This is a genomic window from Dysosmobacter sp. Sow4_B12 (assembly GCF_052116665.1).
Taxonomy (GTDB): domain Bacteria; phylum Bacillota; class Clostridia; order Oscillospirales; family Oscillospiraceae; genus Oscillibacter.
Genome location: NZ_JBQKKR010000004.1, coordinates 111219 through 167191, shown reverse-complemented (window position 1 = coordinate 167191; position 55973 = coordinate 111219). Strand labels below are relative to the sequence as shown.

General features: G+C 62.1%; 54 protein-coding genes, 1 tRNA gene and 1 other annotated feature (2 of these 56 cut by a window edge). Of the genes, 26 read left to right on the top strand and 29 right to left on the bottom strand.

Going from position 1 to position 55973, the window contains the following annotated elements; genetic code table 11:
• A protein-coding gene (locus ACTQ4R_RS06925) for a YczE/YyaS/YitT family protein (protein WP_441627152.1) crosses the window boundary here: on the top strand, window positions 1–44 show its end. Its footprint begins 550 nt before the window's first position; only the last 44 of its 594 coding nucleotides appear in the window; the start codon falls outside the window, past its left edge; it ends in the stop codon at window positions 42–44.
• A 40-nt stretch (window positions 45–84) separates the two neighbouring features.
• Here ACTQ4R_RS06925 and ACTQ4R_RS06920 read toward each other — a convergent pair whose 3' ends face one another.
• The 3 genes from ACTQ4R_RS06920 to ACTQ4R_RS06910 all read right to left on the bottom strand — a co-directional run bounded on the left by ACTQ4R_RS06920 (window position 85) and on the right by ACTQ4R_RS06910 (window position 4219).
• Entirely contained in the window at window positions 85–471 is a 387-nt protein-coding gene (locus ACTQ4R_RS06920) for a metallopeptidase family protein (protein WP_441627150.1), read from the bottom strand.
• 7 nt (window positions 472–478) lie between these two features.
• Window positions 479–2644, bottom strand: coding sequence for a Tex family protein (locus ACTQ4R_RS06915; protein ID WP_441627148.1), 2166 nt, complete (start codon window positions 2642–2644; stop codon window positions 479–481).
• Window positions 2645–2734: 90 nt separating this feature from the next.
• Window positions 2735–4219, bottom strand: a complete 1485-nt coding sequence (locus ACTQ4R_RS06910; protein WP_441627146.1) for a DUF1846 domain-containing protein — start codon at window positions 4217–4219, stop codon at window positions 2735–2737.
• Window positions 4220–4477: 258 nt separating this feature from the next.
• Between ACTQ4R_RS06910 and ACTQ4R_RS06905 the strand changes: the two genes are divergently transcribed.
• From ACTQ4R_RS06905 to ACTQ4R_RS06885, 5 genes are all read left to right on the top strand, one after another.
• Window positions 4478–5752 carry an adenylosuccinate synthase gene (locus ACTQ4R_RS06905; protein ID WP_441627144.1) on the top strand — a complete coding sequence of 425 codons (1275 nt, stop codon included), beginning with the start codon at window positions 4478–4480 and terminating at the stop codon, window positions 5750–5752.
• A gap of 69 nt (window positions 5753–5821) precedes the next feature.
• Window positions 5822–5977: a hypothetical protein gene (locus tag ACTQ4R_RS06900; RefSeq protein ID WP_441627142.1), complete on the top strand. Its 156-nt coding sequence runs from the start codon at window positions 5822–5824 to the stop codon at window positions 5975–5977.
• Window positions 5978–6079: 102 nt separating this feature from the next.
• Window positions 6080–7498, top strand: coding sequence for an adenylosuccinate lyase (purB, locus tag ACTQ4R_RS06895; protein ID WP_441627140.1), 1419 nt, complete (start codon window positions 6080–6082; stop codon window positions 7496–7498).
• 159 nt (window positions 7499–7657) lie between these two features.
• Window positions 7658–7907 (top strand) — a binding site (T-box leader).
• An 88-nt stretch (window positions 7908–7995) separates the two neighbouring features.
• Window positions 7996–9576 carry an asparagine synthase B gene (gene asnB, locus ACTQ4R_RS06890; RefSeq protein ID WP_441627138.1) on the top strand — a complete coding sequence of 527 codons (1581 nt, stop codon included), beginning with the start codon at window positions 7996–7998 and terminating at the stop codon, window positions 9574–9576.
• An 86-nt stretch (window positions 9577–9662) separates the two neighbouring features.
• Window positions 9663–11750, top strand: a complete 2088-nt coding sequence (locus ACTQ4R_RS06885; RefSeq protein WP_441627136.1) for a glutamine synthetase III family protein — start codon at window positions 9663–9665, stop codon at window positions 11748–11750.
• Between the two features lie 232 nt (window positions 11751–11982).
• Here the strand turns inward: ACTQ4R_RS06885 and ACTQ4R_RS06880 are convergent, their stop codons facing one another.
• Entirely contained in the window at window positions 11983–12675 is a 693-nt protein-coding gene (locus ACTQ4R_RS06880; RefSeq protein WP_441627134.1) for an LrgB family protein, read from the bottom strand.
• Window positions 12675–13043 carry a CidA/LrgA family protein gene (locus ACTQ4R_RS06875; RefSeq protein WP_441627132.1) on the bottom strand — a complete coding sequence of 123 codons (369 nt, stop codon included), beginning with the start codon at window positions 13041–13043 and terminating at the stop codon, window positions 12675–12677. Before ACTQ4R_RS06875 ends, ACTQ4R_RS06880 begins: the two co-directional genes overlap by 1 nt.
• A 220-nt stretch (window positions 13044–13263) precedes the next feature.
• On the opposite strand from ACTQ4R_RS06875, the gene ACTQ4R_RS06870 reads away from it, so the two are divergent.
• The 9 genes from ACTQ4R_RS06870 (at window position 13264) to aroQ (ending at window position 22132) form a co-directional block, all read left to right on the top strand.
• Window positions 13264–13815 (top strand): zinc dependent phospholipase C family protein, encoded by a 552-nt coding sequence (locus ACTQ4R_RS06870; protein ID WP_441627130.1) that lies wholly within the window; start codon window positions 13264–13266, stop codon window positions 13813–13815.
• Between the two features lie 316 nt (window positions 13816–14131).
• The gene (gene aroF, locus ACTQ4R_RS06865; protein WP_441627128.1) at window positions 14132–15145 is read left to right on the top strand and encodes a 3-deoxy-7-phosphoheptulonate synthase; all 1014 of its coding nucleotides are present in this window, start codon (window positions 14132–14134) and stop codon (window positions 15143–15145) included.
• Between the two features lie 2 nt (window positions 15146–15147).
• Complete coding sequence (locus ACTQ4R_RS06860) at window positions 15148–15984, top strand: prephenate dehydrogenase (RefSeq protein ID WP_441627126.1); 837 nt, start codon at window positions 15148–15150, stop codon at window positions 15982–15984.
• A 40-nt stretch (window positions 15985–16024) separates the two neighbouring features.
• A complete protein-coding gene (gene aroB, locus ACTQ4R_RS06855) occupies window positions 16025–17095 on the top strand; it encodes a 3-dehydroquinate synthase (protein ID WP_441627124.1) in 1071 nt (356 codons plus the stop codon).
• 1 nt (window position 17096) lies between these two features.
• Window positions 17097–18269 (top strand): 3-phosphoshikimate 1-carboxyvinyltransferase, encoded by a 1173-nt coding sequence (locus ACTQ4R_RS06850; protein ID WP_441627122.1) that lies wholly within the window; start codon window positions 17097–17099, stop codon window positions 18267–18269.
• Window positions 18259–19350, top strand: a complete 1092-nt coding sequence (gene aroC, locus ACTQ4R_RS06845) for a chorismate synthase (RefSeq protein WP_441627120.1) — start codon at window positions 18259–18261, stop codon at window positions 19348–19350. The genes ACTQ4R_RS06850 and aroC overlap by 11 nt, the downstream gene beginning before the upstream one ends.
• Window positions 19337–20473 (top strand): bifunctional chorismate mutase/prephenate dehydratase, encoded by a 1137-nt coding sequence (locus ACTQ4R_RS06840; RefSeq protein WP_441627118.1) that lies wholly within the window; start codon window positions 19337–19339, stop codon window positions 20471–20473. Before aroC ends, ACTQ4R_RS06840 begins: the two co-directional genes overlap by 14 nt.
• Before the next feature lie 2 nt (window positions 20474–20475).
• Window positions 20476–21723 carry a shikimate kinase gene (locus tag ACTQ4R_RS06835; protein ID WP_441627116.1) on the top strand — a complete coding sequence of 416 codons (1248 nt, stop codon included), beginning with the start codon at window positions 20476–20478 and terminating at the stop codon, window positions 21721–21723.
• Complete coding sequence (gene aroQ / locus ACTQ4R_RS06830) at window positions 21704–22132, top strand: type II 3-dehydroquinate dehydratase (RefSeq protein WP_441627114.1); 429 nt, start codon at window positions 21704–21706, stop codon at window positions 22130–22132. The genes ACTQ4R_RS06835 and aroQ overlap by 20 nt, the downstream gene beginning before the upstream one ends.
• A 130-nt stretch (window positions 22133–22262) precedes the next feature.
• Here aroQ and ACTQ4R_RS06825 read toward each other — a convergent pair whose 3' ends face one another.
• The 3 genes from ACTQ4R_RS06825 to ACTQ4R_RS06815 all read right to left on the bottom strand — a co-directional run bounded on the left by ACTQ4R_RS06825 (window position 22263) and on the right by ACTQ4R_RS06815 (window position 25545).
• On the bottom strand, window positions 22263–23975 hold the full coding sequence (locus ACTQ4R_RS06825; RefSeq protein ID WP_441627112.1) for a carbon starvation CstA family protein: 1713 nt from the start codon (window positions 23973–23975) through the stop codon (window positions 22263–22265).
• Window positions 23976–23992: 17 nt separating this feature from the next.
• Entirely contained in the window at window positions 23993–24511 is a 519-nt protein-coding gene (locus tag ACTQ4R_RS06820) for a hypothetical protein (protein ID WP_441627110.1), read from the bottom strand.
• Window positions 24512–24861: 350 nt separating this feature from the next.
• Window positions 24862–25545, bottom strand: coding sequence for a FadR/GntR family transcriptional regulator (locus ACTQ4R_RS06815; protein ID WP_441627108.1), 684 nt, complete (start codon window positions 25543–25545; stop codon window positions 24862–24864).
• Between the two features lie 192 nt (window positions 25546–25737).
• On the opposite strand from ACTQ4R_RS06815, the gene ACTQ4R_RS06810 reads away from it, so the two are divergent.
• The 6 genes from ACTQ4R_RS06810 to ACTQ4R_RS06785 all read left to right on the top strand — a co-directional run bounded on the left by ACTQ4R_RS06810 (window position 25738) and on the right by ACTQ4R_RS06785 (window position 30579).
• Window positions 25738–26418, top strand: a complete 681-nt coding sequence (locus ACTQ4R_RS06810; protein ID WP_441627106.1) for a hypothetical protein — start codon at window positions 25738–25740, stop codon at window positions 26416–26418.
• Between the two features lie 35 nt (window positions 26419–26453).
• Window positions 26454–26666: a 4Fe-4S dicluster domain-containing protein gene (locus ACTQ4R_RS06805; protein WP_441627104.1), complete on the top strand. Its 213-nt coding sequence runs from the start codon at window positions 26454–26456 to the stop codon at window positions 26664–26666.
• A gap of 18 nt (window positions 26667–26684) precedes the next feature.
• Window positions 26685–27755 carry a 3-methyl-2-oxobutanoate dehydrogenase subunit VorB gene (locus tag ACTQ4R_RS06800; protein ID WP_441627102.1) on the top strand — a complete coding sequence of 357 codons (1071 nt, stop codon included), beginning with the start codon at window positions 26685–26687 and terminating at the stop codon, window positions 27753–27755.
• 1 nt (window position 27756) lies between these two features.
• On the top strand, window positions 27757–28506 hold the full coding sequence (locus ACTQ4R_RS06795) for a thiamine pyrophosphate-dependent enzyme (RefSeq protein WP_441627100.1): 750 nt from the start codon (window positions 27757–27759) through the stop codon (window positions 28504–28506).
• 1 nt (window position 28507) lies between these two features.
• Window positions 28508–29044: a 2-oxoacid:acceptor oxidoreductase family protein gene (locus ACTQ4R_RS06790; RefSeq protein ID WP_441627098.1), complete on the top strand. Its 537-nt coding sequence runs from the start codon at window positions 28508–28510 to the stop codon at window positions 29042–29044.
• 458 nt (window positions 29045–29502) lie between these two features.
• Window positions 29503–30579: a branched-chain amino acid aminotransferase gene (locus ACTQ4R_RS06785; protein WP_441627096.1), complete on the top strand. Its 1077-nt coding sequence runs from the start codon at window positions 29503–29505 to the stop codon at window positions 30577–30579.
• Window positions 30580–30646: 67 nt separating this feature from the next.
• On the opposite strand, the gene ACTQ4R_RS06780 is transcribed toward ACTQ4R_RS06785, so the two are convergent.
• Complete coding sequence (locus ACTQ4R_RS06780; protein ID WP_441627094.1) at window positions 30647–31222, bottom strand: GNAT family N-acetyltransferase; 576 nt, start codon at window positions 31220–31222, stop codon at window positions 30647–30649.
• Between the two features lie 61 nt (window positions 31223–31283).
• Window positions 31284–31715, bottom strand: a complete 432-nt coding sequence (locus ACTQ4R_RS06775) for a hypothetical protein (protein ID WP_441627093.1) — start codon at window positions 31713–31715, stop codon at window positions 31284–31286.
• 182 nt (window positions 31716–31897) lie between these two features.
• On the opposite strand from ACTQ4R_RS06775, the gene htpG reads away from it, so the two are divergent.
• Window positions 31898–33781, top strand: coding sequence for a molecular chaperone HtpG (gene htpG / locus ACTQ4R_RS06770; protein ID WP_441627091.1), 1884 nt, complete (start codon window positions 31898–31900; stop codon window positions 33779–33781).
• A 31-nt stretch (window positions 33782–33812) separates the two neighbouring features.
• On the opposite strand, the gene ACTQ4R_RS06765 is transcribed toward htpG, so the two are convergent.
• The 7 genes from ACTQ4R_RS06765 to ACTQ4R_RS06735 form a co-directional block, all read right to left on the bottom strand.
• A complete protein-coding gene (locus ACTQ4R_RS06765; RefSeq protein WP_441627089.1) occupies window positions 33813–34910 on the bottom strand; it encodes a DUF3810 domain-containing protein in 1098 nt (365 codons plus the stop codon).
• 4 nt (window positions 34911–34914) lie between these two features.
• Window positions 34915–35649, bottom strand: a complete 735-nt coding sequence (locus ACTQ4R_RS06760) for an ABC transporter ATP-binding protein (protein WP_441627087.1) — start codon at window positions 35647–35649, stop codon at window positions 34915–34917.
• On the bottom strand, window positions 35646–36437 hold the full coding sequence (locus ACTQ4R_RS06755; protein ID WP_441627085.1) for an ABC transporter ATP-binding protein: 792 nt from the start codon (window positions 36435–36437) through the stop codon (window positions 35646–35648). Before ACTQ4R_RS06755 ends, ACTQ4R_RS06760 begins: the two co-directional genes overlap by 4 nt.
• On the bottom strand, window positions 36437–37246 hold the full coding sequence (locus ACTQ4R_RS06750; RefSeq protein WP_441627083.1) for an ABC transporter permease: 810 nt from the start codon (window positions 37244–37246) through the stop codon (window positions 36437–36439). The genes ACTQ4R_RS06755 and ACTQ4R_RS06750 overlap by 1 nt, the downstream gene beginning before the upstream one ends.
• Window positions 37243–38202: an ABC transporter permease gene (locus ACTQ4R_RS06745; protein WP_441627082.1), complete on the bottom strand. Its 960-nt coding sequence runs from the start codon at window positions 38200–38202 to the stop codon at window positions 37243–37245. The genes ACTQ4R_RS06750 and ACTQ4R_RS06745 overlap by 4 nt, the downstream gene beginning before the upstream one ends.
• 42 nt (window positions 38203–38244) lie before the next feature.
• Window positions 38245–39792 carry an ABC transporter substrate-binding protein gene (locus ACTQ4R_RS06740; protein WP_441627080.1) on the bottom strand — a complete coding sequence of 516 codons (1548 nt, stop codon included), beginning with the start codon at window positions 39790–39792 and terminating at the stop codon, window positions 38245–38247.
• 192 nt (window positions 39793–39984) lie between these two features.
• Window positions 39985–41232, bottom strand: coding sequence for an AI-2E family transporter (locus tag ACTQ4R_RS06735; RefSeq protein WP_441627078.1), 1248 nt, complete (start codon window positions 41230–41232; stop codon window positions 39985–39987).
• Between the two features lie 123 nt (window positions 41233–41355).
• Between ACTQ4R_RS06735 and ACTQ4R_RS06730 the strand changes: the two genes are divergently transcribed.
• The gene (locus ACTQ4R_RS06730; protein ID WP_441627076.1) at window positions 41356–42243 is read left to right on the top strand and encodes a diacylglycerol/lipid kinase family protein; all 888 of its coding nucleotides are present in this window, start codon (window positions 41356–41358) and stop codon (window positions 42241–42243) included.
• Window positions 42240–42848: an NUDIX hydrolase gene (locus ACTQ4R_RS06725; RefSeq protein ID WP_441627074.1), complete on the top strand. Its 609-nt coding sequence runs from the start codon at window positions 42240–42242 to the stop codon at window positions 42846–42848. Before ACTQ4R_RS06730 ends, ACTQ4R_RS06725 begins: the two co-directional genes overlap by 4 nt.
• A gap of 44 nt (window positions 42849–42892) precedes the next feature.
• On the opposite strand, the gene ACTQ4R_RS06720 is transcribed toward ACTQ4R_RS06725, so the two are convergent.
• From ACTQ4R_RS06720 to rbr, 8 genes are all read right to left on the bottom strand, one after another.
• The gene (locus tag ACTQ4R_RS06720) at window positions 42893–44251 is read right to left on the bottom strand and encodes a uracil-xanthine permease family protein (protein ID WP_441627072.1); all 1359 of its coding nucleotides are present in this window, start codon (window positions 44249–44251) and stop codon (window positions 42893–42895) included.
• Between the two features lie 170 nt (window positions 44252–44421).
• Window positions 44422–45219 carry a TIM barrel protein gene (locus ACTQ4R_RS06715; RefSeq protein WP_441627070.1) on the bottom strand — a complete coding sequence of 266 codons (798 nt, stop codon included), beginning with the start codon at window positions 45217–45219 and terminating at the stop codon, window positions 44422–44424.
• Window positions 45220–45308: 89 nt separating this feature from the next.
• Window positions 45309–46751 carry an amidohydrolase gene (locus ACTQ4R_RS06710; RefSeq protein ID WP_441627068.1) on the bottom strand — a complete coding sequence of 481 codons (1443 nt, stop codon included), beginning with the start codon at window positions 46749–46751 and terminating at the stop codon, window positions 45309–45311.
• 56 nt (window positions 46752–46807) lie between these two features.
• A complete protein-coding gene (locus ACTQ4R_RS06705; RefSeq protein WP_441627066.1) occupies window positions 46808–47584 on the bottom strand; it encodes an amino acid ABC transporter ATP-binding protein in 777 nt (258 codons plus the stop codon).
• Window positions 47568–48353, bottom strand: a complete 786-nt coding sequence (locus tag ACTQ4R_RS06700) for an amino acid ABC transporter permease (RefSeq protein WP_441627064.1) — start codon at window positions 48351–48353, stop codon at window positions 47568–47570. Before ACTQ4R_RS06700 ends, ACTQ4R_RS06705 begins: the two co-directional genes overlap by 17 nt.
• A 106-nt stretch (window positions 48354–48459) precedes the next feature.
• A complete protein-coding gene (locus ACTQ4R_RS06695; RefSeq protein ID WP_441627062.1) occupies window positions 48460–49350 on the bottom strand; it encodes a transporter substrate-binding domain-containing protein in 891 nt (296 codons plus the stop codon).
• Between the two features lie 310 nt (window positions 49351–49660).
• The gene (locus tag ACTQ4R_RS06690; protein ID WP_441627060.1) at window positions 49661–49816 is read right to left on the bottom strand and encodes a hypothetical protein; all 156 of its coding nucleotides are present in this window, start codon (window positions 49814–49816) and stop codon (window positions 49661–49663) included.
• 7 nt (window positions 49817–49823) lie between these two features.
• Window positions 49824–50438 (bottom strand): rubrerythrin, encoded by a 615-nt coding sequence (gene rbr / locus ACTQ4R_RS06685; protein ID WP_441627058.1) that lies wholly within the window; start codon window positions 50436–50438, stop codon window positions 49824–49826.
• A 78-nt stretch (window positions 50439–50516) separates the two neighbouring features.
• On the opposite strand from rbr, the gene trxB reads away from it, so the two are divergent.
• Window positions 50517–51440 (top strand): thioredoxin-disulfide reductase, encoded by a 924-nt coding sequence (trxB, locus tag ACTQ4R_RS06680; protein WP_441627056.1) that lies wholly within the window; start codon window positions 50517–50519, stop codon window positions 51438–51440.
• A 48-nt stretch (window positions 51441–51488) separates the two neighbouring features.
• Here trxB and ACTQ4R_RS06675 read toward each other — a convergent pair whose 3' ends face one another.
• From ACTQ4R_RS06675 to ACTQ4R_RS06660, 4 genes are all read right to left on the bottom strand, one after another.
• On the bottom strand, window positions 51489–53237 hold the full coding sequence (locus ACTQ4R_RS06675; RefSeq protein WP_441627054.1) for a Na/Pi cotransporter family protein: 1749 nt from the start codon (window positions 53235–53237) through the stop codon (window positions 51489–51491).
• A 226-nt stretch (window positions 53238–53463) separates the two neighbouring features.
• On the bottom strand, window positions 53464–54327 hold the full coding sequence (locus ACTQ4R_RS06670) for a patatin-like phospholipase family protein (RefSeq protein ID WP_441627052.1): 864 nt from the start codon (window positions 54325–54327) through the stop codon (window positions 53464–53466).
• 88 nt (window positions 54328–54415) lie between these two features.
• Window positions 54416–54507, bottom strand: a tRNA-Ser gene (locus ACTQ4R_RS06665).
• Window positions 54508–54660: 153 nt separating this feature from the next.
• Window positions 54661–54831, bottom strand: coding sequence for a hypothetical protein (locus ACTQ4R_RS06660; RefSeq protein ID WP_441627050.1), 171 nt, complete (start codon window positions 54829–54831; stop codon window positions 54661–54663).
• Between the two features lie 132 nt (window positions 54832–54963).
• On the opposite strand from ACTQ4R_RS06660, the gene ACTQ4R_RS06655 reads away from it, so the two are divergent.
• Window positions 54964–55973, top strand: the 5' portion of a protein-coding gene (locus tag ACTQ4R_RS06655; RefSeq protein WP_441627048.1) for a GNAT family N-acetyltransferase. Its footprint extends 94 nt past the window's final position; only the first 1010 of its 1104 coding nucleotides appear in the window; its start codon is at window positions 54964–54966; its stop codon lies beyond the right edge, outside the window.

Here is a 55973-nt window from a genome sequence, read left to right as displayed (position 1 = left end):
CCGCCGCCCGGAAGCTCTGCGGCTGCGCGGGCGCTGTCAGCTGAAAATACCAAAAGGAGGCGGCTTTCGCCGCCTCCTTTTTCGTTATACGTCCTGCCCGTATTCCGCCCGCCACCGCGCCAGCTCCTCCGCGTCCCAGTCGTCCAGGGCGTGGAGCCCGCCGCGTCTTTCCATGTGGTGGGTCAGTTCATGGGAAAAGGTGGTGTACAGCTCGTCCTGCCAGTCGTCCTCGTCCCAATCCTCCTTTTCCGCCAGGGCGGTGAAGGAGCCGTAATAGAGGTTGATATACCGGCCCAGAGCGTCCTCGCAGTACTCCCCCAGAATATACATCTCCCCCGCCGGGAACTCCGGGTCCGGCACCGCCTCCTCCAGCAGGTTCACCCCGCCGTTGAGGCCGTCGAACAGAGCCTCCGGGAACTGCTCCGCCATCTCGTCCAGCAGGTCGTTCACCTGGTCAATGGATAGGACCATGGCCGCCTCATTTCTTTGCCTGGCGCATGGACAAGGAAATGCGCTTTTTCTTCTCGTCCACCTCCAGGACCACCACCTGCACCACATCCCCCACGGAGACCACCTCCGAGGGGTGCTTGATAAATTTATCCGCCACCTGGGAGATGTGGACCAAGCCGTCCTGGTGGACGCCGATATCCACGAACACACCGAAGTCGATGACGTTGCGGACCGTGCCCGTGAGGACCATGCCGGGCTTGAGGTCCTTCATCTCCAGCACGTCGGTGCGGAGGATGGGCGCCGGCAGGTCGTCCCGGATGTCCCGGCCGGGCTTCATCAGCTCCGCCACCACGTCCCGCAGGGTGGGGACGCCCACGCCGATGGCCTCCGCCGCCCTCTCCTCGCCGTAGGACTTCACCTGGGCGGTGAGGTCTGTCAGCTTCCCGGCCTTTACATCCGCCAGGGTGTGGCCGGTCAGCTCCAGGAGCTGCTTGGCGGCGTCATAGCTCTCCGGGTGGACGGCGGTGTTGTCCAGCACGCTTTTGCTCTCCGGCACCCGCAGAAAGCCCGCGCACTGCTGGAAAGCCTTGGGCCCCAGCTTCGGCACCTTTTTCAGCTGAGCCCGGGAGGTGAAGGGACCGTTTTCCTCCCGGTAGGCCACCACGTTTTTGGCGGTGGTGCCGTTCAGACCGGACACCCGCTGCAGCAGGGAGGGCGACGCCGTGTTCACGTCCACGCCCACGGCGTTGACGCAGTCCTCCACCACGCCGGCAAGGGCCTCGTCCAGCCGCTTGGGGGGCATGTCGTGCTGGTACTGGCCCACGCCGATGGCCTTGGGATCGATCTTCACCAGCTCCGCCAGGGGGTCCTGGAGCCGCCGGGCAATGGACACGGCGGAGCGAAGGTTCACGTCGAACTGGGGGAACTCCTCCGCCGCCAGTGGGCTGGCGGAGTACACGGAGGCGCCGGCCTCGGACACGATCATGTAGCTGACGGTCCGGCCCGCCGCCTTCTCCTGGCGGATGAGCTCCACAGCCATCTGCTCCGTCTCCCGGCTGGCGGTGCCGTTGCCGATGGCAATATGCTCTATATTGTACTTTTTGACCATATTATCCAGCGAAGTGATGGCTTCCTGCTTCTGCCGCTGGCCGTAGGTGGGATAGACCACCGCGGTGTCCAGCACCTTGCCGGTGCCGTCTACCACCGCCACTTTACAGCCCATGCGGTAGCCGGGGTCCAGGCCCATGGTGACCTTACCCTTGACAGGGGGCTGCATGAGCAGGGGCTTTAAGTTCAAGGCGAACTGGCCGATGGCCCCTTCGTTGGCCGTATCCGTTAGGACGGAGCGGGCCTCCCGCTCCAAGGAGGGGAAAATGAGGCGGTCATAGGCGTCCTCCGCCGCCGCTTTCACAAACTCCATGGCGGCGCTGCCGGGGACCACCACTGCCCGCCGCAGCGTCCGCAGGGCCAGGTCCCGGTCCAGCTCCACGCTGATTTTCAGCTTTTCCTCCTTCTCTCCCCGGTTCATGGCCAGGACCTGGTGGCCCTGGAGCCGGGAGAGGGCTTGGGAGAAGTCGTAGTACAGGCGGTAGACGGTGTCCTCTTCCGTGGCGGCCACACTGTGGAGGATGCCGTTTTTCATCAGCAGCTCCCGCAGGCGCTTGCGCAGCTCCGCGTCGTCGCTGATGGTCTCGGCCACAATGTCCGCCGCGCCGGCCAGGGCGTCCTCCGCCGTCTCCACGCCCTTTTCCGCGTCCACGTACTTCTCCGCCTCCGCCAGAGGCTCCGGGCAGTCCGGTCCCTGGGCGAACAGCACCTGCGCCAAAGGCTCCAGGCCCTTTTCCCGGGCCACGGTGGCGCGGGTGCGGCGCTTTTGCTTGTAGGGCCTGTAAAGGTCCTCCACCTCCGCCAGGGTGGCGGCCTTGTCGATGGCGGCGGCCAGCTCCTCCGTCAGCTTGCCCTGGGCCTCGATGGCGGCTTTCACCGTCTCCCGCCGCTCCTGCAGGCCCCGGAGGTATTGGAGCCGCTCTTCCAACGTCCGCAGGGACGTGTCGTCCATGGCGCCGTGGAGCTCCTTGCGGTAGCGGGCGATGAAGGGGATGGTGTTGCCCTCGTCCAGCAGGCGCACCACGTTTTCCACATGCTGGGGGAGCTTGCCCAGCTCTTGGGCCAGTTGTTCAATAATAGGGTCCATAACGTTCCTTTCCTGCCGCCCATGCGGCGGCAACAGAGAAAACGACGGTATGCTTTCCAGCAGGAAATCTACCGCCGTTTTTCTGGTCTCTCACTTGTGATACAGCTTCTTCGTCTCGTACCGGGGCTCGCAGCTGACGTTGATGCCCAGGCGCTTTAAGAGCTTTTCGTCCACCTCGCTCAAAATGACGGTGAAGTGGGCGTCGCAGCCTCGGAGCATGGGCAGCTGCTGCTGGGCGTGCTCCGCCAGAGGATTGGTGAGGGCGGAGATGGTCAAGGCCATGAGGACCTCATCCGTGTGGAGGCGGGGATTCTTGTGGCCCAGATACTTGGTCTTGAGGTCGCACACCGGCTCCAGCACCTGGGAGGAGATGAGCTCGAACTGGTCGCCGATGCCGCCCACGGCCTTCAGCGCGTTCAGCAGCAGCGCCGAGGCGGCGCCCAGGGTGTCGGAGGTCTTGCCGGTGACCACCCGGCCGTCCGGCAGCACCATGGCGCCGGCGGGGCCGCCGGTGGTCTCCGCCTTCAAAAGGGCCGCGGACACCGCCGGACAGACGTCTGTCGTGACGCCGGCCTGCTGCATGACCAGCTCCAGCTTCCGCACGGGCTCATCGCCGCACTTGCCCTGGAGCTTTTCCACGCACGCGGTGTAGTACCGCCGCAGGATCTCCATCCGGGAGGCGGCACAGCAGACGGCGTCGTCCACAATGCAGTTGCCCGCCATGTTGACGCCCATATCCGTGGGGGACTGGTAGGGGGAGCTGCCCTGGATCTTTTTGAAAATGGCGTTGAGCACCGGGAATATCTCCACATCCCGGTTATAGTTGACAGCGGTCTTGCCGTAGGCCTCCAAATGGAAGGGGTCGATCATGTTCACGTCGTCCAGGTCCGCCGTGGCGGCCTCATAGGCCAGGTTCACCGGGTGCTTGAGGGGCAGGTTCCAGATGGGGAAGGTCTCAAACTTGGCGTAGCCGGCGGTGATGCCCCGCTTGTAGTCGTGGTACAGCTGGCTGAGGCAGGTGGCCATCTTGCCGCTGCCGGGGCCGGGAGCCGTCACCACCACCAGGGAGTGGCTGGTCTCGATATAATCGTTTTTGCCCAGGCCCTCGTCGCTGACGATGTGGGGCACGTCGGAGGGGTATCCGGCGATGGGATAGTGGCGGTAGCAGCGGATGCCCAGCGCCGCCAGCCGCTTCAAAAAGGCGTCCGCCGCCGCCTGGCCGTTGTACCGGGTCAGCACCACGCTGCCCACGAACAGCCCCATCCCCCGGAAAATGTCGATGAGGCGCAGGACGTCCTCGTCATACGTGATGCCAAGGTCCCCCCGGACCTTGTTCTTCTCAATGTCCGCCGCGTTGATGGCAATGACGATCTCCACGTCGTCCTTGAGCTGCTGGAGCATGCGGATCTTGCTGTCTGGCTCAAAGCCCGGCAGCACCCGGGAAGCGTGGTAATCGTCGAACAGCTTGCCGCCGAACTCCAGGTACAGCTTGCCGCCGAACTGGGCGATGCGGCGCTTGATCTGCTCTGACTGGGTGGTCAGGTATTTCTGATTGTCAAATCCAATGGCTGTCATATGTGCACGACCCCTCTTCGCGTATTTTCCGCAGGAAAGTATATCATAACTTTTCCCCTTTGAAAAGAGCGGTCCGCGGCCCGCGCCGCAAATTTCCCTTTCCCGGATACCTTCCGCCGGAAAACATTAGGTAAATTTATCTTGATTATTATGACTTTGTTCTTTACTTATGGGGAAACTCCCGATATAATAACTTAGGTTTGGGACCTGTTTTTCTCCCAACTGTATTTGTATACTGAAACCGGGAGGTTTTTCATTATGTCAAATTGCGCCATCGTAGGCATCAACTGGGGCGACGAGGGCAAGGGCCGCATGGTGGACCTGCTCACCAGCGACTATGACGTGGTCGTCCGCTACCAGGGCGGCGGCAACGCCGGCCACACCGTGGTCAACGAGCTGGGCAAGTTCGCCCTGCACCTGCTGCCCTCCGGCATTTTCCGCCAGGGCGTGGTGAATATCCTGGGCAACGGCGTGGCCCTGGACTGCGAGAACCTGTGGACGGAGATGCAGGACATCGCCAGTCACGGCGTCGCCATCACCCCCGACAACCTGAAGATCAGCGACCGCGCCTCCCTGCTGCTGCCCTGGCACCGGGACCTGGACGGTCTGGAGGAGGCCCGCCTGGCCGACAAGAAGTACGGCTCCACCAAGCAGGGCATCGCTCCCTTCTACTCCGACAAGTACCAGAAAAAGACCGTCATGGCCGGTGAGCTGCTGTATCCGGACAAGCTGTGGGAGCACCTGGAGGGCATCCTGGAGTGGAAGAATCTGACGCTGGAGAAGGTCTACGGCGCCAAGCCCTACACGCTGGACGACCTAAAGGCCTGGGTGGCCGATTACGGTGAGAAGATCAAGCCCTTCATCTGTGACACCGGCGCCTTCCTGCGCCAGGCCCAGAAGGATGGCAAGCACATTTTGTTTGAGGCCCAGCTGGGCTCCCTGCGGGACCTGGACTACGGCATTTATCCCTACACCACCTCCTCCAACCCCATCGCCGCTTACGCCCCCGTGGGCTCCGGCTTCCCCGAGGCCAAGCTCGACAAGATCGTGGGCGTGGTGAAGGCCTACTCCTCCTGCGTGGGCGAGGGCCCCTTTACCTGCGAGTGGTTCGGCGAGGAGGCTGAAAAGCTTCGGGAAGCCGGCGGCGAATACGGCGCCAAGACCGGCCGTCCCCGCCGGGTGGGTCCCATCGACATCGTGGCCACCCGCTACGGCATCCAGTGCCAGGGCGCCACGGACATCGCCCTGACGAAGCTGGATGTCCTCAGCTACATGGACAAGGTCCCCGTCTGCGCCCGCTATGAGCTGAACGGAGAGCAGATCGACTACTTCCCCTTCCCCGCCGTCCTGCCGGACGCCAAGCCGGTGATGGAGTACATGGACGGCTGGAAGTGCGACATCTCCGGCGTCCGCAAGTGGGAGGACCTGCCGGAGGCTGCCCGGCGGTACGTGGAGTATGTGGAGGCCCAGATCGGCTGCCGCATCACCTATGTCTCCGTTGGTCCCGAGCGGGATTCCATCATCATCCGCTGACCGGCGGGCCCGTCCCCGCCTCAAAATACACGCCGGACAGCTCCGGCGCCGGAATCGGGAGACACCGTCATGATTCTTTTGTGGATCGTATCCATCATTCTCTCCGCCCTGTTCATTTTTCTGAAGGCCTGGGACATGGCCGTGTTCGGCGTTTTCTTCTTTGTGTTTTCCAGCATTCAGCTGGTACGCAGCCGCCGGAACCGGGATCAGGACAAGAAGGACTGAGCGCACGCCCTTTTCGCCTCCGGCGAAAACCACGCAAACCAGCGGGAGGCATCCGTAAACGGATGCCTCCTAACTTTTTATAGGAAGAAAGGTTGACCTCATATGTCTAAAGACCGTTACGAATCCCCCCTGGCGTCCCGGTACGCCTCCCAATTCATGCTTCATCTGTTCTCCGCCGACATGCGCATCCAGACCTGGCGAAAGCTCTGGGTGGCCCTGGCCCGGGCGGAGCACAACTTAGGGCTCCCTGTCACCGCCGAGCAGGTGGCGGAGCTGGAGGCCCACCTCACCGACATCGATTACGAAATGGCCGCCCAGCGGGAAAAGGAAGTCCGCCACGACGTCATGGCCCATGTGTACACCTACGGCAAGGTTGCTCCCTCCGCCGCCGGCATCATCCACCTGGGCGCCACCAGCTGCTACGTCACCGATAACGCCGACCTCATCATCTACCGGGAGGGCCTGCGGTATCTCCGGGGCGAGCTCATCGCCGTGCTGGCCAACCTCTCCAAGTTCGCCGACGCCTATAAGGCCACGCCCACCCTGGGCTACACCCACTATCAGCCCGCCCAGCTGGTGACGGTGGGCAAGCGGGCCACCCTGTGGATGCAGGACCTGCTGGCCGACCTGGAGGAGCTGGACTTCGTGCTGGACAATATGAAGTTCCTGGGCTGCCGGGGCACCACCGGCACCGAGGCCAGCTTCATGGACCTGTTCGAGGGCGACGGCGCCAAGATCGACGAGATGAACCGCCAGATCAGCGCCGAGTTCGGCTTTGACAAGTGCTTCCCCGTCTGCGGCCAGACCTACCCCCGGAAGGTGGACAGCCGCATTTTGAACTGCCTTTCCTCCATTGCCCAGAGCTGCTACCGCATGGCCAACGACATCCGCCTGCTCCAGCACGACCGGCAGGTGGAGGAGCCCTTTGAGAAAAACCAGATCGGTTCCTCCGCCATGGCCTACAAGCGCAACCCCATGCGCTCCGAGCGCATCTGCTCCCTCAGCCGCTACTTGATGGCCGACGCCATGAACGCCCCCATGACCGCCTCCGTCCAGTGGCTGGAGCGGACCCTGGACGACTCCGCCAACCGCCGCATCTCCATGCCGGAGGGCTTCCTCTGCGCCGACGCCATTTTGCGTCTGGCCCAGAACGTCACCGACGGCCTCCATGTGAACGAAAAGGTGGTGGACGCCACGGTGCGGGAGTACCTGCCCTTCATCGCCACGGAGAATCTGATGATGGAGGCCGTGAAGCGGGGCGGCAACCGCCAGGAGCTCCACGAGATCATCCGCACCTGCTCCATGGCCGCCACGGCCAAAATGAAGGAGGGCGAAAAGTGCGACCTTCTCAGCCGTCTGGCGGCGGAGCCCGCCTTCGGCATGACCGAGGCGGAGATGGAGGCCGTTTTGACCCCCAGCGCCTACATCGGCCGCTGCCCGGAGCAGGTGGATGCCTTCCTCCGCCAGGTGGCGCCTCTGCTGGACCAGGCCAGCGGGGAAAAGCCGGAGATCAACCTGTAAGCCCCACAGGGACGCCTGTTTTTTGTGAAAAGCAGGCGTCCCTGTTCGATTCTATGCACCGTCTCAAAATATAAAGGAAAAAACTTTTCATTTTGTATGTTTTGACGTTGACAACTGTCCGCCTCCGGTGGTAAACTCCAAACATCAATTAAAACATCGACAACGGCGTTGATGGAGAAAAGTACCGCAGAAGTTCCGTTTCAGTGAGCGGGAGACAGTGGAAACCCCGTACAAAGAATCTGCGCGAAGAACACTCCGTAGCTGCAATCTGAACGCGGTTTCCGCTAGTAAGTGCGACGAGTTGTGATCGTTACATCACACGGGCTTGTTGGAGCCTTGAAGGTGACCGTCCCTGTCAAAGGGGAGGTAAATTAGGTGGCACCGCGGATAGCAGCTATTCGTCCTAAAATTTTTAGGAGATAGCTGCGTTTTTTGTTATGTGCCGTTTTTCCGCCCCTCCGGAGCCGTTGGCGGCACAAAATTTGGAGGTGCTTGATATGTGTTCCATCATGGGTTTTTCCAAAAAGACCTACACCAAAGAAGAGATCCGCCCCTATTTTGACCGCACCAAGTCCCGCGGCCCCGACATGAGCCGCATCATCGAGACCCCGTCCGGCTACCTGTGCTTCCACCGTCTGGCCATCATGGGCTTGACGGAGGCCGGCATGCAGCCCTTCGAGCTGGACGGCGACTACGTGGTCTGCAACGGCGAGATCTACGGCTTCCGCCCCTTGAAGCGGCAGCTGTCCGAAAAATACGAGTTCAAGAGCGGCAGCGACTGCGAGATCCTGCTCCCCCTGTTCCATGAATACGGCCTGTCCATGTTCTCCCGCCTGGACGCCGAGTTCGCCCTCATCATCTACGATTCCATGACCGACTCCCTGGTGGCCGCCCGTGACCCCATCGGCATCCGGCCCCTGTTCTACGGCTACGACAAGGACGGCGCCATCATGTTCGCCAGCGAGGCCAAAAACCTGGTGGGCCTGTGCGACGAGGTATGCCCCTTCCCACCCGGCCACTATTACGCCTACGGCAAGTTCATCCGCTACGCGGACCTGACCACCGTGAAAAAGTACACCACCGACGACCTGGAGACCGTGTGCCACAACATCCGCAACAAGCTCATCGCCGGCGTGGATAAGCGGCTGGACGCCGACGCCCCTCTGGGCTTCCTGCTCTCCGGCGGTCTGGACTCCTCCCTGGTGTGCGCCATCTCCTCCCTCATTTTGGGCAAGAAGATCCGCACCTTCGCCATCGGCATGGACAAGGACGCCATCGACTTGAAGTACGCCCGGGAGGTGGCCGATTTCATCGGCGCCGACCACACCGAGGTCTATATGACCCGCCAGCAGGTGCTGGACTCCCTGGAGGAGGTCATCGCCATGCTGGGCACCTGGGACATCACCACCATCCGGGCCAGCATGGGCATGTACCTTTGCTGCAAGGCCATTCACGAGCAGACCGACATCCGGGTGCTGCTGACCGGCGAGATCTCCGACGAGCTGTTCGGCTACAAGTACACGGACTTCGCCCCCAGCGCCCAGGCCTTCCAGGACGAGGCCAAAAAGCGGGTGGATGAGCTGTACATGTACGACGTGCTGCGGGCGGACCGCTGCATCTCCGTCAACTCCCTGGAGGCCCGTGTCCCCTTCGGCGACCTGGACTTCGTGAAATACGTCATGAGCATCGACCCCCAGCTGAAGCTCAACACCTACAACATGGGCAAGTACCTGCTGCGCCACGCCTTTGAAAACGACCATCTGCTGCCGGACGACATCCTGTGGCGCCAGAAGGCCGCCTTCTCCGACGCCGTGGGCCACTCCATGGTGGACGACCTGAAGGCCTACGCCGAGGAGAAGTACACCGACGAGGAGTTTGAGACCCTCCGCCACAAGTACGACTACTGCACTCCCTTCACCAAGGAGAGCCTTCTGTACCGGGAGATCTTCGAGAAATACTATCCCGGCCAGGCGCCCATGATCAAGGATTTCTGGATGCCCAACAAGAGCTGGGAGGGTTGCAACGTCAACGATCCCTCCGCCCGGGTTTTGGCAAACTACGGTGCCAGTGGTCAATAATCGCCGTCATTTTTATAGGTATTACCTATTGAATCTCCCTCATTTTATGATAGGATTCTTATTAAGATAAATAGGAGGATAAACGTATGAGTACCACCCTAAAACTCCCCGAGCTGTTCGGCAGCATGGTCTTTAACGAGGAGACCATGAAGGAGCGTCTTTCTTCCGCCTCCTACAAGGCCTGGAAGAAATGCGTTACCGAAGGCACTTCCCTGGATATCTCCACCGCCAACGAGATCGCCGAGGCCATGAAGCAGTGGGCCGTGGAAAAGGGCGCCACCCATTTCACCCATTGGTTCCAACCCATGACCGGCGTCACCGCCGAGAAGCACGACAGCTTCATCTCTCCCGCAGGCGGCGGCAAGATCATCATGGAGTTCTCCGGCAAGGAGCTGGTCCGGGGCGAGCCCGACGCTTCCTCCTTCCCCTCCGGCGGCCTGCGCGCCACCTTTGAGGCCCGCGGCTACACCGCCTGGGACCCCACCTCCTTCGCTTTCATCAAGGAAGGCTCCTTGTGCATCCCCACCATCTTCTGCTCTTACTCCGGCCATGCGCTGGATAAGAAGACCCCTCTGCTGCGCTCCATGGACGAGGTCTCCCGCCAGGCCATCCGCATCCTGCGGCTGTTCGGCGACACGGAGACCAAGCGCGTCACCGCCCAGGTGGGCCCCGAGCAGGAGTACTTCCTCATTGACAAGGAGCTGTACAACAAGCGCGAGGACCTGCGCATGACCGGCCGGACGCTGTTCGGCGCCAAGCCGCCCCGCGGCCAGGAGCTGGAGGACCACTACTTCGGCGCCATCAAGCCCCGGGTCGCCGCTTACATGAAGGAGCTGGACGAGACGCTGTGGTCTCTGGGCGTCCTCTCCAAGACCAAGCACAACGAGGTGGCCCCCTCTCAGCATGAGATGGCCCCCATTTTCTCCGACGCCAACACCGCCTGCGACCACAACCAGCTGGCCATGGAGGTCATGAAGAAGGTGGCCGACAAGCACGGCCTGGTCTGCCTGCTCCATGAAAAGCCCTTCGCCGGCGTCAACGGCTCCGGCAAGCACGACAACTGGTCCCTGGGCACCGACACCGGCAAGAACCTGTTCAAGCCCGGCTCCACCCCCAGCCAGAACGCCCAGTTCCTGCTGTTCCTGGCCGCCTTTGTCAAGGGCGTTGACGAGTACCAGGATTTCCTGCGGGCCACCGTCGCCTTCGCCGGCAACGACCACCGTCTGGGCGCCCAGGAAGCGCCTCCCGCCGTTTTGTCCATTTTCCTGGGCGACGAGCTCAACGGCGTGGTCCAGTCCATCATCCAGGGCACCGAGTTCAAGGAGGCCGGCAAGCGCAACCTGCAGATCGGCGTGGACGTGCTGCCCGCCATTCCCCAGGACAACACCGACCGCAACCGCACCTCTCCCATGGCCTTCACCGGCAACAAGTTCGAGTTCCGCATGCTGGGCTCTTCCCAGTCCATCTCCGGTCCCAACATCGCTCTGAACACCATGATGGCCGAGGAGCTGAAGCAGTTCGCCGACCAGCTGGAGGGCTCCTCTGACTTCCAGGCGGACCTCCACGCCCTCATCAAGAAGGTTTTTACCGAGCATCAGCGCATCATTTTCAACGGCAACGGCTATGACGACGCCTGGATCGCCGAGGCGGAGAAGCGGGGCCTGTGCAACCTGACCTCCACCGCCGACGCCCTGCCCATGTACACCGCCAAGAAGAACGTGGACCTGTTCGTCAACCACGGCATCTACACCGAGGCTGAGATCCGCGCCCGTGCCGAGATCCACGTGGAGAACTACTCCACCGTCATCGCCATCGAGGCCAACACCATGGTGGATATGATCCGCCACGACATCCTGCCCGCCGTCTCCGCCTACGCCACCGACCTGTGCGAGCGGGCCGACAGCAAGAGCGCCCTGGGCGTGAGCAGCAAGTATGAGACGGTCACCGCCAAGAGCGTGGCCGAGCTCACCGACACCCTGCTGGATGCCTGCGACAAGCTGGAGGCCGATGTGGCTGCCACGCCCGCCGACGCCAAGGAAGCCATGGCTTACAGCCACGATGTCATCCTGGCCGACATGACCGCCGCCCGCGCCGCTGCCGACAAGCTGGAGACCATCACCGCCAAGGAATACTGGCCCTTCCCCGTGTACTCCGACCTGCTGTTCTCCGTGTAAGGTCTTTGCGGACGCCTGCGCGTCCCCCACTTCCTTTTGAAAAAACGAGCGCAATGGAGCGTGCGGTTCCCCTCCCGCCTTTTCATTGCGCTCGTTTTTTTATAAACTTTAGGAGAGTACCGTTGCTGCGGTTCACCTTCCCCATTGTTCCCCTCTTTCTTTTCTTTTTTCACAGTGCGGAAAAGTCCCCGGTCTTTTTCAGGCCGGGGACTTTTCCATACTTTTATTATCCCTATGACAGCAGGAAGTCAAAAAACAGTGCCAGCACCGTGGTAACGATGCCGCACAGGCCGATGGCAATGCCGCTCATGGCCCCCTCGGTCTCTCCCAGCTCCAGGGCCTTGGCGGTGCCCATGGCATGGCTGCAGGCGCCGATGCCCAGGCCCGCCTCCACCGGGTCCTTCACCCGGAACAGCCGGATCATCAGCGGCACGCTTAGGTTGCCCACGATGCCGGTGAAGATGACCGCCACCACCGTGATGGACACGATGCCGCCGTGCCCCTCCGCGATGGCGGAGGCGATGGGGGTGGTGACGGATTTCGGCAGAAGAGAGGCCGTCAAGGCGGTGTCCAGCCCAAAGGCCCGGCACAGTCCCCATACGGAGAGGACGGAGGTCACCGCCCCCACGGTGCAGCCTACCAGCACCGGCAGCAGATTCTTCTTCAGCACGTCCAGCTTGGCATAGACAGACACGGCCACGCACACGGTGGCGGGAGACAGGAAGAGGTTGATCATGCTGCCGCCCACATAGTAGTCCTCATAGGAAATGTCAAACACCGTCAGTACGGCAATGATCATCAGTGCCGCCAGCACCAGGCCGTTGCACACCACAAGGCCGCTCTTTTTTTGGATCTTCATGCCGAGAACGTAGGCCAGCACCGTCAGCGTAACGCCGAAAAAGGGAGAGCGCAGCAATTCCTCCATCACTTTTTCCTCCCGTTCATCACCCGGATGGTCAGCCGCACCGCCAGCACTGTGGCGGCAAAGGTAATGACCATGGATACCACGCAGATCACCACCAGCGCCACCAGGTTGTTCCGCAGCACGTCCGTGTACTTCATGATGGACACCACCGCCGGCACGAAGAAAAAGGGCAGATTGGCCAGCAAAAAATCGGACTTTTCCTGAATATGCTCCGTCTTTACCACCCGCAGCACCAAAAGCGCCAGCAGCAGCACCATGCCGATGATGCTGGCGGGCATGGTAAAGGGCAGGGCCTGCTCGATACACTGGCTGATCCAGCAGATGCCGAAAATAATTCCGATCTGAGTCAAGAGTTTCAAAACGATCACCTGTTTTCCAAAGGTTCTTTCCTATTTTAGAAGCCCCGCCGCCGTAAGTCAAACCCCCGGCCCATCTTTGCCGCAAAATTCAGCGTTTCGCTGCAAGTTCCGGCAAAGGTTCCCTTTTCTCCTGTTCACATTTATTTTCATGTTCCGGCTATTGCTTTTTACACGGCAACCATGGTATACTTTTTGCGTTGTGGAACTCTGTCCCGGAGGTGTTGTCCCCATGCAGAAACGCAGTCACAAGCTCCTGGCATCCATGCTGCTGCAAAGCCAGCATGGCTTCGCGGCCCGCCGCTATGAGCTAGCCTTTCTGTTCGGTTCCTTTCAGCCGGACTGCAATCCCCTGTCGTATCTGAAGGGCTCTCTGCGGGCCAGGAAATTCCGGGGACACAATTTCTCCAACTCGCAGCTCTATATCAACGCCCACATCGCCCGCCTCCGCCAGTGCCGGAGCTGGACCACCTGGCAGTACTATACCCTGGGCAAGCTGACCCATTATCTGGCGGACGCCTTTACCTATCCCCACAACGAAACCTATCCGGACAGCCTCATGGCCCACCGGCAGTACGAGGACGAGCTCCGGATGTATCTGGCGGAATATTTGCAGCAGCGCACCCTCCGCAGTCAACAGTTCCGGGAGGATCTGGAGGCCGCTATCAGTGAGCTTCACCGCCAATATCTGGAGAGCCGGGGCGACCTGCAGCGGGACGTGCAGTATATTCTGCAGGCCACGGCCATGCTGATGGCAGGCTGCTGTCCCAGCGCCGCCGTGTGAACAAATGTCCGTCACATCTGTGAAAAATACTCATAATTTTTTTCGTTGTTTGTCAGAATTGTCACTTTTCTTTTGGCAAGCGGAGTGTTATTCTTTAAATATCTAAAGAGCTTGAAAGGACACCGTCATGATCAACATCGCACGCGCAGCTGAATACCGCTACTTTAGCTTTACCTACTTTTATGGTAAGGCTTATTTCGGTTGTGCTGAAAGCGTGTGCGCTCGAGTTTGACAGTGTCAAAAACTACCAGTGCATGATTGCCCGCAGCCAACCGGCTGCGGGTTTTTTTTGTACGATTTTTAGGAGGAATTTAATATGATCGTCGTTCTGAAACACAATCCCAACCGTGACCAGCTGGAAAGCCTCATCACCTGGCTCCAGGAAAAGGGCATCATCATCCACACCAGCATCGGCGAGGCCAACACCATCCTGGGCCTGGTGGGCGACACCTCCAAGCTGGATATCGACCTCATTGCCGCCCTGGACATTGTGGAGGACGTGAAGCGGGTCCAGGAGCCCTACAAAAACGCCAACCGCAAGTTCCACCCCGAGGATACGGTGGTAAAGGTGGGCAACACCCAGATCGGCGGCGGCACTCTGACCATCATGGCGGGCCCCTGCTCCGTGGAATCCGAGGAACAGGTGGTGGCCATCGCCAAGGCCGTGAAGGCCAGCGGCGCCACCATGCTCCGGGGCGGCGCCTTCAAGCCCCGCACCTCCCCGTACTCCTTCCAGGGCCTGGGCGCCACGGGTCTTGAATACCTAAAGGTCGCCCGCCAGGAGACCGGCCTGCCCATCGTCACGGAGCTGATGGATTTGAGCCAGCTGCCTTTGTTCAAGGATGTGGACGTCATCCAGATCGGCGCCCGCAACATGCAGAACTTCGATCTTTTGAAGGCCGTGGGCAAGCAGGACAAGCCCGTTATGATCAAGCGGGGCATGTCCGCCACCTATGAGGAGTGGCTCATGAGCGCTGAGTACGTCATGGCCGGCGGCAACGAAAACGTCATCCTCTGCGAGCGGGGCATCCGCACCTTCGAGTCCTACACCCGCAACACGCTGGACCTGGCGGCCATCCCCGTTCTGCGCAAGCTCACCCACCTGCCCATCATCATCGACCCCAGCCACGCCACCGGCAAGAGCTGGCTGGTGGAGCCCCTGGCCATGGGCGCCGTGGCCACCGGCGCCGACGGTCTGCAGATCGAGGTCCACAACGACCCCGCCCACGCCCTTTGCGACGGGCCCCAGTCCCTAAAGCCCGAGGTGTTCGACAGTCTGGCCCGGAAGCTTTTGAAGCTCCATGAGGCCATGAAGGGTCTGGAGGACTGAACATGAATGTGGGAATTGTCGGCCTGGGGCTCATTGGCGGCTCCATGGCAAAAAGCATCAAGGCCCGCACCGCCGACACCGTTTGGGGCGTGGACCTAAACCATGAGACCATGACCCTGGCCCGGATGTGCGGCGCCATCGACGCCCCGCTGACGGAGGAGAACATCCCTCAGTGCGACATCCTGCTCATCGCCATCCGTCCCGCTGCCGCCATCGAATGGGTGAAGCGCCACGCGCCCCTCATCGCCAAGAGCGCCATCGTGGTGGACCTGTGCGGCGTGAAGCGGGTGGTGGTGGGCGGTATCGCCCCCGTGGCGGAGCAGTACGGCTTCGCCTACATCGGCGGCCACCCCATGGCCGGCAAGGAGCGGGGGGGCTTCACCTCCGCCACCGACGACCTGTATGTGGGCGCCTCCATGATCTTGACGCCGGACAAGCGGACGGACATGCAGCTGCTGGAGACCCTAAAGACCTTCTTCCTGGACATCGGTTTCGCCGGCCTCACCTTCTCCGACCCGGAGGAGCATGACCGCATCATCGCCTACACCTCCCAGCTGGCCCACATCGCCTCCAGCGCCTACGTAAAGTCGCCGGAGGCCCAGCGCCGCCGTGGCTTCTCCGCCGGCAGCTTCCGGGACATGACCCGTGTGGCCCGGCTGGACGAGGACATGTGGACGGAGCTGTTTTTGGACGACGCCGACTACTTGACCAAGGAGCTGGACGTGCTCATCGCCAATCTGACGGAATTCGCCGACGCCTTGAAGGCCGGAGACCCAGAGACGCTCCGCGCCCTGCTGAAGGACGGCCGGGAGAAAAAGGCCACCGCCGGCGGAAACTGAGTTCGCCGCCACCCAATCCAACGAAGAAGGAGTACCCCCTATGTCTGACTCCATCCGCACCATCCAAGTCCATACCCGTCCCGCCTATGCCGTCACCATCGGCAGTGGGCTGCTGTCCCGCTGCGGGCAGCAGCTGCGGGACGTGCTGCCCCTGTGCCACGTTGCCGTCGTCACCGACAGCACCGTGGCGCCGCTCTATCTGGAGACGGTGAAGCAAAGCCTTGCTGCCGCCGGCTTCACTGTCAGCTCCTATGTGTTCCCCGCCGGTGAGGCCCACAAAAACCTGGAGACCCTGGCCGGCATCCTGGAATTCTTGGCGGAGGCCCACTTGACCCGCACGGACTGCGTGGCCGCCCTGGGGGGCGGCGTCACCGGGGACATGGCGGGCTTTGCCGCCGCCGCGTACCTGCGGGGCATCCGCTGCGTGCAGCTGCCCACCACCCTCCTCTCCGCCGTGGACTCCTCCGTGGGCGGCAAGACCGCCATTGACCTGAAGGCCGGCAAAAACCTGGCGGGCGCCTTCCTCCAGCCCGCCGCCGTGCTGTGCGACACGGACTGCCTTGCCTCCCTCCCCGCCGCCATGTTTGCCGACGGCGCCGCCGAGGCCATCAAGACCGGCGTCCTCAGCGACGAGAGCTTGTTCTCCCTGTTTGAGACCGGCCGCCTGGAAACGGACCCGGGGTCGGTCATCGCCCGGTGCGTCCAGTACAAGGCCGGCGTGGTGGAGCGGGACGAAAAGGAGCAGGGTGAGCGCCGCCTTTTGAACCTGGGCCACACCGTGGGCCACGCCATTGAAAAATGCAGCGGCTACGCCATCCCCCACGGCCACGCCGTGGCGGCGGGCCTCGCCATCATCGCCCGGTCCGCGGAGGCTCTGGGCTGGACGGAGGCGCCCATCGCGGGGCGCATCGCCGCCTGCCTTGCGAAAAACGACCTGCCCACCGGCACGGCGTATTCCGCCCAGGCCCTGGCGGACGCCGCCCTGGCGGACAAAAAGCGTGCCGGCGGCGACATCACGTTGGTCATTCCCAAACGCATCGGCGTCTGCGAGCTGAAAAAGGTGCCGGTGACGGAGCTGCTGCCCATCATCGCCGCGGGATTGGAGGGCTGAGATGGACGTTCGGATCGATCCCCACCACCTGCACGGCGCCGTGACGCCGCCTCCCAGCAAGTCCATGGCCCACCGGGCGGTGCTGGCTTTGATGCTGTCAGATGGAGAGGGCGTCATTTTCAACCTGGACAGCTCTCAAGACATCCAAGCCACCAAGCGGTGCGTGGAAGCGCTGAAAGCCCCCCGGTCAGCCGGGGACGTGCCCCGGCTGGACTGCGGCGAGTCCGGCTCCACCCTCCGCTTTGTCATTCCTATCGCCCTGGCTCTCCGCGGCGGCGGCGTGTTCACCGGCCGGGGGCGCCTCATGGAGCGGCCCCAGCAGCCCTACTTCGACATCTTTGATGAAAAAGGCATCTTTTACGAGCAAAAGGATGGCATCCTCACTGTGCAGGGCACCCTGACACCGGGCCTGTACCGCCTGCCGGGCAACGTGTCCAGCCAGTTCGTCACGGGGCTGCTGTACGCCCTGCCCCTGCTGCCGGACGATTCCCTCATCCAGATCACCACGCCGTTGGAATCCAGCGGCTATGTGGACATGACCCTGGACATGCTGAAAGCCTTCGGCGTCACTGTGGAACACGACAATTACGAGATTTTTCGTATTCCCGGGAACCAGGTCTACCACGCCCGGAACATCACCATTGAATCCGACTGGTCCCAGGCGGGCTTCTGGTACGCCGCCAAGGCCCTGGGCAGTTCCGTGGATATTTGGGGGCTGGACCCCCATTCCACCCAGGGGGACCGGGTGGCGGCGGAGCACTACGAACGGCTCACCTGTTCCGGCGACGTGGACATTGACGTGTCCGGCTGTCCGGACCTGCTGCCGCCCCTGGCGGTGATGGCCGCCATCCGCAGCGGCACCACCCGTTTCGTAAACGCCGCCAGGCTCCGCATGAAGGAGAGCGACCGCCTGGCTACCGTCCACGCTCTGCTCACCGCCCTGGGCGGACGGGCGGAGGAGGGGCCGGACAGTCTCACCGTCCGTGGCGTGCCCGCCTTTGCCGGCGGCACGGTGGACGGGGCCAACGACCACCGCGTCGTTATGGCGGCGGCCATCGCCGCCACCCGCGCCGCCGCGCCGGTGACCATTCTGGGAGCGGAGGCGGTCAAGAAATCCTATCCCTCCTTCTGGGAGGACTACAAACGGCTGGGAGGTGTATTCCATGTCCTCTGAATTCGGAAATATCCTGCGGGTCAGTGTGTTCGGCCAGTCCCACGGGAAGGCCATCGGCGTCAACATGGACGGCCTTCCCGCCGGGGAGGCCATTGACCTGGAGGAGCTGAACGCCTTTCTGGACCGGCGTAAGCCCGGGAAGAGCCCCCTCTCCACCGCCCGGAAGGAAAGCGATACCCCTGTTTTCCTCTCCGGCCTGGAAAACGGCGTCACCTGCGGCTTTCCCCTGTGCGCCATCATCGAAAACAGCGACCAGCACTCCTCCGATTACAGTGAGCTTGCCGACAAGCCCCGCCCCTCCCACGCGGACTACACCGCCCGGGTGAAGTGGAGCGGCCACGCGGACATGCGGGGCGGCGGCCACTTTTCCGGCCGGCTGACGGCGCCGCTGTGCATCGCCGGCGGCATCGCCAAACAGATTTTGGCCCGGCGGGGCATCTTCGTAGGCGCCCACCTGGCCGCCGTGGGCACTGTGGACGACGCGCCCTTCCCCCTGCGCCCCACACGGGAGCTGTTTGACGCCGTTGCCGCCAAGCCCTTCCCCGTGGTGGACGACGAGGCGGGGCAGCGGATGCAGTCCCTCATCCTGGAAGCCCGGCAGGACCTGGACTCCGTGGGCGGCATCATCGAGTGCGCCGCCATCGGCCTTCCGGCGGGGCTGGGCGACCCCATGTTCGGCGGCGTGGAAAACCGCCTGGCGGCGGCCCTGTTCGGCATTCCCGCCGTCAAGGGCGTAGAGTTCGGCCTGGGCTTTGGCTCCGCCCGGCTCCGGGGCTCCGAAAATAACGACCCCTTTACCGTGGAAAACGGCGCGGTGGTCACCGCCTCCAACCGCTCCGGCGGCATCCTGGGAGGCATCACCACCGGCATGCCGGTGACCTTGCGGGCGGCCATTAAGCCCACGCCGTCCATTTCCAAGCCCCAGGAGACCGTCAGCCTCTCCGCCATGGAAAACGCGGAGCTGGTCATCCGGGGCCGTCACGACCCCTGCATCGCCCACCGGGCCGTTCCGGTGGTGGAAGCCGTCACCGCGACGGTATTACTGGATTTATTATTGGAGGGTAATCATGGAACTTTCTGAGATTCGGGAAAAGATCAATGCCGTGGACGACCAGCTGCTGGACCTGTTCCTGCAGCGGATGGACCTGTCCGAAGAGGTGGCCGCCTATAAGAACGAGCACCACCAGCCCATTTTGAACAAGCAGCGGGAGCGGGAGATCCTGGCCAAGGTGGCGGAGAAGTCCGGCGACCGGGAGCGGTTCTCCTACCACCTGTTCTCCACCATTTTCGAGCTGTCCCGCTCCCGGCAGGCGGAGCTCATCACCGCCCCCACCAAGGTGGAATCCCAGGTGAAGACCTCCCTGGCCGCCGGCGGCGAGGTGTTCCCCCAGACGGGCCTGGTGGCCTGCCAGGGCGTGGAGGGTGCCAACTCCCAGGTGGCCTGCGACCGCCTGCTGCCCCGGGGCAACATCGTGTACGTCAAGAGCTTCGAGGCCGTGTTCTCCGCCGTGGAGTCCGGCCTGTGCAAGTTCGGCGTGGTGCCCATTGAAAACAGCTCCAACGGCTCCGTCCGGGCTATTTACGACCTCATCCAGCGGAAAAAGTTCTCCATCGTCCGCTCCACCCGCCTGTGCATCCGCCATGAACTGCTGGCCCTGCCCGGCGTGAAAATGGACGACATCACGGAGATCTACTCCCACGAGCAGGCCATCGGCCAGTGCAGCAAGTTCCTGGGCAGCCTGGGCGGCGTCCGGGTCATCCCCTGCGACAATACCGCCATGGCCGCCAAAATGGTGGCGGAGAGCGGCAGCCGCCACGCCGCCGCCATCTCCTCCCACCCCTGCGCCGCCCTGTACGGCCTTCAGTGCGTCAACGACGCCATTCAGGACAGCGACAACAACTACACCCGCTTCATCTGCATCACCAAGGACCCCATCATCTACGCCGGCGCCAACCGCATCAGCCTCATCATCGCCTGCGACAATAAGCCCGGCGCCCTGTATGAGATCCTGTCCAAGCTGGCGGCCCTGGGCATCAACATGACGAAGCTGGAATCCTGCCCCGTCACCGGCCGCAACTTCGAGTTCATCTTCTTCCTGGAGCTGGAGGCCTCCGTCCACGAGCCCGGCGTCCTGCCCATGCTGGAGGAGCTGGAGCGCAGCTGTGCCAACTTCCAGTTCCTGGGCAGCTACGCGGAAGTGTGACCATGGCGCACGAGCAAGTATTCGGCCTGCTGGGCCGGAAGCTGGGCCACAGCTGGTCCGTTCCCATCCACACCGCCCTGGGCTGCCGGGACTACCGCCTCATTGAGCTGGAGCCGGAGGCCCTGCCGGCCTTTCTGCGGAACACAAACATCGGCGGCTGCAACGTCACCATCCCCTACAAGCGGGACGTGATGGCCTACTGCGACGTCATTGACGACACCGCCCGGGATATTGGCAGTGTCAACACCCTGGTCCGCCGGAAGGACGGCAAGCTGTACGCCTGGAACACCGATGCCGCGGGCTTTTGCTACATGCTCCGCCGTGCCGGCATTGACGTTGCCGGCGGCAAGGTGGTCATTCTGGGCAGCGGCGGCGCCTCTCTGACGGCCCAGGCCATGTGCCGCCATTTGGGCGCCCGGGAGGTGGTGGTCATCTCCCGCAGCGGCGAGAACAACTATGAAAACCTCTCCCGCCACGCCGACGCGGACATTGTGGTGAACACCACGCCGGTGGGGATGTTCCCCGGCAACGGTGCCGCGCCGGTGGACCTGGCCGCCTTCCCCGCCTGCCGGGGCGTGGCGGATGTGGTGTACAACCCCCGCCGCACCGCTCTGCTGCTGCAGGCGGAGGCACTGGGCATCCCCTGCACCGACGGCCTGCCCATGCTGGTGGCCCAGGCCAAGGCGGCGGAGGAGCACTTCTTCGGCGCCGCCATCCCCGACAGCGAAAATGAGCGCATCCTGGCCCAGCTGCGGCAGGAGACCGCCAACATCGTGCTCATCGGCATGCCCGGCTGCGGCAAGACCACCGTGGGCGAGGCCCTGGCCCGGCTCACCGGGCGGGAGGCCATCGACATCGACCAGCGCATCGTCCAGACGGCGGGCCGTTCCATTCCGGACATCTTCGCCCGGGATGGGGAGGCCGCTTTCCGGGAGCTGGAGCGCCGGGAGACCGCCGAGGCGGGGAAGCTCTCCGGTAAGATCATTCTGACCGGCGGCGGCGTGGTAAAAGACCCCCGCAACTACGCCTCCCTGCGGCAAAACGGTCGCATCTACCACTTGACGCGAAACCTGGACGCCCTGCCCACCGATGGCCGTCCCCTGTCCCAGGAAACGGATCTGGCGGTCATGTGGGCCCAGCGGGAGCCGCTGTACGCCCGGTTCCGGGACGCGGTCATCGACAACAACGGCACGGTGGAGGATACCGCCGCCGCTATTTGGAGGGATTTTTGTGCACATTCTGGTGATTAACGGCCCCAACATGAACATGCTGGGCATCCGCCAGCCGGAGATCTACGGCCGGGCCACCTACGCTGACCTGCAAAAGATGATTCAAGAGGAGGCGGACAAGCTGGGCGTCCGAGTGTCCTTTTTCCAGTCCAACCACGAAGGCGCTCTGGTGGACGCCATCCAGCAGGCCTATTTTGACAAGGTGGACGGCATCATCATCAACCCCGCCGCCTACACCCACACCAGCGTGGCCCTGCTGGACGCGGTGAAGGCCGTGGGCATCCCCACAGTGGAGGTCCATGTCTCCGACCCGGACAGCCGGGAGGAGTTCCGCCATGTCTCCTACATTCGCGCCGCCTGTGTGAGCACCATTCGAGGCCACGGGCTGCAGGGCTATCTGGAGGCCCTGTACCTTCTCTGCCAGCGATAAAAAAGACCGCCTCCCTATTACCGGAGGCGGTTTCTTCCACGCAAAAAAGGACTGCCGCGAATGCGGCAGTCCTTTTTCATACAGCGGAGACTGGCAAAACTCCGTCGTCTTTCGTGTTGCAGCAGACAGCTTACTTCGCAGCAGCCTTCCTCTGCTTGCTGATGGTGGAAATGCCCTCGATGGCCAGAACGATAGCCAGGACCACCAGCAGGACGCCCAAGATGACCTGGACATAGGGACCCCAGTCAGCGCCGCCGGCAGTGATCTTACCGACCTGCTGGATGGTGTTGATGATCAGAGAGCAGATGGTGACGACCAGCATGAAGGCCATGGGGAACAGGAACATCTTGTTGTTCTTGCCGATGTTGCCCAGCCAGGTAGCCACAGCCAGCAGGCCCAGAGCGGCCAGCAGCTGGTTGGCGGAGCCAAACAGAGCCCAGATCTTGCCATAGCCGTTCAGGCCCAGCAGCACGCCCAGGATGACGGTGATGCCGGTGGCAACATACATGTTGGACATGACCTTCTTGTAGCCGGTGACGTTCTCGGGAGTCTCACCCTTGGAGCCATCCAGCCAGAACTCCTGGAACATGAAGCGGGCCAGACGGGTGGCGGTATCCAGAGAGGTCAGGCAGAAGGAGGAATAGGTCAGCACCAGCAGAGTGTACAGCACGCTGTAAACACTGCCGTGGCTGGGATCGATCATACCGGCAATACCGCCGCCGAACAGGACGGTGGGGCCGACGCCGATGTCACCGCCGTTGGCGTTGGCATAGCCCGCCACAGCGCAGAGGACCAGGACGGCCAGAACGCACTCCAGCAGCATGCCGCCGTAAGCGATGGGCTTCGCGTCCGTTTCCTTGTTCAGCTGCTTGGAGGTGGTACCGGAGGAAACCAGAGAGTGGAAACCGGAGATAGCACCGCAGGCGATGGTGGTGAACAGGACGGGGAACACGGGGGTGGTGCAGGTCTCAGCCTGCACGGCAGGCAGGCTCGCCATGGAGGGATGGCCGATGAACACAGAGACAACAGCCAGGGCCAGCATGGCGTACAGCAGGAAGGAGCTCAGATAGTCACGGGGCTGCAGCAGGATCCACACAGGCGTGACGGAGGCGATGGCGATGTACAGGCCGCAGATCCACATCCAGGTGGTGGTGGACAGGTACAGGGGATGGAAGTTCATGCCGATGGCGATGATCACCACGATGCCGATGACGCCCACCACAGAGGCAACGCTCATGGGAGCGTTGCGGCGATAGACGCAGAAGCCGAAGATGATGGCGATGGCGATGAACAGCAGGGACACCATGGCAACGCGGGCATTGCTCTCGGAAGCCACGTAGTCCACAGCGCCGGCCTCGGTGAAGGTGGCGCCGAAGGTGCCGGCCACGATGGAGGCGAAAGCAGCCACCACCAGGATCAAGGTCAGATAGGCGAAGGTCAGGAACAGCATCTTCGCCCGCTTGCTCATGTTCTCGGAGATGATCTCACCGATGGAGCGGCCGCCGTGACGAACGGAGGCAAACAGGGCGCCGAAGTCATGGACGCCGCCGAAGAAGATACCGCCGATGACAATCCACGCCAGGCAGGGCAGCCAGCCGAAGCCCAGCTTCAGAGCGGAGATGGGGCCGGTGATGGGGCCGGCGCCGGCGATGGAGGAGAAATGGTGGCCCATCAGAACGGGGGCCGGAGCGGGGACATAGTCAACACCATCTTCCATGGTATGAGCAGGGGTGGGCTGGTCGTTCTCGCCGACGCCCCACTGCTTGCACAGCCAACGGCCATAGAAAATATAGCCGCAGGCAAGCAGAGCAACGCCAATGATGAGAATTACTAAACCATTCATTGTATACTCTCCCTTCTTTACTGCGCCTTAGAGGCGAAATTTGCCTCCAAGGTCTTTTTCGCTTCTTTTCCGGCTGGATTGGAAAGGAAGCTGTGCGTGGAAATTTCCATTGCCGCGATATGATACTCCATCCAGCCATGGAGTGCCAGCCGAAAGTTTTTCCGGAAGCGGGTCTTTTGAAGCAGCTTCTTCGCTTCCGGGGTAATGGTGTCCGCCAGGATCACCAGCGTCACAAAGGAGGACATGTGCTCCCTGTGGGGCTTGACCCGGTCCAGGCCTGCCCGCAGGGAGAGGTCGATCTGCTTTTGCAGGATCTCCTCGTCCAATTCGTCCGTCAAATAAAAATATGTATAGTCGTAATTTTCCACCGCGTTGAGCACGTGGCGCCGGGTGATGAGGTAATTCTCATCCCGCAGGTAATAGGTGGCGGCGGCGGGAAAGCTTCCACCCTCCACCGTCACATCGCGCTCAATGTCATAATGGTAGGCGTACGCGTCCAGCAGCTTGTTCAGCCGCTCCTGCTTTGTCATTTCCATAAAAAGCTGTCCCGCCTTCTTTCTGTCCCAAATTTTTCCATTCTACTTCCAAGGATACGCATACGCACCCCCTTGTAAAAACGATGTCATTATACACCGCTGGGATAAATTTGTTAAGAGGTTTTTAGAAATTTTGTGAATAATTCGTGAACGCTTTTGCTTTAGTTGTTTATTTCGTCAAACTTTTCCGTCGGTTTTTTCAAAATTCTCCAGCAGGTTTGCCATATATCGGGCTTGTATTTGTGTATAGTGCTTAATTTGCTTCGACCGGCAAGACAGCTTATTTTTACGAAAAGCGGCCCGCCAAAGAAATATTTTTCCGTTGCACCGTCAAAATTTCGTATTTTTTGTTACTTTTGAAGCGTGTTGATCAAGTGCCGGATATGGATGCTCATGGCATGCCGGGCGCCGGCCTCATCCCGCTGCAGCAAAAATTCCAGAATGACCCGGTTGTCCCCCAGGGCCGTCTCCAGCATCTGCTGGCGGTTGCCGCTGATCTGCATGATCTCGTTGACAGCGCTGTTGATGATGGGGTACAGGTGGCGCATATATTCGTTGTGGGACGCCTTGATAATGGCCCAGTGGAACTCCTGGTCCGCCAGGGGCCAGTCGCCGTCCTCCGCGGCGATGCGCTCCACCCGCTCCGCCTTTTTGCGGATCATCTCCAGCTCCTCGGCACTGGCCCGCTGGCAGGCCAGCGCCACCGTGGCCGGCTCAAAGATGAGCCGCATCTCAAAAAGGTCCTTGGCCCGCACCCGGGAACGCAGGCTGGACAGGGCCGTCAGGTCCATGCCGCTGGCCGGCAGCTCCTCCGCCACAAAGGTGCCCCTGCCCCGGCGGATCTCCAGCACGCCCTGGGCCACCAAAAAGGAAATAGCCTCCCGCAGGGTGGTGCGGCTGACCTGCAGCTCCTGGCTGAGCTCGTTTTCATTGGGCAGCTTGCTGCCGGGGCCGTAACGCCCCTCGTCCACGATCATTTCGTACAGGCGGTCGGAGGTCCGCTCCGACAGCTTGACTTTTTTCGTCTCTTCCATACAGATCCCTCCGTATCCGGTTGACCGGGCGGGTCTATACCCGGGTCTTGGTCTATCGCTAAATATTATAAGCTTTTTTGTCTGACAACGCAAGAATATACTTGACATCATATTTTACCGAGAGTACAATGACATCATACAACATGAATAAAAATAATACAACTAAACTTCAAATTTGCGAGGTGAACTGTCTTGAGGGCAGATGCTATCTGCACCCACCGCGTCTCCATCATCACCGGCCACTACGGCACCGGCAAAACGGAGTTTGCCGTGAACCTGGCGCTGCAGCTGGCGGGCTTGAACCATCAAGTCATGGTGGCGGACCTGGATATTGTGAACCCCTATTTCCGCTCCCGGGAGCGCAGGGACCTGCTGCAGGAGGCGGGCATCCGCTTGATCTCCTCTTCCCAGGCCTGCTCTGACGCCGATGTGCCCGCCCTGCCGGCGGAGCTTTTGACCATCCTGGAAAACCGGGACATCACCGGCGTGCTGGATATTGGCGGTGACCCCGTGGGTGCCCGGGTGCTGGCCCGGTTCAACGACAAGATCGTCCCAGAGGATTACCAGCTGATCTATGTGCTCAACGCCAACCGCCCGGAGGTCCGCACGCCGGAAGCGGCCATTGCCTATCTGCGGGGCATTGAGGCCACCACCAGCCTCACCTGCACCGGCATCGTCAACAACACCCACCTGTGCGGCGAGACCACCGCGGAGGAGATCCGCAAGGGCGCCCGGCTGGCGGAGACCGTCTCCCAGGAGACCGGCATCCCCGTGCTCTGCCACGTGGCGGAGGAGCGCTTTATCCCGGAGTTGTCCGATCTTTCGGAGCCTGTTTTTCCGATCACGATACAAATGAAAAAGCCGTGGGAATGAGCCACGAACCTGGAAAGAAGGAGGAGTTATCCAATATGACCGCAAAAGTAACGTTCAACTCCGACCGCTGCAAGGGCTGCGAACTGTGCGTTTCCGTCTGCCCCAAGCACATCGTTGCCATTGACAACACGGTCATCAACCGCAAGGGCTATCATCCCGCCGCGGTGACGGACATCAGCCAGTGCATCGCCTGCGCCAGCTGCGCGAAGATCTGCCCCGATTCCATCATCACCGTGGAAAAATTCTGAAAAAGGAGGTCATCAACCGTGGAAAAGGAACTTTGGAAAGGTAATGAAGCCATCGCTGAGGCCGCTATCCGGGCCGGCTGCGACTGCTTCTTCGGCTATCCCATCACCCCGCAGAGCGAGGTGCCCGAGTATTTGTCCCTGCATATGCCCCAGCACGGCAAGGTCTTTGTCCAGGCCGAATCCGAGGTGGCGGCCATCAACATGGTCTACGGTGCCGCCGGCTCCGGTATGCGCGCCATGACCTCCTCCTCTTCTCCCGGCATCAGCCTCAAGCAGGAGGGCATCACCTACATTGCCGCCGCTGAGCTGCCCTGCGTCATCGTCAACTGCATGCGCGGCGGCCCGGGCCTCGGCACCATCCAGCCCGGTCAGGGCGACTATTTCCAGGCCACCCGCGGCGGCGGCAACGGCGACTACCGCACCGTCGTCCTGGCCCCCTCCAACATCCAGGAGGCCGTGGACTTCGTGCAGGAGGCCTTCGACATCGCCGACTGCTACCGCAACCCCACCATGGTGGTCTGCGACGGCCTCATCGGCCAGATGATGGAGCCCATTGAGTGGCGGGACATCCCCAAGCGGGAGCTGCCTCCCAAGGATTGGGCCACCACCGGCAAGCACGGCCGTGACCACACCAATGTCATCAACTCCCTGTACATGGCCCCCGAGGAGTGCGACGGTCACAACGCCGACCTGGAGGCCAAGTACAAGCTGATCGCTGAGAAGGAAGTCCGCTGGGATATGAAGGACTGCGAGGACGCCGAGCTGGTCATCACCGCCTACGGCACCCCCGCCCGTATCGCCCTCAGCGCTCTGGAGACTCTGCGGGCCGAGGGCATCAAGGCCGGCTTGTTCCGCCCCATCACGCTGTGGCCCTATCCCGAGAAGGCGCTGCATGACCTGGCCGGTGAGGCCCACGTCAAGGCCATCCTGGACGTGGAAATGAGCGCCGGCGGTCAGATGATCGACGACGTCCGCCTGGCTGTGGAGGGCCAGAAGCCCATCTCCTACCTGGGCCACGCCGGCGGCGTGATGCCCACCATTGAGGAAATCGTGGAATCGGCCAAAAAGGCCCTGAAGGAGGCTAAGTAATATGGCGATCGTATATCAGAAGTCCAAGGGTCTGACGGATGCCGAGCTCCATTACTGCCCTGGCTGCAACCACGGCATCGTACATAAGCTGGTAGCCGAGGTCCTGGAGGAAATGGGCCTGCTGGACGAGGCCATCGGTGTGTGCCCCGTCGGCTGCTCCGTCTTTGCCTACAAGTATTTCAACTGCGATATGCAGGAGGCTGCCCACGGCCGTGCTCCCGCTGTGGCCACCGGCATCAAGCGCACCCATCCCACCCAGCCGGTGTTCACCTATCAGGGCGACGGCGACCTGGCGTCCATCGGCGCCGCCGAGATCGTCCACGCCGCTATGCGCGGTGAGAAGTTCACCACCATCTTTATCAACAACGCCATTTACGGCATGACCGGCGGCCAGATGGCTCCCACCACTCTGATCGGCCAGAAGGCCACCACCTGCCAGATGGGCCGCACCAAGGAGCAGGCCGGTATGCCCATGCGGGTGGCGGAGCTGCTGTCCACTCTGGACGGCTGCGTCTACGCCGAGCGCGTCTGCGTCACCGACATCCCCCATCTGAACAAGGCCAAGAAGGCCATTCGCAAGGCCTTTGAAAAGCAGATGGCCGGCGAGGGCTTCACCTTTGTGGAAGTCCTGTCCACCTGCCCCACCAACTGGGGCATGTCTCCTCTGAAGGCCAAGCAGTGGCTCATGGACAACATGGTTCCTTATTATCCCCTGGGTGTTATCAAGGAAACCAGCGCGGAGGTGAAGTAAGATGAAAAAGCAGATCATCATTTCCGGTTTCGGCGGCCAGGGCGGCCTGGCCATCGGCAAGAACCTGGCGGAGGCCGGCATGGACGAGGGCTTGAATGTCACCTGGGCTCCCTCCTACGGTCCCGAAATGCGCGGCGGCACCGCCAACTGCTCTGTGGTCCTGTCTGATAAGCCGGTGGGTTCCCCTGTGTTCGCGCGCTCCACGGAGCTCATCGCTCTGAACGAGCCCTCCCTAATGAAGTTTGAAGAGGGCGTCCTGCCCGGCGGCACCGTGTTCGTCAACAGCGACGTGGTCACTGACAAGGTCCAGCGGGAGGATCTGACCGCCTACTATATCCCCTGCTCCAAGATCGCTGACGAGGTGGGCAACGCCAAGGTCAGCAACATGGTCATGTTGGGCGCCTATGTGGCGGCCACCAAGGTCCTCAAGCCCGAGACCATTGAGAAAATGATCCAGGAGATGTTCGCCGGCCCCAAGGCCAAGTTCATCCCCTTGAACATTGAGGCCTTCCACCGGGGCATGGCCTGCATCCAGTAACAGTTCTCCCTCCTATTCTTACCAAGCTCATGGGAGGCCCGGCAGACACATTTGCCGGGCCTCCCATGTATCTTCTTGATTTTATGGCCTTTCTGTGCATTTTGACCATTGACTTTACCGCTTTAACAGCGTATAAAGTAAATAGTTATAGTCAGCTATAAATAAATGCGATGAACGGGATTTGTCCCGGGCACACGCTCCTTCAGAGAGTTGCCGGTGGGTGCAAGGCAGCAGGGGCCGCCCAGGGGTGTCACCCGGGAGCTGTCCGCAGAACAGGGGCTTCCCCCAGTATACGGACCGGACGCCCACCGATATCCGGGCATTTGAGCGGCCGCCTTTTCAGCGGCAATGAGAGTGGTACCACGGAAGTGTGACTTTCGCCTCTCCTGTTGAACAGCAGGATTGCGCGGAGGTCTTTTTTTATAGCTTCAATCCAAAAGTAAGGGAGAGTCATCAATATGTTGGATATCAAGATCACAAAAGCCGCGACCCTCAAGGCCAAGCCCGCCGACGAGACCAAGCTGGGCTTCGGCAAGATTTTTACTGACCATATGTTCCTGATGGAATATACCCGGGGCCAGGGCTGGCACGATGCCCGCATCGTCCCCTACGCCCCCTTTATCCTGGACCCCGCCTGCGTGGTGTTCCACTACGCCCAGGAGATCTTTGAGGGTATGAAGGCCTACCGCGCCGTGGACGGCACCATCCAGCTGTTCCGCCCCGACTGCAACGCCAAGCGCATGCAGGATTCCTGCGACCGCCTGTGCATCCCCACCATTCCCGTGGAGGATTATATCCAGGCTGTGAAGGCTCTGGTGGAGGTAGAGAAGGACTGGGTCCCCCACACCGAGGGCGCTTCTTTGTACATCCGTCCCTTCATCTTCGCCACTGACGTGGGTCTGGGCGTTCACGCCAGCCCCACCTACACCTTCTGCATCATCGTCGCTCCCTCCGGCGCCTACTATGCCGAGGGCATCAACCCCGTCCGCATCTACGTGGAGGACGAGTATGTCCGCGCCGCCCCCGGCCTGACCGGCTTCACCAAATGCGGCGGCAACTACGCTGCCTCCATCAAGGCCGGCGAGCTGGCTGAGGAGAAAGGCTTCGCCCAGGTGCTGTGGCTGGACGGCGTGGAGAAAAAGTACGTGGAAGAGGTCGGCAGCATGAACATCATGTTCAAGATCTCCGGCAAGATCTACACCGCTCCCTGCACCGGCACCGTGCTGCCCGGCGTCACCCGCCGCAGCTGCATCGAGCTGCTGCGTGACTGGGGCTACGAGGTCGTGGAGGAGCACGTGGCCATCGCCGACATTATGAAGGCCGGCCACGACGGCACCCTGGAGGAGGTCTTCGGCACCGGCACCGCCGCCGTGGTTTCCCCCGTCAAGGAGCTGGACTGGAAGGACGACAAGGTCTTTATCTGCGACGGCAAGATCGGGCCTCTGACCCAGAAGCTGTACAATACCATGACCGGCATGCAGTGGGGCAAGATCCCCGACGACAAGGGCTGGATCGTCCCCGTCTGCAAGGGCTGAGTCCACACACCGCTTTATAACAAAAGGGAGGAGCGCGGGCTCCTCCCTTTTACTATACTTAAATGTATCACTCCCCCGACGCCGCCGCCAGGATGCGGTCCACCTGCTCCCCGGGCACCTGCTCCAGCGGCCGCAGAGGCGCCGGCGCCGCGTCATACGCTCCGATGGGCTTTTCAAACCAGGCCACGTCCCGCCAGGCGCCGTCCTTATAGCCGGTGCTCCGCTGGACGCCCATGGTGCGAAAGCCCATGGCCCGGTGCAGCCCTTCGCTGGCGGGGTTGGGCACGGTGACCAGGGCGTAGACCGTGCGGATGCCCTGGAGCCGCAGCAGCTCCATCAGCGCGCCGTACAGCCGGCGGCCAAGGCCCCGGCCCCGGGCTCCCCGGTCCAGGTATATGGACAGCTCCGCGTTCCACTGGTAGGCCGCCCGCTCCGCCTGGCGGTGGGCGTAGGCATAGCCCACGATCCGGCCGTTTTCCCGGCAGACCAGGTAGGGGTAGCAGGCGGTGATGCCCCGGATGCGCTCCTCAAACGCCTCCTTTGTGGGCAGCACGCACTCAAAGGTGATGGGGGTGTCGATGTACTGGCCGTAAATGGCCAGCAGCTCCTCCGTGTCCCGCGGTGATGCAAATCCGATCTCCATATTGATATTCCCTCCCAAATCAAAAGCAACAGGGACGTACGGCCTTGTACGTCCCTGGGGCTTAGGTTTTCGCGTGGATCTGCGCGCCGCACTTGGGGCAGGTGATGATGATTTTTCCCTTCCCCACCGGCACCCGGCAGATGGTCCTGCACTGCTTGCAGGTAAAATATTTGTGGTCCTTATCGGCATGGCGGGCCTTTGCCCCGGCGTTCTTGTTCTTCACGCCCCATATCCAGTTCAAGTATTTGGTGTTTTCCCCCTGCCGCTTATAAAGGTTCTTGGAGAACATGCGGAAAAAGATCAGCACCATCAGCGGCCACAGCAAAATCTCGCAGACCATGGCGCCGCCCTCCAGCTTCGCCAGGGAGAACACCATCTGCGCGATGAAAAGGGCCAGGTATCCCCGCAGCAGCGCCGTGTTCAGCTGGTCCATACCGTTTCGTCCGTACATAAAGCGGGCAATGGCATTTCCGAGCTTGCGGAAAATTCCCATATCACAGGTCTCCTTTTCCGGCGCGGACGGGCGCCGGTTGATTTTTCTCTTATTTTACTCTGCCTCTTCCCAGCAGACAACCAATTTGCCCCGAAATTTACAAATTGGTCATTTATTTGTTTTGTTCAAAGTGATATACTCATCCCGTTGTGAAAAAATAAATAAAGGAAGTGCACCTCAACATGGCAAAAAAACAATTTAAGGCCGAATCCAAGCGGCTGCTGGACTTGATGATCAACTCCATCTACACCCACAAGGAGATCTTCCTGCGGGAGATCATCTCCAACGCCAGCGACGCCTGCGACAAGCTGTGCTACCAGGCCCTGACGGACGACTCCGTGGGCATGAGCCGCAAGGATTTCAAGATCGAGCTGAAAGTGGACAGGGACGGCCGCCTCATCACCGTCAGCGACAACGGCATCGGCATGGACAAGGAGGACCTGGAAAACAACCTGGGCGTCATCGCCTCCTCCGGCTCCTACCGCTTCAAGCAGGAGGTAGGGGACGACGCCAAGGACACCGACGTCATCGGCCAGTTCGGCGTGGGCTTCTACTCCGCCTTCATGGTGGCGGACCACATCACCGTGGTGACGAAGAAGTATGGCAGCGACACCGCTTATATGTGGCAGTCTGCCGGCGCCGACGGCTACACCATCACCGAGTGCGAAAAGACATCCGTGGGCACTGACATCATCATGCACATCAAGCCCGATACCGACGACGAGAAGTACAGCGAGTTCCTGGAGTCCTGGCGTTTGCAGGAGCTGGTGCGGAAGTACTCCGACTATATCCGTTTCCCCATCCGCATGGAAGTCAGCAAGACCCGCAAAAAAGAGGGCACTCCCGACGATAAGCCCGAGTATGAGACCTACTCCGAGGAGGAGACCCTCAACTCCATGGTGCCCATCTGGCAGCGCCGCAAGTCCAGCGTGAAGCCGGAGGAGTACAACAAGTTCTACCGGGACAAGTTCCACGACTACGCCGACCCCCAGAAGGTCATCGCCGTATCCGCCGAGGGCGCCGTCACCTACAAGGCGCTGCTGTTCATCCCCGGCGCCACCCCCTTCGACTACTACACCAAGGAGTACGAAAAGGGCCTGCAGCTCTACTCCAACGGCGTGCTCATCATGGACAAGTGCGCCGACCTGCTGCCGGAGCATTTCCGCTTCGTCCGGGGCGTGGTGGACTCCCCCGATCTGAGCTTGAACATCTCCCGGGAGCTGCTGCAGCACGACTGGCAGCTGAAGGTCATCGCCGCCAACCTGGAGAAGAAGATCAAGAGCGAGCTTGCCAAGATGCTCAAGGACGACCGGGAGGGCTATGAGACCTTCTGGAAAAACTTCGGCCGCCAGCTGAAGTACGGCGTGGTGGGCGAATACGGCGCCCACAAGGACCTGCTCCAGGACCTGCTGCTGTTCTACTCCTCCACGGAGAAAAAGCTCGTCACCCTGGGCGAGTATGTCTCCCGCATGCAGGAGGACCAAAAGTATATCTACTTCGCCGCCGGTGAGAGCCTGGACAAGATCGACAAGCTCCCCCAGACGGAGCTGCTGCGGGACAAGGGCGTGGAGATCCTGTACTTTACCGAGGACGTGGATGAGTTCTGTGCCCAGGTCCTCCACACCTACCAGGACAAGGAGTTCCGCTCCGTGCTGGACCAGGAGATCGAGGAGGGCGCCGAGAAGAAGGCCGAGGAGGCCGCCGACGCCCACAAGGCCGCCTTTGACTTCGTGAAAGAGACCCTGGGCGACGCCGTCAAGGAGGTAAAGGCCTCCGCCCGCCTCAAGTCCCACCCCGTCTGCCTCACCGCCGGCGAGGGCCTGAGCTTTGAGATGGAGAAGTATTTCCAGTCCGTCCAGCCGGACTCCGGTATCAAGGCCGACCGCATCCTGGAGCTGAACGTGGAGCACCCCGCCTTCCAGGCCCTGGAGGCCGCCGTCACCGCCGACCCGGAAAAGGCGAAAAAGTACGCTACGCTCCTGTACGACCAGGCCCTGCTCATCGCGGGACTGCCCCTGGAGGACCCCTCCGGCTACACCGACCTGGTGTGTGAGCTGATGAAGTGATAAAAAATGAGCCGCTTTCGCGGCTCATTTTTTATATCCGGTCTTTGTAGTACGTCACCAGCAGGTCCACCACGGTGCCGTAGGACTGGAGCCCCAGCTCCTGGCCATAGCCCTTTAAAAAGCTGTCGTACACCCGGTTGGAGACTTTCTGGGCCGCCTTGTCCTCGAACTGGTCCCAGTACTCGTTCTGATACCGCAGGTCCGCCTGGACAGTCTCCGGCAGGGCGCTTCGGATGGCCCAGTAGGCCTCCGGGTCCACCCGGTACAACGCGTTGCCCAAGTAGATATACCCGGACAGCCAGCCGGAATAGGCATACACCTCGTCGCCGCAGGTGGTGGAGGCCAAAATGGCCAGGAAGTTGCACTCCTGCTCCGAGGTAATGCCCCGCTGGTGGGCCAGCTCGTGGGCCGCCGTGGCAGGCAGCATGCTGGCGGGGGAATCCACATTCACGTTGGACTCCCCGGTGAAGGGACAGTAGATGCCGGTAAAGTCCAGGGCACTGAGAAAGCGGGAGAAATACACCGGCTTGACCCCGGTGTCGTCAAAGGCCAGAAAGGGATATTCCTCCTCCAGGGCGTCGTAGGCGCGGACGCTGTTTTCCAAAATCGCGCGCCGGTCCTCGGCGAACACACCGTCCTCGTCCCGGGCCACGCCGGGCGCCGTTTGCGCCACCTGCCGGGCGAAATACGCCGTCACCGCCTGCAGGTCCTCCAGCGCCACCGGCTGGGCGTACAGTCCGGACTTTTCCTGGAAGCCGTCGGCGTAGCTGTCGATGCCAAGCAAAAAGCAAAACCCCACGTAGATGGTCAGCGCCGCGCACACCGCTCCCAGCACGGCGCCGTAGGCCCGCTGGAGGGCGCCATGTCCCCGGCGCCGAATGACGGCGATGACGCTCCAGACCACATATGTGGCGGCAAGCACCACCAAAAGCACACACAGTGCCTCCGCCACGGAGAAGTCCACCCGGTAGCAGATCCGGCCGATAGCCCGGCGCAGGGGCGCTGTCACATGGGCCGCCAGAGCGTTCATCCACGCCCGGTTGCCCCTGCAAAGCCAATAGGCTGCCAGCAGGCCGAGGTCTGCCAGCAGCCAGATATGGAGTTTTTTGTAGGTTTTCAAAAGCTTCATGCCCTTATTCCGCGGCAGCGAGGAGCTGCCGGGTATACTCCTCCCGGGGATGGTCAAAAATATCGTCCACGGTGCCCTGCTCCACGATGCGGCCCTGCTTCATCACCAGCACCCGGTCGCACAGCTGGTACACCACGTTCAAGTCGTGGGAGATAAAGAGATAGCTGAGGTCCAGCTCATTTCGCAGGTCCTTCAGCAGCTTTAAGATCTGGGCCTGGATGGTCACGTCCAGGGCACTGACCGGCTCGTCGGCAACGAGGAACCGGGGCCGCTGGATGAGGGCCGTGGCGATGGACACCCGCTGGCGCTGGCCGCCGGAGAGCTCCGCCGGCTTGGCGTGCAAGCACTCCTCCGGCAGCTCCACCAGGCGCAGCATCTCCCGCACCCGGCGCTTTCGCTCCGGGGCGTCGTACTTGCCGTAAATACGCAGGGGCTCTTCCAATATCCACTCCACCGTGTAGGCGGGGTTCAACGAGCTGTACGGGTCCTGGAAGATCATCTGGGGCCGCTTGGTATAGTGGATGACCTCCCCCTGGTCCGGCTGCACCATGCCCAGAATGGTCCGAGCCAGAGTGGACTTGCCGGTGCCGGACTCGCCTACCAGTCCCAAAATCTCGCCGTGGAGGACGTCAAAGGACACGTCGTGGAGGACTTCGTGATAGCTCCCCTTCCGGAAGCGGCCACCCTCGTGGTAGCCACTGGTCACATGGTGGAGGGAGAGCACCAGATCGTCGTTCATGATTGCTCCTCCTTCCGTGTCCGGGTGGGGATGGCGGCAATAAGCCGCTGGGTGTAGGGGTGCTGGGGGTGGTAGAACACCCGGTCGGTCTCCCCCTCCTCCACCAGCAGCCCCCGCTGCATCACCGCCACCCGGGTGCAGAGCTTGCGCACCACATTCAGGTTGTGGGAGATGAACAGCATGGAGATGCCGGATTCCCGGTTCAGTTTTTTCAGCAGCTCCAAAATCTGCGCCTGGATGGTCACATCCAGGGCGGTAGTGGGCTCGTCCAGCAGAAGGAGCTTCGGTCGGATGATGATGGCCGCGGCGATCATGGCCCGCTGGAGCATGCCGCCGGAGAGCTCGTGGGGATATTTTTCATAGACGCCCTCCGGGTCCGGCAGCTCCACCGCCGCCAGGGCCTCCAGCGCCAGGCGCCGCCGCTCCTGAGGCGGCATATTGTCGTGAAGCCGCAGCACCTCTTCCACCTGTCGGCCCACCTTCATCAGCGGGTCCATGGCGCTCATAGGCTCCTGGAACACCACGCCGATGTCCTTGCCCTGGACCTTCCGCAAAAGCGTACGGTCCGCGTGGAGAAGCTCCGTGCCGTCCAACAGAATCTGGCCGGAGTAATCGCACTGCTTCCGGGGCAGCAGCCCCGCGATGCTCATGGCGGTGACGGATTTGCCGGAGCCGGACTCCCCCACCAGGCCTAAAATCTCGCCGTTTTGAATGGTGAAGCTGACGCCGCCCACGGCCTCCCGGTCCCGGGCGTGGAATTTCACATGTAAGTCTTTGATCTCCAGCATTAGGCCACCTCCCTGCCCCGGCGCTGCAGTCCCTCGCCGATAAGGCCCACGCCGAACACCAGCAAAATGATGGTCAAGCCTGTGGACACCGCGTACCAGGGGGCGGCGGTGAACATGCTCTGGGCCTCGGAGAGCATATAGCCCAAGGAGGCGTCCGGCGGGGTGACACCGATGCCCAAATAACTCATGGAGGCCTCCGCCAGCACGGCGTTGTTGAAGCCGATGGTGATGGCCGGCAGCAGCACGTGGACGGTGTTGGGCAGCATGTGCACCAGCAAAATGCGGCCGCTGCCCGCGCCCATGAGCCGGGCGCTTTTCACGTAGTTCACGTCCCGCAGGGCGGCGAAGGCCGTCCGGGTGACCCGGGCGAAGCTGGGGATGAACACGATGCCCAGGGCCAGCACCACGTTGTACTTGTTGCCGGGGCCCAGGACACTGATGATGACCAGGGCCAGCAGGATGCTGGGAAAGGCGGTGAGGGCGTCGTTGAGGCGCATGAGGACCTCGTCCACCACGCCGCCGAAATAGCCGGTGAGGGCGCCCACCACCGTGCCGCACACAGCGCCGATGGCCACGGTGGCGGCGGCGATGGCGAAGGTGGTGCCGGCGCCCTTCAGCACGCGGCTGAAGATGTCGCGGCCGAAATTGTCCGTACCCATAAGGTTATGGAGGGTGGGTCCGGACAGCTTGGGCCCCGCCATCATGGCGGAGGGGTCATAGGGCGTCCAGAAATAGCCCACCACGATCATCAGCGTCATAAAGCCCGTCAGCAGGAGGCCCGCTTTCAGATATCCGTTCAAACGCTTCATGCGTCACCTCCCAGCCGCAGGCGGGGGTCGATCCGCTGGTTGATGAGGTCCGCCACGGTGCCTGCCAGCACCACCCAGAAGGCCAGGATCACCACAATGGCCTGGACCACCGGATAGTCCCGGTTGGAGATGGAGGCCACCAGCAGCCGCCCAAGGCCCGGGATGGCGAACACCTGCTCCACCACGATGCTGCCCGCCACGATCTCCGCCATGGTCTGGGCCAGGAACGTGACCACAGGCACCAGGGCGTTTTTCAGCACATGGCCGTACAGCACGCCGGTGCGGTCGTTGCCCCGGGAGATGGCGGTGCGGACATAGTCCTTCTGCATCTCCCCCAGGACCGTGCTGCGCAGCATCCGCACCGTCATGGCCACCCGTGGGATGGCGATGGAGATGGCGGCGAAGAACAAATACTTCACGGCGCCGGGGAAATCCGTCCCCAGGTCCGGGAACTTGCCGTGGGTGAACCACCGCAGGGCGGTGCTGAACAGCCAGGTCAGCAAGATGCCGGTGAAAAAGGGCGGCACCGCCATGCAAAGCTGGTTCAGCGCCGTACCCACGCCGTCCAGGCGTCCTCCCGCCCGGCGGGCGGAGCGGACGCCCACGGGAATGGACACCGCCACGATCAGCAAAAAGCTCAAAACGCTCAGGCACAGCGTCACCCGCACCTTGGGGGCGATAAGCTGCCATACCGGCTGCTTATAGCTGATGGAGGTGCCCAGGTCGCCGGTGAAAAAGCCCAGCAGCCACTCCCCGTAGCGCACCATCAGCGGCCGGTCCAGGCCCATCTCCTTTTCCAGGGCCGCCACCTTTTCCGGGGTGGCCTGGGTGCCCAGCATGATCTCGGCGGCGCTGCCGGAGACCAGGGAAAAGGCCACAAACGCCAAAAAGGAGACGATGATCATGGTCACCAGCAGCATCGCGATGCGTTTTGCCGCGTATTTCATGGTCATCATCCCCTTTCCGGGCAAGCGGCAAAGGCTCTGCCGCTCTTCATATTACTGTGCGTACCGCACCGTGGACAGGTCCAGTACGTAGATGGGATAGAAGGTCACGCCCTCCAGTCCCTGCCGCACGGCCACCAGGTCCGCCAGGTCCTGGATGTAGACGTTGGCGGCGTTCTCGGTCAGATTCTTCTCCATGGCCTTGTAGATGGCGGTCTGCTCCCCGTCATCGTAGGTCACCAGAGCCTGCTGGAACAGGGCATCGTAATCGGCGTTGTTATAATTGATAAAGTTCTTGGCATAATCAGAGGTGAACCGCTCCAGCAGGGCACGGGCGGTCATGTTGGAGGCGTCCACGCCCACCACGGTGGACTGGAACTGGCGGCCGGCATACACGTCGGACACCCAGGTGCCCCACTCCACCAGCTCGATCTTGGCGGTGACGCCGATCTCCTTCAGCTGCTCCACCAGCACCTGGGCGGTGTCGATGTGGGGCTGGTAGTTGGAGGGAACGGTAATGGTCATCTCAAAGCCGTTGGGATAGCCGGCATCGGCCAGGAGGCTCTTCGCCTTTTCCACGTCCTTAGTGTAATAATTGGTCAGGCTTTCGTCAAAATACTTGCCGAAGGCGGGGTACATGCTGGAGCCAATGGGGCTGCCGTAGCCGTCAAAGGCCAGGTCGATGATGCCCTGCTTGTCCACGGCGTAGCACAGGGCCTGGCGGACCCGCACGTCGTCAAAGGGCTTTTCCGCGTTGTTCAAGTACAGGGCCTGCACCAGGTTCATGGTGCCCTCGGCCACGTAGAAATCGTCGCCCAGTTGGGCCACCTGGGTGCTGGTCAAGTGGGAGCACAGGTCGATGGCGCCGCTCTGAAGGCTCATCACCAGGCTGTCGGCATTCTCCATGATCTTGAAGGTCACCTTGTCCAGATACGCGGGGGTGCCCCAATACTCGTCAAACTTCTCCAGAACGATGTTGTCCTGGGCGGCCCGGGAGACAAACTTGAACGGGCCGGTGCCCACGGGGGCGGTATCCTGCTGGTCGTAATCGGCAGGCAGGATGGCGGTGGTCATATAGGAAATAAACTCGTTGCTGGGCTCGGAGATGGTGATGGCGACGGTGCGCGCATCCACGGCCTCTACCGACTGGATAACAGAAAACGCCTCCACCAGCGGAGTTCCGTCCGTGGTGTCGGCGCAGCGGCTAATGGAATATACAACATCCTCCGCCGTCACTTCGTCACCGTTGTGGAACTTCACGCCCTCACGCAGGGTAAAGGTGTAGGTCAGCCGATCCTCGGAAACGGTGTAGCTTTCAGCAACAGCAGGGGTCAGATCTCCCGTAGAAGTGGGCTTCATCAAGCCCTCGAACACATTGAACATGACTTCCTTGGTTCCTGCCGCCACCGCCAGGTGAGGGTCAAGACTGTCGTCCAGGTCCTGCGCGATGCCCACCGTGATCTCGTTGGCCACCGCGTCGGTAGAGCCGCCTTGTGTCTGTCCGTCTTCCGGGGTCTTCTCTGTGCTGCTGCCTCCGCAACCGGTGAGTGCGGCGCACAGGAGACTTGCCAGAAGAAGGAACGCCATGAGTTTCTTCTTCATCTTGGTTTCTCCTTTGCATCACTGCCTCTTTGAGGTCAGTGTTGGGCGGAAGCTGTCCGCCCTGACAGAAATGGTCGGCTCTATTCAATTGTAAAAGGAGCCTTGCGGGTAGTCGTTATTTTTATAACAAGCTCCCGCAAGGCTGTATTGTACACGATAGCATGGTCGATTGCAAGAGGATTTCGCAAAAAATTACGGTTTTTCTTCCTCTTCCGTCCCGGACCCCTCCGCGGCCGGCGCCGTCCTCTCCGGTGTGCCGGCGGCATAGGCCTCCGTCTCCAGGGGCAGGCCCCGCTTCTTCAGCAGCACCCGCACCAGGAAGTCGGCGGCGCTGTACAGGCAGGCGCACACCGGCACGCCGAAGAACATGCCGACAAGGCCGAAGAAGCTGCCGCCCACCAAAATGGCGATGATGACCCACAGGCTGGAAAGGCCCGTCTTGTCCCCCAGGATCTTGGGGCCGATGATGTTGCCGTCCAGCTGCTGCAGCAGCAGCACGAACAGCACGAAGTACAGCGCCTTCATGGGGGACACCAGCAAAATAAGGAACGTGCTGGGGATGGCCCCCAGGAAGGGGCCGAAAAAGGGGATCACATTGGTGACGCCCACGATGACGGACACCAGGGGCGTATAGGGAAATTTCAAAATGGAGCAGCCCACAAAGCAGATGATGCCGATGATGAGGGAATCCAGCAGCTTGCCCCGGACGAAGCCGGCGAAGATGCTGTCCACCTTGGCGGCGCCCCGCAGCAGCCAGTAGACCTGCTCCTTGGGGAACAGGCCGCACACCACCTTCCGGGCGTGGGCGGCGCAGGTCTCCTTGGTGGCCAGGAAATAGATGGACACGATGATGCCCACCAGCAGGTCGCTCAAAAAGCTCACCAGGCCGAACACGCTGCCGGAGACAATGGTCATCAGTGTGGAGGCCTGGGGCAGCACCTCCTTGGTGATCCAGTTCATGAGGCTGTTGTAGGACAGATCCAGCTGCTGGCTCACCCAGTGCTCCAGCGGCGGATATGTCTCCAGCAGATGAGCCACCCAGCCGCTGATGGTGTGGTAATAGGTCTCGATGTTGGAAAGCAGCTGGGCAATGCTCTTATACAGCTCCGGCAGCAGCACGGAGGCCAGCAGGTACAAAAGCACGGCGATGATGGCCCAGGTCAGCAGGATGCTCAGCGCCCGGAGCCCCGCGGAGGTCCGCTTCCCTTTTTCGAGCTTTTTCCCCTTGGGCAGGAACAGCTCTTCAAAATAGTTGACCATGGGCGTCAGCAAATAGGCGAAAAAAGCGCCGTAGAGCACAGGCGACAGGGCGGAGAGGAACTGCCGGCCAAAGGACTGCAGCACCCGGCTGCCAAAGAAGGTATCATACAGCAGCAAAATGGCGCTGACCGTGCAGAACACCGTCACTCCCAGCGTCACATGTCCGTCCTTCCGCTTCATTTGGCCACCTCCTCTGACATTTTTATTCTACACGGACCCCGGAGGAATTGCAATCCTCATTTTCCCGTGATATACTACCTCTCACATATGACCGTTCCGTTTCGTCTTTTTAGGAGGCGTTCCATGACCCAGAAAAAGCTTCTTTTCATCGTCAATCCCCGGGCGGGCCGCAGCAAATCCCGCAGCCCCCTGTTTGACGCTATCGCTGTTTTTTCCCAAGCGGGGTATCTGGTCTCCCTGCACAAGACCACCGCTCCCGGTGACGCCGCCATCACCGCCGCCCGGGAGGGCGGCGATTACGACCTGGTAGTAGCCGCCGGCGGCGACGGCACCCTCAACGAGGTCATCTCCGGCCTCGTGAAGCTGGAGCACCGTCCGCTTCTGGGCTATCTGCCCCAGGGCAGCACCAACGACTTCGCCGCCAGCCTCCAGATCTCCGGCAACCCTGTCATGGCGGCCATGTCCATTGTCCGCAATGTGCCCTGCCAGCTGGACATCGGCCAGTGGAATGAGCGGTGCTTCGTGTACGTGGCCTCCTTCGGTGCCTTTACCAAAAGCTCCTATTCCGCCTCCCAGGCCGCCAAAAACGCCTTGGGCCACTTCGCCTATATTCTGGAGGGCATGAAGGACCTCAACACCCTGCGGCCCTACCGCGTCCGCCTCACCGCCGACGGTGAGGTGCTGGACGGGGAATACCTGTTCGGCGCCGTGTGCAACTCCACCTCCATCGGCGGGCTCATGAAGCTGGACCCGGAGCGGGTGGTGCTGGACGACGGCAAGTTCGAGCTGCTGCTGGTCCCCAATCCCAGGACCGCCCTGGACCTGCAGAACCTGGTGGTGGCACTGCTGAACCAGCAGTACGACAGCGAGGGTCTGGTATTCCGCCATGTCTCCTCCATCCACCTGGAGACCGAGGAGGACCTGCCCTGGTCCCTGGATGGAGAGTATGCCCCCAGCGCCGCCAAGGTAAACATCCACAACCACCAGGCCGCCCTGCGGATGCTGCTGTGAGGGAGCTGGACGCCCTGTACCGCCGGTACGGCGGCCATCAGCCGGGACTGTTGGGCGCCCGGCACAGCTATGCCGTCCTCTGCCCACTGGTGGAGCGGCCGGACGGCCTGCACCTGCTTTTCGAGGTCCGGGGCCGGAACCTCAGCCAGCCCGGCGAGGTGTGCTTCCCCGGCGGCCGCATGGAGGCGGAGGAATCCCCCGTCCAGTGCGCTCTGCGGGAGACGGAGGAGGAGCTGTCTATCCCCCCCTCCGCCGTCACCGTTCTGGGCACGCCGGATTTCATCTGCAACCAGATGGGCTTTTTGCTGCGGCCGGTGTTGGGGCTGGTGTCCCCTGCGGGCTTTGCCGCCATGTCCCCCTCCCCCGCCGAGGTGGCGGAGGTGTTCACCGCACCGCTGCGCTTTTTCAAGGAAACGGCGCCGGAGCCCTGGCGCTACGAGCTGGTGCCCCAGGTGCCGGAGGACTTCCCCTATGAATCCGTGGGCATCCCCCGGGACTATCCCTGGAACCACGGCTGGGTGGACGTGCCCGTGTGGTACTGGCATGGCCGCGCCGTGTGGGGCATGACCGCCCGTCTGGTGCGGGACATCGCGGGCACACTGTGAAACCAAAAAACAGAGCCGGCTTTCGCCGGCTCTGTTTTTTGGTTTTAGGCCTTTTCCTTGGGCAGAATGAGATTCAGCAGCACCGCCATAAGGGTGGCGATGACCACGGGGGACTTGCCGAAGATCATGGTGACTGCCGCCGGGAACTGGTTCAAGGCGGCGCTGGCCTGGGAGATGCCCACGCCCAGGGCGGCAGACAGGCCCACGATGGTGGTGTTCCGGGCCGTCAGATCCTGGGAGGCAATGAGCTTCATGCCGGTCATGGCGATGGTGGAGAACACGGTGACAGTGGCGCCGCCCAGCACGCACTGGGGAATGGTGGTCAGCAGCGCGGCGAACTTGGGGGACACGCCCGCCAGCAGCAAAAAGCAGCCGGCAAAGGTGAACACCGTCCGGTTGACCACCTTGTTGGTGGTGACGATGCCCACGTTCTGGGAGTAGGTGGCGGTGGGCAGGCCGCCGAAGAGAGCCGCCAGGATATTGCTGACGCCGTAGGCGATGATGCCGCCCTGGAGCTCCCGGTCCGTGGGGTCCCGGTCCAGGCCGCCCACGGTGGTGGCGGTGAAGTCGCCGATGGCCTGGATGGAGTTGATGGCAAACAGTAAGCCGATGGCGACGCAGGAGGCGGCATCGAAGGTAACGCCGAAGTGCATGAAACGGGGCAGGGAGAACCAGGCGGCTGTGCCCACGTCGGCAAAGCTCACCATGCCGAACAGCAGCGCCACCACATACCCGAAAAGCATCCCCAGCAGAATGGAGGCCAGCTTGCAGATGCCCTTGCCGTAGTGGTTGAGGACCATGACCGCCGTCAGCGTCAAGGCCGCCACCAGCCAGTTCTGCCAGGAGCCGTACACCAACGCCTCCGTCAGGCCCCGGGCCTCTACCACGGATTCATAGGTGTTGGCGGTGCCGCCGGCCATGTAGTTGATGGCGGTGGGATACAGGGACAGGCCGATGGTAAACACCACCGTGCCGGTGATGACAGGCGGGAACAACAGCCGGATCTTTTTCACAAAGATGCCCACGATGACCGCCACCACGCCGCCCACCAGCATGGCGCCGGCAATGGCGCTGACGCCGCCGCCGGAGGAGGCGATGGCCTGCATGCTGGGGACATAGGCAAAGCTGACGCCCAGAATCACCGGCAGGCCGGAGCCGAACCGCTTGCCGATGGGAAAGAGCTGCAGCAGCGTGGACACGGCGGACATGACCAAGGACGCCTGGATCAAAAGCACCCGGTCCGCCTGGGAAAGGCCGATGGCGCCGGCGATGATGATGGGCGGTGTAACGCAGCCCACGATCATGGCCACCAGATGCTGCAGGGCCAGGGAGAGGGATGTGCCGATGGGGGGTGTACCGTGGAACTGGAACAGCAGGTCCTGGCGGGACGCTGAGTTTTGCATGGTGAGAGCCTCCTTACGGTAGTACTGGTATGACCATAAGTCATTGTAGCAAGCTCCGCAGGCAAAATCAAACAAAAATTTTGTTTTGGCTAAAAAATATTTTGTATGCATTTTGTTGCAATTGCTGAAAATGTCCCCGTGCAAAAGACACGGGGACATTCACAACCGTTTTAAAGCCCTGCGCGGACCGCGTTAATGGCCTCCACCGCGGCGGCGGAGCCCTGCCGGGGGTACAGCTCGAAGGCGATCATCTGGTCGTAGCCGTGGTCATACAGGTCCTGGAGCACCGCCCGGTAATTGATGCAGCCGGTGCCGGGCTCCCCGCGGCCGGGGGCATCGGCGATGTGGATGCAGCCAATGAGGGACTGGTATTTCCGCAGGGTCTCTATGATCTTGCCCTCATTGAGGTACATGTGATAGGCATCGTACAGGATCTTCACGTTGGGAGAAGCCACCATGCGGACGATCTCCGCCGCGTCCTTGGTGTATTTCAAGAAGTTACCCAGATGGTCGGTCTCCACATTCAAGGCCTCCAGGCACAGCGTCACACCGGCCTGCTCCGCCTCGGGGGCAATGGCGGCCAGGGAGCGGTACATGGCCATGAACTTCTCCGCGTCGCTGTACTGGGGAAACAGGTCCGCCGCGTACTGCCGGGGCTCCGGCAGCAGTTCGTTGGAATGAACGGCCAGCAGCTTGCAGCCCACGTCCCGGGCAACCTGCAAGGACCTGCGCAGATAGGCCAGATACTCCTCCCCGTGGGCGGGGTCGCACAGGGAGATGGGACCGTCGCCGCCCATGCAGGAGATCTCCAGGCCGTACCGGCGGCACAGGGACTTCAGCTCCTCCAGGTCCTTGGATTCCCAGTCCCAGATCTCCACGTATTGGAAGCCGTCCCGCTTGGCGGCGGCGAACCGCTCCGCAAAGGGCATCTCTTTATAGATGACCTCAATGTTGACGGAATATTTCATGTGTGCATCCTCCCTTTTCAAGCCGTTCCTGGTTTTCCCCATTGTACCATCCGCTGTTTGGAATGTCCAGGGAAAGCGGGCTCTCTGGCTCAGTCCGGCACCACGGGCACCGCGTCGGCGGGGATGGGGCAGGTATAGCCCGCCGCCGTCTGCTTTTGGAACTCCGCTCTGGCGGCCTCCAGCAATGACGGGTCCGTCAGCAGGTCAATGGCCGCGGCCGCCAACACCTTGCCGGCGTGGACGGCGGCCTTGCGGCCGATCTCCGTGCCGCCGCAGGACACGTTCTGCCAGCTGTGGCCGGGGCAGCCGTTGGGCCAGGCCGCCACATGGATCTGGCCCGTGGGCGTCTGCCAGCTGACGTCCCCCACATCGGTGGAGCCGGGCTCAAAGGCGGGCCCCTGGTACAAAGGCGCCAGGAAGTCGTTCAATGCGCCGCCTATGCTTGCCCGCAGCTGCCGCACCTGCTCCGCCACGTCTGCATCGAAATCCGCGCCGATGCCGGGCACGCCGTCGCTGCCGGGATAGGTCTTTGCCAGGGCGCCGGCAAAGCGTTTTTCCTCCGCCGTGTGGGCAGGCACACCCAGTGCCTCGAAGTTGCGGTACAGCACCGTTTCCAGAGTATGATTGGGGACTGTGTCCGCCAGGCCGTCGATGAACTGCTTTTCAAAGGTGGTGCCGGTCATGAGGGCGGCACCCTTGGCGATGTCATCCACCCGTTTTTGAAGCTCCACCGCCTCCGCCACGTGGTTGGAGCGGACCATGTACAGCACACTGGCCCGGGGCTGCACCACATTGGGGCTGCGGCCGCCGGCGTCAGTGATGGCGTAGTGGACCCGGGCCTTGTCGCTCATATGCTCCCGCAGGAATTGGACGCCAATGTTCATCAGCTCCACCGCGTCCAGGGCGCTGCGGCCCCGGTCCGGGTCCCCGGCGGCGTGGGCGGCGACGCCGGTGAATTTGTACTGGGTCTGGATGCAGGAGTTGGACGAGCCGGTGACCACCTCGTTCACGTCCTTCGGATGCCAGGTCAGCGCCGCGTCCAGGCCGTACCACAGCTTTTCCCGGGCCATGAAGGCCTTGGCGGCGCCGCCCTCCTCGCCGGGGCAGCCGTACAGCACCACGGTGCCGGGACAGGCCGTGCGCTCCAGATACGCCTTGACGCCCAGCGCCGCTGCCAGGGCGCCGGCGCCCAGCAGGTTGTGGCCGCAGCCGTGACCGCAGCCGCCGGGGATGAGCTCCTCCCGCGTCAGGCTCCCCGCCTTCTGGGACAGGCCGGACAGGGCGTCATACTCCGCCAAAATGCCGATGACGGGCCGGCCGCTGCCAAAGCTGGCGGAAAAGGCGGTGGAGATGCCGCAGATGCCCTTCTCTACCGTGAAACCCTCCCGGGCCAATACCTGGCAATACTTGGCGGCGGAGCGCTCCTCCTGGAGCGACAGCTCCGCGTAGCCCCACACGCTGTCCGCCACGTCGGCAATGACCGCCGCTTTTTCCTCCACGGCGGCGATGGCCGCCTGCTTTTCTTTTGTCATAAAAACGCTCCCTTTCTGATGAAATGGGCACGCACGGAAGTGCGTGCCCTTGCAGTTTAAAGAACTTTGCTCAAAAAGTCTTTCAGTCTGGGATGCTGGGGATTGCCGAAAATATCCTCCGGAGAGCCCTCCTCCAGCAGCTTCCCGTCCGCCATGAACAGCACCCGGTTGCCCACTTCCCGGGCAAAGCCCATCTCGTGAGTGACCACCACCATGGTCATGCCCTCCTGGGCCAGCTGCCGCATGACCTCCAGCACCTCGCCCACCATCTCGGGGTCCAGGGCGGAGGTGGGCTCGTCAAACAGCATGACCTCCGGCTCCATGGCCAGGGCCCGGACGATGGCCACACGCTGCTTCTGTCCGCCGGAGAGCTGGATGGGATAGGCGCCGGCACGGTCCCGCAGGCCCACCCGGTCCAGCAGCGCCAGGGCCTTTTCCTCTGCGGCGGCCTTGTCCATATGCTTGACCTGGATAGGGGCCAGGGTCATATTGTCCAGAATGGTCATGTGGGGGAACAGGTTGAAGTGCTGGAACACCATGCCCATCTTCTGGCGGTGATGGTCAATATCCAGCTTCACCAGCTTGCCCTGGTCGTTTCTCACCTTTTTCTTGGTGATATCCACGCCGTCAAAGACGATGGTGCCGCCGGTGGGCTCCTCCAACAGGTTCAAGCTGCGCAGGAACGTGGATTTGCCGGAGCCGGAGGGGCCGATGACCACCATCACGTCACCCCGGTCGATGTTCACCGTGACGCCATCCAGCGCCTTGATGGCGCCCTTGTTATAGTATTTTTTCAGGTCGGTGACCTGGATGAGACTATCTCTTGTCGCCACGGCTCATTCTCCTTTCAAAATAGGCAATGACCTTGGAGGTGGGGAAGCACAGGCAGAAGTAAATGGCCGTCGCCACCAGCAGGGGCTCGATGATGACGAAGGTGGCGCCCTTCACCTGCTGGACGGCGGACATGATGTCCTGCACGCCGATGGTGTATGTAATGGCGGATTCCTTGATGATGACCACGAACTCGTTGGCGATAGCCGGCAGGATGTTCTTCACCGCCTGGGGCAGGATGATGAAGCGCAGGTTCTGCTTCTGGGTCAAGCCCAGGGAACGGGCGGCCTCCGTCTGGCCGCCGTCCACAGACTGGAGGCCGGAACGGATGATCTCGCACAGGTACGCGCCGGAGTTCATGCCCAGGGCCACCACGCCGGGGAAAAACCGCTCAAATTTGATGAAGCCGAACACGGTGAACCGGGGAAGGTCGATGATGCCGAACACGCCGTAGTAAATGATCATGACCTGCACGATCACAGGGGTGGAGCGCAGGACCTCCACATAGGCGGTGGCCAGGAAGCTGAGGGGGTTGAATTTGCTGAGGGTCAGCAAAAAGCCGCCGTCCCGCAGGTGGCCGTACTGATCCAAGCCCAAGGAGCGGAAGGGGCGGACATTGGACATCCGCATCAAGGCCAGCAGCAAAGCCAGCACAAAGCCGATGAGCACCGTGAACAGGGACAGCAAGACCGTGACCACAAGGCCCTGCTCGAACATTTGCGCATAGGGCACGATTTTCGAAAAATTCGACAGTTGGATAAAGTGGTCCATGAGGGGCTCCTTTCAAAATAGAGTCGGAGACGCGAAAAACACACCAATTCCTCCCCCCAGAATTGGGGGGAGGAATTGGGGGTCCTTTCAAAGACAGCCGGCGCGCTTACTGCTGCACCTGGCCCTGGGCGTCCAGCAGGCCCTCGTACTTCTCGCCGGAAGCCAGCTCGTTGGCTTCGGCCACGAAGGTCTCCATGCTGCCGTCGGCCAGAGCGGCGGCGATGGCCTCGTTGACGGCGGCCAGCAGCGCCTCATTGCCCTTGCTCACGCCGATGGCGGAGCCTTCGCTGTCATAGGGGACATCCAGAACGATCTCCAGCTCGGGATAGTTCTTCTGATAGCTCTTGGCCACGTCGGTCTCGATGTAAGCGCCGTCCAGCTTGCCGGTCAGCAGCTCGGAGATCAGATCGGTGACCTTGGGCAGGGCGATGATGTCGGCGTCGGGGGAGTTCTCGTTGGCCAGGTCCATCTGGATGGAGCCGGTCTGGGCACCGATGGAGTACTCAGCCTTGTTGGTGTCCTCCAAAGAGGTGAACTTGTCGGCGTTGCCCTTCACGCACACGAAGGACTGGCCGCCCTTGTAATAGAGGTCGGAGAAATCCATGGCGTCGGCACGCTTGGGGTCGGGGCTGAGGCCGGCCATGCCCAGGTCCACGGTCTTGGTGGCCAGCTCGGTCAGAACGCCGTCAAAGTCCATGGGGATGACCTCCAGCTTCAGGCCGATGTAATCGGCGATGTACTGGGCCAGGGCCATGTCGAAGCCGGCCAGGGTGGGGGTGCCGTCCTCGCCGATGGAGTAGAACTCATAGGGAGCGAAGTCGGGGCTGGTGGCCACAGTCAGCACGCCCTCGGTCACGGTGGTGAGGGCGGCCTCGGCGGGCTCTTCCGCGGGGGTCTCGGCAGGAGCCTGGGCGGGAGCCTCTTCCTTCTTGCCGCCGCAGGCGGCCAGGGACAGGACCATTGCCAGCGTCAGCAGCAATGCAAACAGCTTTTTCATGATGATTCATCCTCTTCCAAAATGTTTTCCCGCGCAGGCGGGTGTATTGATGATGCAGAGGGAATCGTCTTCCCTCGGAACATGCCTAACCTTACCACGTCCTGCGTGGAATGTCAATACTTTTTCACTCAAAATGAATATTTATTTGGTCATAATTGGTAAAGTTGTCAAGCAGTCCCTGCGTTTTTCCCGGATTTATAGGGAATTTATGTATAGTTTGACTAGATTCGCCGAAAAAGAAAATGAATATTAGAGTGAATATTCACGCCACATGTGAAAGAGGGCGGCCTCCGCCGCCCCCTTTTGCCGCTTAGGGATTTCCTTCCGCCTCCGCGACAATGCCCTCCAGCACGCCGATCAAATCTCCCAGGGTGCGCAGGGGCACGTTTCGCGCCAGAATGGCGGCGCGGAGCTCCGGGGAAAGGCTCTCCAGCCGGGGCCGCAGCTTTGGGTCCACATACGCCATGGCCGCCTCACCTCCCCAGCACCCGGGCGCCGCCCCAGGGGGCCAGCTCCAGACGGATGAAATACCCCTGCTCGTGCCGGCACACCGGGCAGTGCTCCGGCGCCTCCGTGCCCTGGTGGATGTGGCCGCAGTTGAGGCACATCCAGCCGCACACCGTGTCGGACACGAAGAGCTTTTCCCCCTCCAGCAGGTCCGCGAAATAGCCGAAGCGGCTGCCGTGGGTCTGCTCGATGGCGGCGATGTTCCGGAAGGAGGCCGCGATCTCCGCGAACCCCTCCGCCTGGGCGGTCTCCGCGAAGGCGGGGTACACCGGGTCGAACTCCTCGTATTCGTTGTGCTGGGCGCGGCGCAGCAGCTGGGCCACGGCGGCCGTTTGGTCCACGGGATAACCGCCGTCAATGGAAACGGTGCGTCCCGCCGCCGGCTTCATGTGGCGATAGAAGATCTCCGCGTGCTCCTTCTCCTGTCCGGCGGTGAAGAGAAACACCGCTTCCAGGACAGGCAGCTTCTGCTGCCGGCACAAAGAGGCGGCGAAGGTGTATCGGTTGCGGGCCTGGCTCTCTCCGGCGAAGGCCCGCATGAGGTTTTTCAGCGTCTCGCTGTCAGTCAGTTCCACGGACATGGTCATTCCTCCTGTTTTCGGTGATGGGGGTATTTTTCGCAGGAGGCGCCATACTATACCCGAAAGGAAGGTGCCGGTATGGAACAAAACGCGGATGTGCTGATCGTGGGCGGCGGCCCGGCGGGATACACGGCGGCGCTGTACGCCGCCCGCAGCGGGCTGACGACCCTGGTGCTGGAGGGCACCGCCCCCGGCGGCCAGCTGGCCGCCGCGGAGTCTGTGGAGAACTACCCCGGCGAGCCCCAGGCGGTGAAAGGATGGTATCTGGCGGAGCGGATGCGCCAGGGAGCGGAGCGGTCCGGCGCGGCGACGGTGCTGGCCCGGGTGACGGCCCTGCGCCTGCCGGGGCCGAAGAAGCTGGCGGAGACGGAGGCCGGGACCTTTGCCGGCCGGGCCCTCATCTACGCCGCCGGGGCCTTTCCCCGAAGGCTGGGCATCCCCGGGGAAGAGCGGCTTTTGGGAAGGGGCGTCAGCTTCTGCGCCGCCTGCGACGGCGCCTTCTTCCGGGGGCGGGACGTGGCAGTGGTGGGCGGCGGCAACTCCGCCGTGTCCGAGGCTCTGACCCTCAGCCGCCTGTGCCGCCAGGTGACGGTGGTCCACCGGCGGGATACGCTCCGGGCGGAGCGGCAGGGCGTCCAGGCTCTGGAGCAGGCGGGAAATGTGCGCTTTCTCTGGAACGCCGCTGTGGAAGCCATCACCGGGGACAAGGCGGTCGCCGGCCTGCAGTACCGGGACCTGGTCTCCGGCCGGCAGGCGCTGCTGCCCTGCGCCGGGGTGTTCGTGGCCATCGGCCGCCAGCCGGAGACCGCCCTGCTGGCAGGCCAGCTGCCCCTGGACCCGGCAGGCTATGTGGCTGCGGACGAGACCACGGCCACAGCGGTGCCCGGCGTGTTCGCCGCCGGAGATGTACGCTCCAAGCGGCTGCGGCAGGTGGTCACCGCCGCGGCGGACGGCGCCGTGGCCGCCCATATGGCGGCGGCCTATCTGGAAGCAGTCAAATGAAAGCAGCCCGGAAAGCGGTGCTTTCCGGGCTGCTTGTCCGCATGTTTTTTAAAGCTGGGGCAGGCGGTACGTGTCCAGGTCCCGCTTCAGCCGCTGGGCGAAGCTGCCGTCGGCCTGCAGGTCGTGGATATAGGCGTGGCGGTCCAGGTTGGCGTCCTGCTCCTCAATGACGCAGACGGCGATGTTGGAGCAGTGGTCGGAGACGCGCTCGAAGTTGGTCAGCAGGTCGCTGAGGACAAAGCCCGTCTGAATGGTGCAGTCGCCGGTCTGCAGCCGCTGAATGTGCCGCATGCGGACCTCCTCGATCAGGCGGTCCATGGTCTCCTCCAGAGGCTCCACATCAAAGGCCGCCTGGGCGTCGTCCGCGGCGAAGCAGGAAAAGGCCCGATTCAGAATATCCTCCAGGGCGTCCATCAGCACGCGGAGCTCCGCCCCAGCGCTGTCGGAGAAGCGGATGCCCTTGTCGTGGATCTCCTGGGCGGACTCCTGCAGGTTCAGCGCGTGGTCGCCGATGCGCTCGAAGTCGCCGATGGCGTGGAGCAGGCGGGAAACGGTGCGGATGTCGTCCATGGACACGCCGTGCTGGGAGATCTGGACCAGATAGCTGCCCAGCCGGTCCTCGTAGATGTCCAGCTTGTCCTCGTTGGCGAGGATCTCCGCCTCCCGGGACTCGCTGTAATCCGTCAGCTGCCGCAAGGACAGCAGCAGGTTCTGGTGGGCAAGCTCGCCCATGCGGTTGGTCATGGACACGCACTCGCTGATGGCCACGCCGGGGGTCCGCAGCAGGCGGGGGTCCAGGAAGGCGAACTGCTCGGACTTGGTCTCGGCCTTGACCATCCTCCGCGCCAGCTTTTCCAGCTGGCGGGAGAAGGGCAGCAGCAGCAGCGTGGTCAGAACGTTGAACACCGTGTGGCAGAAGGCGATGCCCACGGCGCCCACAGGCGCGTTCATAAAGGAGAAGTGGAACAGCAGGTTGCCGCCGTAGAACAGCACCAGGCAGACGGCGGTGCCGATGACATTGAAGGAGATGTGGATGGCGGACACCCGCTTGGCGTTGCGGGAGACTCCGATGGCGGAGATGAGGGCGGTGACGCAGGTACCGATGTTCTGGCCCATGATGATGGGAATGGCCATGCCATAGGTGATGGAGCCGGTGAGGGCCAGGGCCTGCAGAATACCCACGGAGGCGGCGGAGGACTGGATGATGCCGGTGAACACGGCGCCCACCGCAACGCCCAGGAGGGGATTATTGAAGGCGGTCAGCAGGCTGGAGAACTCCGGCATATCCGCCAGAGGACTGACGGCGTTTTTCATCAGCTCCATGCCGTACATCAAAATGGCGAAGCCCACCATGATGCGCCCCACGTCCCGGCGCCGCTGCTTTTTGGAGCCCATGATGAGGATGATGCCCACCAGGGCGATGACAGGAGAGAAATTCTCCGGCTTCAGCAGGTTCACAAAGACGTTCTCACTCTGGATGCCTGTCAGGGACAAGATCCACGCCGTCAGCGTGGTGCCGATATTGGAGCCCATGATGACGCCGATGGTCTGGCCCAGCTCCATGACGCCGGAGTTCACCAGGCCCACCAGCATGACCGTCATGGCGGAGGAGGACTGGATGGCAATGGTGATGCCGGCGCCCAGCAACAGGCTTTTCAAGGGATTGGAGGTCATGCGCTTGAGGATGCGTTCCAGCTTGCCGCCGGCCATTTTTTCCAGACTTTTGGACATGGTGGTCATACCGTACAGGAAAAACGCCAGGCCGCCGCAGAGCGTGAAAACGGAAAAAATATCCATATATAGTCTCCTTCTCGTTTCGGTTCTTCCGCCGCGCCGTGATCGTGGGAGAGGTCGTTGGATTTGCAGCACTTCTATTATATCGGGAAACCCCGGTCCTGAGAAGAGGAGAATCTTGTTTTTGTAAATTTTGCGTAAAACAGCCGACAACCTGCACAACGCAAACGAGTTACCTTTGTCGAAAAAGCAAACGTCCCTCTGGAAAGAGGGACGTTTTTACGCAAATTTACAGAACAGGCGTTGTCCAAAACGACTGAACGGCCTCCGCGGCCCGGCGGCCGGCGAAGTAGCCGGACTGCCACATGCGGCGGATCTTCTCCGTGTCCCGCTCCGTCCGGGAAAAGCCGGCGGTGCTCTCCGGCGCGATGACCAGGACCTTTCCCTCCCGCTCCAGGGCGAACAACTCCTCCCGGCAGCGGTTATACCGCTCCGCCCGGGTGGACATGATCTCTAAAAACGCGGGGTATTTCCGAAACACCGGCCGCAGCAGGGACATCGTCTTTTCCGGCCCCTTGCGGTATTCCCGCTCCCGGGTCAGCAGCACCACCACCCGGTCGCAGCCCTGGTCAAAGGCCCGCTTCCAGGGAATGGCGTCGGCGCAGCCGCCGTCCAGATAGGGCTGGCCGTCCAGGTGGTACACCGGAAACATGAGGGGAATGGCGCAGGTGGCCTGGAGCAGCAGGTTGTGCCGGTCCCGCCGGGGCACCGGCAGATAGTCCGCCCGGCCGGTATTGAGGTTGGTCACCACGGCCTCCACCGTGCCGGGATAGGCCTCAAAGGTGTCATGGTCAAAGGGGTCCAGCTGGTTGGGGATGGTCTCATAGGAAAATTCCAGGCCGAAGTAGGAGCGGTTTCCGGGCCGGAGGTAGTTCCTCATGCCCATGTACCGGCGGTCATTGGCGTACGTGGTGAGGACGCGCAGGTTCCGCCGGCTCTGGCGGGAGAGATAGCTGACGCCGTAGGTAATGCCGGCGGAGACGCCCACGGTGTAATCCGGCAGAGGCAGGTCCGCGTCCAGAAAAGCGTCGCACACACCGGAGGAAAAAATGGTGCGGAAGGCGCCGCCCTCCAGGACCAGTCCGGTTTTCATGAGGGTCACTTCCTTTTCTGATATGCCGCGCAGCGGCAAGGATGGTTATAAAAAAGTCGGAGCAAGCGACACGTCGCTTGCTCCGATATGGCGGAGAAGGAGGGATTCGAACCCTCGAGACCCTTTAGGGGCCTACATGATTTCCAATCATGCGCCCTCGACCAACTAGGCGACTTCTCCATAGCTGTTCCAGTTCCGGTCCAAAAATGAACTTGTGCACCGTCTTTAAGAGACAGCGTTATCATTATAGCAAAGGTTCCGGTAAAGTCAAGTCCCAAAATGAATTTTTTCAAAAAAAGCAGCGGGAAGGGCCTCTGCCCTTCCCGCCCGCTGTCAGGAGACGATGTCGTCCACGGCGTGGTCCACGGCGACACCCAGCTTGTGGATGCTTTTGCCCACCTGTGTTTTCATGGACTGCCGGCTGCTGGGCATCATCATCCCCATAGCCGCGCCGGCCGCGATGCCGGCGCCGATACCGACCCAAAATCCGGTATTCATCTTCATATTCCGTCACTCCTTCTGGCACGGAGCTAGTATGCCCGGCCGCCGGAAAAAAATCCGCCGGAGAGAGATTTGCCAAAAGCAGCCCGCCGCGTTATAATCAAGGCGAATAGAATACGCAGCTTGGAGGAACCTATGACCAGAATCTATCTCATCCGCCACGCGGAGGCGGAAGGCAACCTGTACCGCATCGCCCAGGGACAGTACAACAGCATCCTCACCGACCGGGGCTGGCGGCAGGTGGAGGCGCTGCGGCAGCGCTTCGCCGCCATCCCCATCGACGCCGTCTACGCCAGCGACCTGTACCGCACCTGCGCCACCGCCGGCGCCATCTACCGCTCCCAGGGGCTGGAGCTCCACCGGCGGCGGGACCTGCGGGAGATCTGCGTGGGCCGGTGGGAGCAAATGACATGGGGCGACATCGCCCGGACCGACGGGGAGCAGCTGGTAAACTTCAACCTCCACCCGGAAAAATGGCATGTGGAGGGGGCGGAGGAGCCCCGGCAGGTGCTGGACCGGGTGCTGGCGGCGGTGCGGCAGATCGCCGCGGAAAACGAGGGAAAAACCGTGGCCGTGGTGTCTCACGGCTACGCCATCCGCCTGCTGCTGGCGGAGCTGCAGGGCTATACCCTGGACCAGCTCTCCGCCACGCCGGTGGGCGGAAACACCGCCGTGTCCCTGGTGGAGGCGGAAAACGGGCAGATGCGGGTGGTGTTCCGGGATGACACCAGCCACCTGCAGACAGCTGCGTACCTGGCGGGAGAGAAGCCCCGCAAGCGGGACAGTGCCCTGGAGCCGGGGCTGTACTTTGAGCCCCTGCGGCTGCCGGAGCAGGCGGACTTTTTCACAGCCTGCGTCTCCTCCGTCTGGGAGGAGAGCGGCGCGGCGGAGGCCTTTGACGCCGCCCGTCTGCTGGCGGACGCGGCGCGGCGGCCCACCCTGGTGGGCTATCTGGAGGGCCGTCCGGTGAGCCTTGTGCAGATGGGGCCGGAAAACGGCTGGATCTCCCTGGCCTGCGTGAGCCCGGAGTACCGCGGCCGCGGCTTCGGCGTGCAGCTGCTGGGCCAAGCGGTGCAGCACACCCGGGCGCGGGAGGGCAGCGCCCTGCGCCTGGTATTGAACGGCAGCGGCGGCGCCGGCGGATT

Coding starts and splice junctions, on each gene's coding strand:
- ACTQ4R_RS06920 (WP_441627150.1), bottom strand. CDS start 471: ATGGTCCTATCCATTGACCAGGTGAACGACCTGCTGGACGAGATGGCG.
- ACTQ4R_RS06915 (WP_441627148.1), bottom strand. CDS start 2,644: ATGGACCCTATTATTGAACAACTGGCCCAAGAGCTGGGCAAGCTCCCC.
- ACTQ4R_RS06910 (WP_441627146.1), bottom strand. CDS start 4,219: ATGACAGCCATTGGATTTGACAATCAGAAATACCTGACCACCCAGTCA.
- ACTQ4R_RS06905 (WP_441627144.1), top strand. CDS start 4,478: ATGTCAAATTGCGCCATCGTAGGCATCAACTGGGGCGACGAGGGCAAG.
- ACTQ4R_RS06900 (WP_441627142.1), top strand. CDS start 5,822: ATGATTCTTTTGTGGATCGTATCCATCATTCTCTCCGCCCTGTTCATT.
- purB (WP_441627140.1), top strand. CDS start 6,080: ATGTCTAAAGACCGTTACGAATCCCCCCTGGCGTCCCGGTACGCCTCC.
- asnB (WP_441627138.1), top strand. CDS start 7,996: ATGTGTTCCATCATGGGTTTTTCCAAAAAGACCTACACCAAAGAAGAG.
- ACTQ4R_RS06885 (WP_441627136.1), top strand. CDS start 9,663: ATGAGTACCACCCTAAAACTCCCCGAGCTGTTCGGCAGCATGGTCTTT.
- ACTQ4R_RS06880 (WP_441627134.1), bottom strand. CDS start 12,675: ATGGAGGAATTGCTGCGCTCTCCCTTTTTCGGCGTTACGCTGACGGTG.
- ACTQ4R_RS06870 (WP_441627130.1), top strand. CDS start 13,264: ATGCAGAAACGCAGTCACAAGCTCCTGGCATCCATGCTGCTGCAAAGC.
- aroF (WP_441627128.1), top strand. CDS start 14,132: ATGATCGTCGTTCTGAAACACAATCCCAACCGTGACCAGCTGGAAAGC.
- ACTQ4R_RS06860 (WP_441627126.1), top strand. CDS start 15,148: ATGAATGTGGGAATTGTCGGCCTGGGGCTCATTGGCGGCTCCATGGCA.
- aroB (WP_441627124.1), top strand. CDS start 16,025: ATGTCTGACTCCATCCGCACCATCCAAGTCCATACCCGTCCCGCCTAT.
- ACTQ4R_RS06850 (WP_441627122.1), top strand. CDS start 17,097: ATGGACGTTCGGATCGATCCCCACCACCTGCACGGCGCCGTGACGCCG.
- aroC (WP_441627120.1), top strand. CDS start 18,259: ATGTCCTCTGAATTCGGAAATATCCTGCGGGTCAGTGTGTTCGGCCAG.
- ACTQ4R_RS06840 (WP_441627118.1), top strand. CDS start 19,337: ATGGAACTTTCTGAGATTCGGGAAAAGATCAATGCCGTGGACGACCAG.
- ACTQ4R_RS06835 (WP_441627116.1), top strand. CDS start 20,476: ATGGCGCACGAGCAAGTATTCGGCCTGCTGGGCCGGAAGCTGGGCCAC.
- ACTQ4R_RS06825 (WP_441627112.1), bottom strand. CDS start 23,975: ATGAATGGTTTAGTAATTCTCATCATTGGCGTTGCTCTGCTTGCCTGC.
- ACTQ4R_RS06820 (WP_441627110.1), bottom strand. CDS start 24,511: ATGGAAATGACAAAGCAGGAGCGGCTGAACAAGCTGCTGGACGCGTAC.
- ACTQ4R_RS06815 (WP_441627108.1), bottom strand. CDS start 25,545: ATGGAAGAGACGAAAAAAGTCAAGCTGTCGGAGCGGACCTCCGACCGC.
- ACTQ4R_RS06805 (WP_441627104.1), top strand. CDS start 26,454: ATGACCGCAAAAGTAACGTTCAACTCCGACCGCTGCAAGGGCTGCGAA.
- ACTQ4R_RS06795 (WP_441627100.1), top strand. CDS start 27,757: ATGGCGATCGTATATCAGAAGTCCAAGGGTCTGACGGATGCCGAGCTC.
- ACTQ4R_RS06790 (WP_441627098.1), top strand. CDS start 28,508: ATGAAAAAGCAGATCATCATTTCCGGTTTCGGCGGCCAGGGCGGCCTG.
- ACTQ4R_RS06785 (WP_441627096.1), top strand. CDS start 29,503: ATGTTGGATATCAAGATCACAAAAGCCGCGACCCTCAAGGCCAAGCCC.
- ACTQ4R_RS06780 (WP_441627094.1), bottom strand. CDS start 31,222: ATGGAGATCGGATTTGCATCACCGCGGGACACGGAGGAGCTGCTGGCC.
- ACTQ4R_RS06775 (WP_441627093.1), bottom strand. CDS start 31,715: ATGGGAATTTTCCGCAAGCTCGGAAATGCCATTGCCCGCTTTATGTAC.
- htpG (WP_441627091.1), top strand. CDS start 31,898: ATGGCAAAAAAACAATTTAAGGCCGAATCCAAGCGGCTGCTGGACTTG.
- ACTQ4R_RS06765 (WP_441627089.1), bottom strand. CDS start 34,910: ATGAAGCTTTTGAAAACCTACAAAAAACTCCATATCTGGCTGCTGGCA.
- ACTQ4R_RS06760 (WP_441627087.1), bottom strand. CDS start 35,649: ATGAACGACGATCTGGTGCTCTCCCTCCACCATGTGACCAGTGGCTAC.
- ACTQ4R_RS06755 (WP_441627085.1), bottom strand. CDS start 36,437: ATGCTGGAGATCAAAGACTTACATGTGAAATTCCACGCCCGGGACCGG.
- ACTQ4R_RS06750 (WP_441627083.1), bottom strand. CDS start 37,246: ATGAAGCGTTTGAACGGATATCTGAAAGCGGGCCTCCTGCTGACGGGC.
- ACTQ4R_RS06745 (WP_441627082.1), bottom strand. CDS start 38,202: ATGATGACCATGAAATACGCGGCAAAACGCATCGCGATGCTGCTGGTG.
- ACTQ4R_RS06740 (WP_441627080.1), bottom strand. CDS start 39,792: ATGAAGAAGAAACTCATGGCGTTCCTTCTTCTGGCAAGTCTCCTGTGC.
- ACTQ4R_RS06735 (WP_441627078.1), bottom strand. CDS start 41,232: ATGAAGCGGAAGGACGGACATGTGACGCTGGGAGTGACGGTGTTCTGC.
- ACTQ4R_RS06730 (WP_441627076.1), top strand. CDS start 41,356: ATGACCCAGAAAAAGCTTCTTTTCATCGTCAATCCCCGGGCGGGCCGC.
- ACTQ4R_RS06720 (WP_441627072.1), bottom strand. CDS start 44,251: ATGCAAAACTCAGCGTCCCGCCAGGACCTGCTGTTCCAGTTCCACGGT.
- ACTQ4R_RS06715 (WP_441627070.1), bottom strand. CDS start 45,219: ATGAAATATTCCGTCAACATTGAGGTCATCTATAAAGAGATGCCCTTT.
- ACTQ4R_RS06710 (WP_441627068.1), bottom strand. CDS start 46,751: ATGACAAAAGAAAAGCAGGCGGCCATCGCCGCCGTGGAGGAAAAAGCG.
- ACTQ4R_RS06700 (WP_441627064.1), bottom strand. CDS start 48,353: ATGGACCACTTTATCCAACTGTCGAATTTTTCGAAAATCGTGCCCTAT.
- ACTQ4R_RS06695 (WP_441627062.1), bottom strand. CDS start 49,350: ATGAAAAAGCTGTTTGCATTGCTGCTGACGCTGGCAATGGTCCTGTCC.
- ACTQ4R_RS06690 (WP_441627060.1), bottom strand. CDS start 49,816: ATGGCGTATGTGGACCCAAAGCTGCGGCCCCGGCTGGAGAGCCTTTCC.
- rbr (WP_441627058.1), bottom strand. CDS start 50,438: ATGTCCGTGGAACTGACTGACAGCGAGACGCTGAAAAACCTCATGCGG.
- trxB (WP_441627056.1), top strand. CDS start 50,517: ATGGAACAAAACGCGGATGTGCTGATCGTGGGCGGCGGCCCGGCGGGA.
- ACTQ4R_RS06675 (WP_441627054.1), bottom strand. CDS start 53,237: ATGGATATTTTTTCCGTTTTCACGCTCTGCGGCGGCCTGGCGTTTTTC.
- ACTQ4R_RS06670 (WP_441627052.1), bottom strand. CDS start 54,327: ATGAAAACCGGACTGGTCCTGGAGGGCGGCGCCTTCCGCACCATTTTT.
- ACTQ4R_RS06660 (WP_441627050.1), bottom strand. CDS start 54,831: ATGAAGATGAATACCGGATTTTGGGTCGGTATCGGCGCCGGCATCGCG.